Raw genomic sequence first — 57671 nt, forward strand, 5'->3', positions numbered from 1 at the left:
ATAGGTAATTCCATTTTCTTTCATCGCTTCCTTGTCCCAATTGGTTACACTTTCGGGCATGGAATAAAGAACTCCAAATGCGATTATAGCAGCTCCTAAATACATACTAGTATCATAACCTAATCTTCTGTAATCTCTTTTGGCAGGAGGATATGCGATGCTGTTTTGTTGTACCAATGTGCTATCCGCAAAAGAAAGCATGTTGTAGTTGTATGGAGTTATATTTTCTGTACTTTCCTTTTGAGAATTAGAATAGACAATTGTATTTTGAGAAAGTGACGACGGTAATTGATTCTGGTTGTTTATTGACTGTTCTGCCTGTTGTGCAAAAATGGCATTTCCAGAAAGTAAAATTATAAAGGCGTATAAAAAGGGTTTAAGTAGATTCATTTTAGGATATAATACTTTTAAAAAGATGACCAAATATGTATTTGGGTTGAAGTTATAAATTGTTTTTGCTCTCATAACTGTTGAATTGCAATCCTTTCGAAATTGAATTTATCAAGTTTTTAAACGCGGCAAATATAATTAATTAATAGGAACTAGGCGGGCATTTTTACATCTTAATCGTAAATTAATAATGAAGGGATTTCAAGGATTATGTTGTCTATTCTCCATGGTTAAATGTGTTATTTAGGTAAATAACGATGAATTAGTAAACTAGGAGGTAAATAACGAATAAATTTTTGAGTAAGTTTCTTGTCGTAGATGAGTTCTTTGTGATTTCTGAAATATCTTGCTTTACATTTATTAGATTAATTAAAAAAATATGAGAATAGACTTGTATTCAATTAGAAAGTGAAGCTTTTGAACAGATATTTATCTTTATTATTGATAAAATTAGTTAATAATTGTACTTTTCACACCTAATTCAGCTAGCTAATCTCTAAACATATTTTTCTTGAAGAATTTTGTATTACATCTTGTGCTATTATTAGTTTTTTCTTTAATGTGTTTTTCACAAGAGCATCCAGTTAAGTTTCTTGATATATCAGATGGGTTGTCTAATAATTCAGTAACGACAATTTATCAGGATAGTGAAGGTTTCATGTGGTTTGGTACCTACGATGGACTGAACCGATATGACGGATATAATTTTAAAGTATATCGCAATAGGATTAATGACAAGAATTCGTTGTCGTTTAATACAATCTATAATATTGAGGGGGATTCGAAAAAGAATATTTGGGTTGGAGGTTCTAATGGTGCTTGTGTTTTTGATAGAAGAGAATCTATTTTTCATCCTATTGAATATGTTTCTAATACTAATAAAACTCAAATATTAAAAGATGTTATTCATCAAATACGATCAGTTTCAAAAGATCTGGTTTTGGTTGCTTCTCAAAATTTCGGTTTACTGGTTTATGAAGACGGATTGCTTATTGGTAAGCCTATAGAATTGGAACAACTGAATAGTAAAAATGCGAAATCCAGTTATAATGCGACAGTTCTTGAAAATGATTCGAAAAATGCTTCTTGTTGGGTGTATGTAAGAAACGTGGGAATTTGCAAGTACAGTTATCATTCAAAGAAATTGAATATTGTGCATCCATTATCTATGGAGGTAGTATGTATGAAGCTTTCTTCGGATGGCACTCTTTGGTTAGGCACTGATGAAGGTCTTTATTCTTTTGATATTAATTCAAATTCACTTTCTGGAAATTATTTGACAAATAGCTGCACAGTTACTGATATTCTTATAGATAAGAAAAAGGAATTGTGGGCAACTACAGATGGTTGTGGTATTTATAAAGTATTAGACAAAAATAAAAAAGCGATTCCATTCAACTTTGCAAACGGGAAACAATTTGTAAAAAGTAATTCGATATGGAGTTTACATGAGGATATTGCCGGAAATAAATGGATTGGGACTTTGCGTGGGGGTATAAGTATGATTGGTAATAACCCAAAATACTTTAAGAATATTAAATATAATGTAAAAGATAATGAGCCTGCCGAAAACTTTATATTGTCTTTTTGTGAAGATGAAAAAAAGAATCTATGGATTGGTACAGATGGGGCTGGCTTGAAGTATTGGAATAGAAAATCAAATACCTATACCAATTTTAGTAATTCAGCTGGTTCTGTCCATAAGATCAGCAGTAATTTTATTACCAGTATAATAAGGGACAATAATAACGAGATTTGGTTGTCAACTTGGGCTGGTGGTGTAAATCGAATTAATCCGGTAACTAATACTGTAACTCATTTTTCGTGTTACAATCCATTTACTAAACAGATTGAGAAAAACATATGGTTTGTGTATAAGGACTCTAATGGTAATGTATGGGCAAGCGCCACAAATGAGGGCTCTTTATACTTTTTTGATCGAGCAAAAAATAGTTTTGTACTCTTTGATAAAACAATTGATAATTTACAATGTCTTATTGAGACTAGTGATGGGAAACTTTGGGGAGGTAATTATACTTCGTTATTTGCTATCGATAAAGGAAGTGGAAAACATAAGAAAATTGCAATTGGTAATCCTATAAGAAGTATTCATGAAGATAAAGATAAAAATCTTTGGTTAGGTACTCAAGAAGGAGGATTGTTATTGTTCGACAGGAAGACAAACAAGTTTAAAAGATTAACTACAGATGATGGTTTGCCTTCTAATACGATTCTGAGGATGTTAGAAGATAAAGGAGGAAATTTATGGATGAGCACCTACAACGGAATCTGTAGATTTGATAAAAAAAGAAAAACATTCAGGAATTTTTCCGTAAATGATGGGTTGCAGAGCAATCAGTTTAGTTTTAATGCTGGTTTAAAATTGTCTACAGGGGAATTTCTTTTTGGAGGAATTAATGGATTCAATTCTTTTTTTCCAGAAGATATAAAAGAATTCAATCAGAAGAATAGTCTATTATTGACCGATTTTTATGTAAATAACCAACCTATCGAGGAAAGTAAAAACGAACTAATATCGGACTGGGATTCAGGCAGAATCAAAGAAGTGGATTTGCCTTATGATCAAACAACCTTATCGATTGAATTTGTCGCATTGAATTATAATAATGCAGATAAAATAAATTATGCCTATTACTTAGAGGGCTGGGATGATCAATGGAATTATGTAGGCCAATCCCGAAAAGCAAATTATGCAAAATTATCTGAAGGGACATATGTGTTTAAAGTTAAAACAACAAACTTTAGAGGCGGTTGGAACAAAGAAGAAAGCCTTATTACGGTTAAAGTTTCACCTCCATGGTATAGAAGTTGGTGGGCTTATACCTTTTATTTACTGGCAGGTGCCGGCATCATTTATGGTTATATCAAATATAATAAGAATAAAGAAAAATTAAAGTATAAAGTAAAAATTGCCGAATTAGAAAGAGTTAAAGAAAAGGAAATTGCGGAGAAACAATCATCAATGTTCACCTATATCTCCCATGAGTTTCGTACTCCGCTGTCTCTGATCATTAATCCATTAAAAAAAGTGATCCAAAAAGGGAATGTAGAGAATAGTACTTCCATAAGCGATTTAGTAATTGCACATAGAAATGCCAGAAGACTTCTGAGTTTAGTGGATCAGTTATTGCTTTTTCGTAAGGCTGAAAATGATGGAGATGAACTTAGAATGTCTATCATAAACGTAAATAATCTTTGTTATGAAGTTTATCAGTATTTTGTAAACCAGGCGAGAGAGAAAAAAATAGATTATACTTTTCAAATACCGGAGCACAATATTGAAATAATAGGGGATTACGAAAAAATTGAGATATCCTTGTTCAATTTGATGTCAAATGCCTTTAAGTATACTCCAATTGGCGGAGCAATTACTCTTATATTGGCTGAAACAGAAATAGAAGCTGTTATAGAAATTACAGATAGTGGAGATGGAATTGCCAAAAATGATTTAGRTACTATTTTTGAGAAATTTAAACAAGTAAATTCAAAAGCACCTGTTGGCGGTAGTACTGGATTTGGTATTGGGCTTTTTATCGTTAAGTATTTTGTTGAGAAACATAAAGGAACTGTAAGTTGTGATAGTGAAATTGGAAAAGGAAGTGTATTTAAATTAACTTTTTTAAAAGGTCAAGATCATTTTGAAGATTTGCAAATTAGTACTGTTGCTCCAAAAATGAGTCCGTTGGTTGAAGAATTGATGGCAGATGATACGGAAGAACTTATTGAACTTCCTGCGATTGGAGCTTTAGATAATGAATTGCATAAAGTAATGCTCACGAATAAGCGTACTCTTTTAATTATAGATGACAATGCAGATATTAGGAATTATTTGATAAGACTTTTTTCGGAAACACATATAATATATAGTGCAGATAATGGTGAAGAAGGTTTAAAACTGACTAAAAAACACATGCCCGATTTGGTAATTAGTGACATTGCCATGGACGTAATGGATGGTCTTGAATTGTGCCGAAAAATAAAAGAAAATAGTAGTCTGTCTCATATTCCAGTTGTATTATTGACGGCATCCAAAAATCCAGAAACGCATCTTCAAGGAATAAGCGATGGAGCAGATGATTATATTACTAAACCCTTTGATGATGATTTACTGGTTGCTCGTGTTGAATCACTATTAAAAAGCCGCAGTAATTTACGAACATACTTCTTGGATAGTATCACTCTTAAAGAAAATACCCAGAAGGTTCCTGCCGAATATCAAGAGATTTTAAAAAAATGTATTGATATTATTGAAGCCAATATTCATAAGCGTGACTTTACCATTAAGAATTTTGCTGCTGAGATGGGAATGAGTCATAGAACTCTTTATACTAAAATTAAAATCATTTCAGGACAAACCCTAAATGCATTCATACGTTCCATACGTATAAGAAGAGCGGCTATGTTGATGCTTACTGAAAACATGAACATTGCTCAGGCAAGTGTTGAAGTAGGCTTTGAAGATCCAAAATATTTTAGACAACAATTTGTAAAGTTGTTTGGAATGACTCCTTCAGAATACATAAAAAAATATAAGAATTCTTTTAACTATGATTTGAATGTTATTAAATAATATTTAAATCAAGAGAGAGAATATTCTTAACTGTATTTTAAATCCAGAATCCGTATTAGAAATTTACTTCATCTGAATTCGACAGCGGATTCCAGGTTAAATCTTTGTTTACTCCTGTATTTTAGACTCAAAGTATTTGAATGTGTCTTGTTTTGACTCAATCTTATGTTGTAAATGATTATTGACTCAATAAATTAGTAATTATGTATCATCTAAAAATAAATCATTATTTTTTTACATTTCTCATTTTTTTATATAAAAAACTATTTGATTACGAATTTGACCTCCTTTTTTTTCCAATTTACCCCTCATGAAACCTTCTAACTAGCTATTACTTTGCACTTATAGTTATAGTAACATTATATTATTGTCAATTTTAAAGGCATCGATTTAGTAAATGTTTAAAAGTCTATTTTAAATTTTAGAAATCGATATAGTGACAAGAAATAAAGTACAGAAAAAATATTATTTGTTTAATCCTGTTAGTAAATCAATTTTTAACAGATCTGACGAATATTTTTTTTTGACTAAATAAAAAAATGTAAAATCAACACTTATAATTAATCAAAATAGAAACTATAAATAACCTAATGAAAAACCGTATGATAAAAACCCCTAAAAAAAGTGCAGCTATTAGAAGTAGTAGTGAAGGACCACCGATGAATCAATTGTTAGAAATAGTGATTCAAGAAAAACTAGCCATCTTGGATATGTTTAAAAAATTATAATTAATCGAAGATATTGAGTTTAGTAAACATTAATATTTTAAAACCAAAAAAAAATAACCACTAAAATTAAAGAGATGAAAAAAATTAAATTTTTATTTTTTCTTGCTTTTTTTGCTATCCTTTTTACAGGATGTCAAGAGAATGAAACAGGTTTTCCAAGTTCGGAAGATCCAACGCTTGCTGTTGGCACAACAGAAATCTATGGAGCACCAAATAGAAAATTTGAAATTAAAGCTACTTTGGCAGATGACTTAGGATTAAAGAATGTTAGGATTCAAATACCAGAATTGTCGTTGGATAAAGTAATTACTTTTGCAACGGACCCATTGCTCACATCATATGATTTGAGCTATTCCTTCGAAATTCCAGCTGATAGGGGAACTTCTGAGGCTTTCAAAATTAAGCTGATTGTAACTGACGTTTCAGGTAATGAAATTGACCAGGATATAAATTTGCGTTTAGATGGAGAATTTGATGCTCCTGCTATAACAATGGCTACTCCAAAAGAAGGTGCTGTTATTTTGTTGTCAACAAGTAACGAAATGGCAGTTAATTTTACTGTTAATGATGATTCAGGTATCGATTTTGTTCAAGTACAATGTGCTGCACTTGACATCAATGATTTAATTCAATTGACAGATGCGCCTCAATCTTATACTTTCAACAAAACATATACATTGCCGGTAACTGCCGCAAATTATGTATTGACAATTACTGCAAAAGATAAATTTGCCATACCAAACACGGGTGCTGTAAATATCAATGTAGTGGCAACTAATGAATATCCTGCAATTTATCTTTGTGATCAACCAAAAGGTACCAATCTTACAACAGATGCTGTTGGGGTACCAATGTATTTCCATGATAAAAACGGACAAGATTTCGAATTCAAATATTATGCTGATACAGATAATAAAGAAGTTTATTTCTTAGGACAAGAGTCTGATTTTGCACCACACTGTTTTGGATTGACTGCTTCAGGGAATTTGGCTGATGATGTGACTTCATCTCCAATTATTTTACCAACAAAAGGATATTACATTATAAAAGTAAATCCAAATACATTGGTTTATTCTGTTACAAAATATACGCCATCAAGCAAAGTCTGGGCAGATGTTGCCAATGGATTATGGCATGATGACGAAGCTCAAAGAAGACCTTTTGTGAGTATATGCGGTGGAGGTATTAAAGATGCCAACTGGGATACTTGGAATGCTTGGGTTCAAACAGGTTTGCATTTGGCTAATAATCCAGACAACCCTTATCAATTAGTAGGAGAATATACATTGACAGGAACTATGGAAGGAACTTTCACAGGTCAATGGTGGAGTCCATCTTGGAGATTGATTAAAAATGGTATTGCAACTATGTCACCAGGTGAAAACGGTAATGCTAAATATCCAGCAGCTCCGGGTGTATATAAAGTAGTTCTTGATACTGAGTTAGAAAGAGCCTTTATAACCAAAAAATAGGTTGTTAAACCTTGTTATTACATTTAATAAATAAAATATCTAATATGAAATCGCCAATTAAAACAAATTTGTGCAAGCAAATACCGATAAATAAAAAAGCGATACCATATATGACCTCTAATAATTAAAATTTACATATATGAAATATAGATTTATATGGTTATTTATAGCCGTGTTGTGCAGCGCTACAACATTTGCGCAGATAACAGTAAAAGGGACTGTTAAGGACAAAGGCTCTATGCCGGTTCCCGGAGCGAATATAGCTGTGAAAGGAACTGGAACTACAACATCAACTGATTTTGATGGTAAATATTCTATCGTAATTCCAAGTAAAGATGCTGAACTTCAATTTTCTTTTATTGGTTTTACAACCAAAACAATAACAGTTGGTGATAGAACTGTAGTGGATGTGGTGTTGGAACAAGCTGGTCAAGCTTTGGATGAAGTTGTGGTTGTTGGTTATGCAACTGTAAAAAAGAGAGATGTAACTTCTTCTATTGCTTCTGTAAAAGGAAAAGAGCTTCAAACAATGACCGTGGGTAACGCCACCGAATCATTACAAGGAAAAGTTTCTGGGGTTCAAGTTACCGGTGCCGGAGGGCCAGGAGCGCAACCAAGGGTACTTATTCGCGGAATTTCTACATTAAACCTTAGTACCGATCCTCTTTACGTGGTGGATGGTATTCCAATGGGGACAAGTATAAATTTCTTGAGTAATAATGAAATTGAGTCAATGGATGTATTGAAAGATGCATCTGCGAGTGCCATTTATGGTTCACGTGCCTCAAATGGGGTTATCCTTATTACGACCAAAAGAGGTAAAGCAGGAAAAGCTAAATTCAATATTGATTTGAGTAATGGTTTTCAGATGATGAATAATCCATATCATATGGCTGATGCTGAAAGTTATGCCAATATTATGAATAAAGCGAATACCAATTCTGGGTATCCTGAGTATTTACCAAATGCAGAACAATACAGAGGTAAAACTACCGACTGGTGGGGAGCAGGCATTAATGAAGCTTCTCTTGTGTCGAGCGCTTCTATTGGAGTTACTGGAGGTTCAGAAAAAAACACTTATGCTGCTAGTTTAAACTATTACAAAACGGACTCATTTTATGGTGTAGGTGGATGGGAAAGAATTACTGCAAGAATCACTAATGATTTAAAATTTTCTGATAAAGTCTCTATGGGGATTACTTTGAATCCACGTTATGAAACTTGGGGTTCACCAAATAACTGGGCTGATTTTGATAAAATTGATCCAATTACACCAATCTATAAACCCGCAGACCAATTGAACGGAACAGAAAATGAGTACAGCATCTATGCACGTTCTCCATCTTATGTATGGAATCCTGTTGCAGCTGTAGCCAGATATGATGATTATACAGATTTGTTTAATTTGAATACCAATGCTTATTTGCAATATGAGCCAATCAAAGGTTTGGTTTTCCGTACACAAGGATCTATTGAGGTGGGAGATAAAGTATGGAGTAGATTCAGACCGGATTTTATAATTGATGCGGCTCATGAAAAAGAGGAAATTAACAAGGTTGAAAGAAAAGCCACCACAAATGTTGATTGGACATGGCAAACAACGGCTACCTATTCAAAAACATTTGCCGAAAAACACAATACCTCTTTAATGGTTGGTGCTACAATGGAGGAATATAATGGAACCGATGTATGGGGTTATGGAGAAGGAGTACCTAACAACTCTGATGCTATGAGAGAGTTAAAAGCAGCAACTAAAAATCCTGATAGTGACGGTAACAGCTGGTCAAATTCATTACAGTCCTTTATTTCACGTCTTTCTTATAACTATGACAGCAAATACTATTTGACAGGTACATTTAGACGTGATGGTTCTTCAAAATTTATGGCCAATAACAAATGGGCTAATTTTCCTTCTGTATCAGGCTCTTGGAGAATATCGAACGAAAGCTTTATGGAAGATACAAAATCAGTTGTCAATAATCTTAGTTTAAGAGCTGGTTGGGGTAGAGTTGGTAATCAAAATTTGCCGGAAGCAGTTTATCAATCAAACATTGGTCAAGGTTATTATCCTATTGGGAATGATATTGCTGATACTTCTTTTCCATCATCTATGGCAAACAAAGACATCAAATGGGAAACTGTTGAAGATGTTAACTTTGGTCTTGATTTCGGATTGTTGAAAAACAAAATTTCAGGATCATTGGAATACTATCAAAAAACAACAAAAGATATGTTGTTCTTGAAACAATTTCCAACCTATAGTGGTTTTCCTTCAAATGCAACAATTTGGACAAACGTAGGTTCCATGAGATCGAATGGTATTGATTTGCTTTTGTCATACAAAGACAAGAAAGGTGATTTTTCATATGGTGCAGATGTAACTTTTACAACTGTTAATGTAGATATGATTTCTTTATCTGCCGATGGTGAAAAACTTTACGGATCAAATAGTAGGACCTTAACTGTTGAAGGAGACGAGCCAGGATATTTTTACGGATATGTAGCTGATGGTTTGTTCCAAAATCAAACGCAATTGAATTCTCATACGGACGAACACGGAAACAAATTACAGCCATATGCACAAGTGGGTGATATTCGTTTCAAAGATGTCAATGGAGATGGAAAATTGGACGATAAAGACAGAACAAAATTGGGATCTCCTTGGGCGGATTACACTATGGGATTGAATTTGAATTTTGCTTACAAGAATTTTGATTTGATTGCTAATTTCTACGCAAGTATTGGAAATGAATCAGTAAACCAAAACATTTCTGATTTGTATAATGGAGCAAGTTTAACTAATAAAGTTGCAGGACTTGATGAAATGGCTTGGCACGGTGAAGGAACTTCTAATTATGTTCCTCGTTTGTCTAAAAATGACAATAACGAAAACTTTACCAAATTCTCTTCTTTTTATGTTGAAGATGGATCATACATGCGTATGAAAAATATCCAATTAGGGTATACATTACTTAATCAATTTGGATTGGATAAACTAAGATTGTCATTATCAGGTCAAAATTTATGGACTGTAACCAACTATACAGGTGTTGATCCTGAAGTAGGTGGAGGAGATCCTGATAAAGGAGATGGAGTTAAAGGCTCTGGATTCGGAGGGTGGAATTATCCAGTTTTGCCAACAATTTTGATCGGTCTTAATGTTGCATTTTAATAATAAACGAATATGAAAAAAATAATAGTATCGATAATCGCTTTTGCAGCATTTGCAGTTTCTTGCGATGATTTTATCGAAAAAGAACAAAGAGGAACTCAAACTTTAGAAAACTACTTTCAAACAGGACAAGAGTGTGAAAACTATGTAAATGAGTTAACACACAGATTGTTGCTGCCAGATGTGTGGTGGGCATTGATTGCTCCTAGAGCTACAAATGAAATGGCAACTGATGATGCTTGGATGGGTAATACAGGACAAGATAACTCTTCTCACAGACCTTGCGCGCAATACATCATTACCCCTGAAAATATGGGAAATATAAACAGTATTTATACGGCTCATTATTACACTATCCAATCTGCTAATATTGGTTTGGAAAAAATGGCATTATCACCTATTAGTGAGTCTCAGAAAAACCAGTACGTTGGAGAATCTTTATTCGTTCGTGCGTATTGTTATTATGAGTTGGTAAATAACTATGGAGCAGTTCCATTGTACACAACATCATTAGGAACGAGTGATTTGAAATTGGAACGCAGCCCAGTTGCTACAGTTTATGCCCAAATAGAGGCTGATCTTAAAGAATCTGCTGCAAGATTAGAAACTGTTGCAGTAAACAGAAGTGGAAGAATAAATAAATGGGCCGCTTATGCTTTATTGGCTCGTGTGTTTTTGTTCCAAGAAAAATGGGCTGAAGCAAAACAATATTCTGACAAAGTTATTAGTGAGGGTCCTTATATGTTAGAGACAAATTTCTTAAACATATGGGACGTTAATAACCATAATGGAGTTGAATCTATTCTTGAAGCACAATCTTCAAGCGTACAGGATAAAAATTTAGGATCTGCTTTGCCTACTTTCTCTGGTGCCAGAGGTGAGGACAAAAAATATTTTCCAAGCAATGATGCTGGAGATGTAATTGACGGTTGGGGATGGTGTATGCCAACCAGCGATTTGGAGAATGCATACCTTTCTGAAAATGATGTGGTTCGTCGCAGAAGCACAATCACTAAATGGGGTGAAGCAGCTTATGGTGATGAGGTTCTTAATCCAACTCACAAGTTTAGCTTGAACGATAATAAATCAGGGCGTATCTGTCGTAAATACTATATTCCTATAGAAACTCGTCGTTCATTGGATAAAAAAGACGGACACTTACCATTAAATATTCCTTTGATTCGTTTAGCAGAAATGTATTTGACAAGATCTGAAGCAAGTTATCAATTGGGTGATGCATCAGGAGCTTTGGCAGACATCAATATCATTAGAGCTCGTGTGCAACTAGATCCTAAAGTAGGTATGGCTGGTCCAAATCTATTGAGACAAATCTACAAAGAGCGTCGTTTAGAATTGGCTTTCGAAGGATTACGTTTGTTTGATATTCGTCGTGAAAAAGACCCAAGCACTGGAAGACCGGTTATAGAATCTTTGATGGGAGCGAATGGAAGTTTTGTAAAATACAACTTGAGCTCTACAGATCCTTTCGAAACGACCAACTTGAAAGAAGCACAAGACAAAGGGATTAATTTTAGCGCTGCAAAAAACTTATTGTGGCCAATACCTCAGTTGGAAATAGATTTAAGCGGTGGTATAATTTCACAAAACCCTGGTTACTAATATGAATTTTATTAAGAACTATAAAGCAAGCCTGCTATTTGCAGGTTTGCTTTCAATTAACTCATCATTAATTAGTTGCAGCACATCTGATAATACGGATGGTTCACAGCCTGTTTCTTCTACAACAAGAGATCTGAATGTGAATCTTGATGCAAATCTTCAGACTATGGAGAGTTTTGGTGCATCAGATGCTTGGCAATGTAATTTTATTGGTCAAAATTGGCCTTCTGACAAAAGAAATCATATCGCTGATTTATTGTTCAGTAAAGAAGTTGATGCAGAGGGAAATCCAAAAGGAATTGGTTTGTCATTATGGCGTTTTAATCTTGGTGCTGGAAGTTCAGAACAAGGAGAAGCAAGTGATATAGGTGATGAATGGAGAAGAACAGAGTGTTTTACTACCGATGGTGTTACTTATAATATGAGTAAACAAGCAGGACAAGTATGGTTTATGAAAGCCGCAAAGGAACGCGGAGTTGAAAAATTATTGGCTTTCACAAATAGTGCACCTGTTTATTTAACGAATAATGGTAAAGCGCACGCAAGCATTAAAGAATTTTACAATCTGAAAGACGGTAAAATGCCTGAACTAGCTGATTTTTGGGTGAATTCAATAGATAAATTGAAAACGGAACACGGTCTGACAATAGATTACATCAGTCCTTTCAACGAACCTCAATACGAGTGGGACGGAACAGGTCAAGAAGGTTCTCCGGCAACGAATGCCAATATATACAGTTTTGTATCTGTTTTATCTCCAAAATTGCAATCAAAAGGACTTAGTTCCCAAATTGTGGTTGGTGAAGCAGGAGCTTACGAACCGTTGTATAAAACAGTGAGTAGCACAGCAAGTAGATCCAATCAGATTGATTATTTCTTTGGACCAAATTCAACCAAAAATATTGGTGGATTGAGCAACGTAAAAAAAACAATATCTGGTCACAGCTATTGGCAAGCTTGGCCATTGAGTACTCTTATTTCTTCAAGACAAGCAGCAGCTTCAAAAGTACTAACAGCTCCAGGACTTAGTCTTTGGTCTTCAGAATATTGTGTGCTTGAAAGCCCTGGAACTTCTGAATTATCAGGAGGAGGAGGTTCAGGAAGAGACTTAGGCATGCAGTTAGCTCTTTGGACAGCACGTATTATTAGTACAGATATTGCTATTGGAGGTGTTACTTCATGGCAATGGTGGACAGCAATTAGCCGTGGCGACTATAAAGACGGTTTGATTCATGTAGATAATGGGTCAAGTAACGGAGCAGGAAATGCTGATTATTGCAAAAATGATGGCTACGTTAGGGATTCTAAAACACTTTGGGCTTTAGGGAACTTCTCATTCTTTGTAAAACCAGGAATGGTAAGGGTTCAAATACCAGGTTTAGACAATTCTGCAGCTACAACCGATATAATGCTGACTGCTTATAAAGATGAGGTTAATAAAAAAATGGTGGTTGTTGCAGTTAATTTCAGTAAAACAGCAAGAACCTACAAATTGAATCTTTCGGGAGGAACTTTGACTAACAATAAATTGACGCCTTATACGACTTCAGAGACTAAAAGTTTGAAAAAAGGAATTGATGTTGATGCGACAAATTTTGAGATAGGAGCAAGGTCAGTTGTAACTTTTGTAGGTACTTATAAATAAAAGTTTAAGGAAAAGGAATTGCAATTTATGTCATGAAGATGAAGAAACTTTCGTGATGTGAGTGAGGAAATAATTTCTTCGTCGGAATGACAAGATTGTTGTTATAAATTGAAAGAATCTAATAATATGAAAAAAGTATACATCCCCCTTTTATTGCTAATGAGCTTGCTTTCTTTTGGACAGCGAACCGCTACAATCAGCACAGATAATGTGGTGCAGACAATGGATGGCTTTGGAGGTTCAGATGCTTGGAGATGCCAATTTGTTGGAAAAAATTGGCCTGACCAAAAAAAGAATGCCATTGCTGATTTATTGTTTAGCAAAGAGATTGATGCGCAAGGAAACCCAAAAGGAATTGGACTTTCTATCTGGAGATTTAATCTTGGAGCAGGAAGTACAGAGCAAGGAGAAAACAGTAAGGTTTCTGACGAATGGAGACGAAGCGAATGTTTCCTTAACGCCGATGGAACTTATGATTTCTCAAAACAGGAAGGGCAAAGATGGTTTTTGCAGGCAGCCAAAAAACGCGGAGTCGAAAAATACTTGATTTTTACTAACAGTCCGCCGGTTCACATGACGAACAATGGATTGTCTTTTGCATCGCAAAAAAACAGACTGAATTTGAAAGAAGGAGCAATTCCAAAATTTGCAGATTTCTTTATTAAAAGTATTCAGGGACTTGAGAAAAATGAAGGCATCAAGTTTGATTATGTGAGCCCGATAAATGAGCCCCAATGGGAGTGGATGCCTAATCATGGCGACAAAAATAGCCAAGAAGGCACGCCGGCGACCAATCAGGAAATTTACGATTTGACAAAATCACTTTCTGAAAAGCTGAAAGCTCAAAAAATGAAAACCGAAATTGTTATTGCCGAAGCAGGACAAATCAATTATTTGTATGAAAATGTAAATGGTGAAAACCGCGATAATCAGATCGATTACTTTTTTGGTGATTCAAAAACAAATATTTCAAAATTACCAAATGTAAAGAATGTCATTTTGGGACACAGCTATTTTACAACTTGGCCAGTTGACAGACAGGTTTTAAGTCGAAAATTGATTGACGCCAATGTAAAACAAAAACCAGGATTGAAATACTGGCAGTCGGAATATTGTATTCTTGAAAATCCGGGAGAAGCTGAAATCCCTGGCGGAGGTGGTGGAGGAAGAGATTTGGGTATGCAGACTGCTTTGTTCGTGGCTCGTTTGATACACAATGATATTGCACTTGCGAATGCGGCTTCATGGCAATGGTGGACATCGCTTACCCGAGTGGATTATAAAGACGGTTTGATTTATCTTGATGACGGAAAAAGTAAAGGAGGAACAGCACCTGATTATGTTAAAAATGATGGAGAATTTCACGATTCAAAATTGCTTTGGGCTTTTGGAAATTATTCATTGTTCGTACGTCCAGGGATGCAAAGAATCGATGTTCCTAATCAAGATGAATTAGGAGCAGCAAATGATGTGATGCTGACAGCTTATAAAGATACTGCAAATAAAAAACTGGTTATTGTTGCTGTAAACTGTGGAAAATCAGATCAGAAATACAAATTTAATTTGACAAAAGGCAGTCTGAAAAATAATGAATTGACTCCGTATGTTACCTCAGAAAATTCAAATTTAAAAAGAGCTGACATTCAAAAAAATGATGCGGTATTAATTCCAGCAAAATCAGTTGTCACTTTTGTTGGCGAGCTGCAATAATAATGCTGTTTGAATTTTCAAACAATTAGAATTTAAAATACACTTATGATGCGATATAAATTTCATAAAACGATAGTATCTGTTTTGTTTTTTTCTTTGCTGACGAATAGCATTCATTCGCAAACAAAAAAAGACTTTCACAGCTGGGCATCAACTCCGCCAATGGGATGGAACAGCTGGGACTGTTTTGGTCCGACAGTTACAGAAGCAGAGGTAAAATCTAATGCCGATTATATGGCTAAACATTTGAAACCGTATGGCTGGGATTATATCATAGTAGATATACGCTGGTATGTTGGTAATGACAAAGCACACGGATACAATGAAAAAGACCCTGATTATGTGATTGATGAGTTTGGGAGATTTATGCCAGCCGTAAATCGTTTTCCTTCTGCTGCAGGAGGAAAAGGCTTTAAGCCACTGGCAGATTATCTTCATAAAAAAGGATTGAAATTTGGAATCCATATCATGAGAGGTATTCCGGTTATTGCCGTAAAACAAAACATTCCTATCAAAGGAACAAAGCTGACTGCCAAAGATATTTATTCAGATAAAGACCAATGCAGCTGGTTGCACGATATGTACACAATAGTTCCTGGCAAGCCGGGTGCTCAGGAATATTACAACTCGCTTTTTGAATTGTATGCTTCCTGGGGACTTGATTTTGTTAAGATAGATGATCTTTCTTCGCCTATTTATTTTGAAGGAGAAATCGATATGATTCGCAAGGCCATCGATCGTACAGGACGTAAAATTGTTTTGAGTACTTCTCCTGGTGAAACTCCTGTTGGACATGCTGATCACGTTCAAAAGAATGCGAATATGTGGCGTACTGTTGGAGATTTTTGGGACAGTTGGGAACAATTAAAAGACCATTTCGAGGTATTTAATCGTTGGAACCAATGGCGTACCTATGGAGCCTATCCTGATGGTGATATGTTGCCGATTGGCCGCATTGGAATCAGGGCAGAAAGAGGTGATCCTCGTATGACTGCTTTTTCCAAGGATGAACAATATACTTTAATGACCTTATGGACAATTTTTAAGTCACCGTTAATGTTTGGAGGTAATCTCCCCGATAATGATCCTTTCACACTTTCTTTGTTAACGAATAAAAATGTTCTAAAGGTTCTTAACGAAAGCACCAACAATAAACCTCTTTTTACAGATAAAGACAAAGCGGCTTGGATCGCTGACGAACCAGGTACTGGAGCCAAATATTTAGCCGTATTCAATACAGCCGATCAACATTTGGTAACAGAGGAAAAAGCAATTTGGAGCAGCGGATTAATAAATAAAACGACTCCGAGTCAAAGTGCTGCCGTAGACATTGATATTTCGGGAGCTAAAAAACTGTATTTGGTAGTAAATGATGGAGGAGACAAAACCGATTGGGATCACGCCAACTGGATAGAACCAACTCTTTATAACGAAAAAGGCGCTCTTAAGCTTACTAGTTTAAAATGGATAAAAGCAACATCGGGTTGGGAAAAAGTAAAGGTTAACAAGAGTGTTTCCGGCAATGCTCTCATTGTAAACAAAGTTAAATATGACGACGGAATCGGTACACATTCCAATTCAATTATAGAATTTGACATACCGGAAGGTTATACTCATTTTAAGGCACTTGTGGGATTGGATGAGGCTTGTGTTGCCCAAAATACTGGGGCAACCGTGAAGTTTTTTGTATTCACAGAAAACCCTTCGGGAGCAGCACCACCGCCTAGCGCGAAAATTTCAGTAAACCTGAAAAACATTGGACTTCTTGATGAATATACGATTACTGATTTATGGTCAGGAAAAGTAATTGGGAAATTTTCGGGAGAGTTTGCCCCAGAAATTAATAATCACGGAGCTGGTTTGTACAAAATCGTCAAAGTATCTAAATAGCTAATCTTATTTTAAAAAGTATGAACTATAATTCGAAAACAGCTCCTAAAAAAAGAAATGCGAGCCAATGCATTGTTTTATTATTGGCACTGGTTTCTTTAGGAACTGCTAATGCACAACAGGCTTCCAAAATAAAAACTACGGCCTATTTATTTGCCTATTTTACTGGAAATTCTGGTAATGAAGAAGCAATCCGTTTTGCGGTAAGCAATGACGGCTACAATTTTAGAGCATTAAACAACAATCAGCCGGTAATCGATTCTAAGAAAATCAGTTCCACTGGAGGAATACGCGACCCTCATATTTTACGTGGAGCAGATGGGAAAACATTCTACATGGTAGCTACCGATATGGTTTCGGACAAAGGCTGGGATTCTAATAGAGCCATGGTTTTGTTGAAATCTACCGATTTAGTAAATTGGACTTCAACAGTAATTAATATTCAGAAAAAATATCCAAACCAAGAAAATTTAAAAAGAGTTTGGGCGCCACAAACCATATACGATGCTAAAAAAGGGAAGTACATGATTTATTGGTCAATGCAGCATGGAAATGATATTGATAAAATTTATTACGCTTACGCCAATGCTGATTTTACCGATTTAGAAACAGAGCCTAAACAATTATTTTTCAGTCCAACAAATGGAGCCTGCATTGACGGAGAAATTATTTTCAAAGACAATAAATATAATTTATTTTTCAAAACCGAAGGATCAGGAGCAGGCATAAAAGTTGCCGTTTCTGATAAACTTACCGAAGGATATGTGTTGAAAGACAAATATGTGCAGCAGACGAAATATCCTGTAGAAGGTGCTGGAGTTTTCAAACTGAACAATTCCAAAGATTATATCTTGATGTATGATCTTTATACGAAAGGAAAATATCAGTTTACAAAAACAAATGATTTAGAAAATTTCTCAGTTGTTGATAATGCAATTTCAATGAATTTTCACCCGCGTCATGGAACAGTTATGCCAATAACTGCAAATGAATTAGCTCGATTGGAGAGCAGATGGGGAAGTGCAAAGGATATTATGAGTTCTTCTGATTCCAAAGAAGTTAAGAAAACAAATATCAAAGCTGATGATGCTGCAAAGCAAGTTCATCTGCTTGTGAAATGGGGAACAAATCTAGCATCATTCAAACCTGATTTTACAAAATTTTCAGGAGTAACTGTTGAGCCAAAAACAGCTCAGGATTTTACAAAAGGTGCTGTGAAATATACGGTTACAATAGAAGGACAGCCAAAAGAAACTTGGTCGGTTACAGCTTCAATTGCAAATAATCCTGCTTTGAATGGTTTTTATGCTGACCCGGATGTTATGTATTCTGAAAAAACTTCCAAATACTATATCTACCCAACGAGTGATGGTTTTGATGGTTGGTCAGGAACTTATTTCAAAACATTTTCTTCACCGGATTTAGTGAATTGGACTGATGAAGGAATTATTCTGGATCTCGAAAAAGACGTTGCATGGGGAAATAGAAACGCTTGGGCGCCTTGTATTACTGAGAAGAAAGTTGGAAACATTTATAAATATTATTTCTATTTTACTGCAGCTCAAAAAATCGGAGTAGCTGTTGCTGATAAGCCAGAAGGTCCTTTTGTTGATTCAGGAAAACCATTGGTAGACAAATTACCAGCAGGAGTTTCAGGAGGACAGCAAATAGATCCTGATGTGTTTACTGATCCTCAATCAGGAAAAAGCTATTTATATTGGGGAAATGGTTATATGGCTTGCGCCGAACTTAACGACGATATGATTTCTATCAAACAGGAATCTATCAAAGTTATGACTCCAGATAATACTTTCCGCGAAGGCACTACTGTCTTTTTTAGAAAAGGAAAATATTATTTTTTATGGTCTGAAGAAGATACCCGAAGTGAAAATTATCGTGTACGTTATGGAATTTCCGATTCTCCAACGGGTAAAATCACCATCCCGAAAAACAACTTAATCTTAGCCAAAAACAAAGAAGCTGGCATCTATGCAACTGGCCATAATTCAATCCTTCAGATTCCAGGTAAAGACGAATGGTATATAGTCTATCACCGTTTTAATTATCCAAAAGGAATTACGATGGGAGATGCAGCGGGATTTAATAGAGAAGTTTGTATCGATAAAATGGAGTTTGATAAGGATGGAGCTATACTTCCTACAACTCCCACTCACGAAGGAATTAAACCTATAAAAAAGTAGCTTTTTTTAAAAAAAGCATGCTATTAAAAACATGAATGACTAATTAAAATAAATACATGATGACTATTAAAAAACTCGCATTGCCAATTCTTATTTTTTCCTGCTTATCGGCTTTTAGCCAGATATCGTTTGGGGATTCTAAAAAAATTAATGACAGCTGGAAATTTACTCTTGAAGATGCTTCAAATGCGGAAAATACTACTTACGATGATGCTAAATGGCAATCAGTAAACGTTCCTCATGACTGGAGTGTTGAAGGGAGATTGAGCCCAAATTTGGCGAGTTGTCAAGGGTATCTTCCCGGAGGAATTGGATGGTACAGAAAATCATTGAATATTCCTCAAAATAAAAAAGGCGAAAAAGTCTATTTATATTTTGAAGGGGTTTACAACCGTAGTGAAGTTTTTATCAACGGTCATTCTTTAGGAAAACGCCCTAACGGGTATATTTCTTTTGCTTATGATGCAACTCCTTTTGTAAAATATGGAGAAGATAATATCATCGCTGTACGTGTTGATCACAGCAAAAGTGCTGATTCCCGCTGGTACACAGGTTCTGGTATTTATCGTGACGTATGGTTGGTTTATTCAAATCCAGTGCATATTGCGCAATGGGGCGTTTATACCTATCCAGAAGTTACTAATGGAACAGGAACTCTGAATGTAGAAGTAGCATTAGAAAACGGTTTGGCAGCCAAAACAAATCTTACTGTCATCAATGAACTTTTAGATAATAACGGAAAAGTAGTTGCTAAAAATTCTCAAAAAGTTCTGGTAGAAGCAAACAAAGAAAATAAAATTACAACTAAGATCAACGTAAAAAATCCTCAATTGTGGGATTTACAGAATCCTAATCTGTATCAGTTGAAAACAACTGTTTTAAAGGATGGAAAACAAATCGACAAAACGGTTACATCAACAGGTTTTAGAACTTTTACTTTCGATGCAAATAAAGGTTTTGCCCTTAATGGGAAATGGATGAAAATGAAAGGAGTTTGTTTACACCATGATGCAGGAGTTTTAGGATCGGCAGTGCCTAAAGAGGTTTTGAAATCAAGATTGGAAACTTTAAAAGAAATTGGCGTAAATGCTATTCGTACAAGCCACAATCCGCAGGCTCCTTATTTTTATGCTTTGTGTGATGAATTAGGAATCTTAGTTCTTAATGAAGCTTATGACGAATGGGAATTTCCTAAACGCAAATGGTTAGTGGGATGGAACGTAGGTGTTCCTGGTTTTGAAGGTTCTAATGATATTTTCCTTACTTGGGGCGAAAAAGATTTGGAAGACATGGTACGCCGTGACCGTAATCACCTTTCTGTATTTGGATGGAGTATTGGTAATGAAGTAGATTATCCAAATGATCCCTATTCTCACCCTGTATTGGATAAAGGAAAAGAAGGTTTCGGACAAGCGGCTTATGGCGGTTACAAAAAAGATGCACCAGATGCTATGCGTCTCGGGGCAATAGCCAAACGTCTTGTAGCAGCGGTAAAAAAATATGATAAATCTCGTCCAACAACGGCTGGATTGGCTGGAGTTGCTATGTCTAACGAAACAGAATATCCAGGAGCTTTAGACATTACAGGATACAATTATACTGAAAGCAAATATGCTTCAGATCACAAAAAATACCCAAACAGAGTGATTTTTGGAAGTGAGAATGTACATGATATGGAGCCTTGGCTTGCTGTAAAAAATAATGAACACATATTTGGACAGTTTTTATGGACAGGTATTGATTATTTGGGTGAATCTAATGCTTGGCCGTCAAGAGGATTTTACTCTGGATTAGTAGATCTTGCAGGGATTATTAAGCCAAGAGGTTATTTCCGTCAGTCGTTATGGTCTGAAAAGCCAATGATCTATGCAGGAACTTACATAAGCAATAACGAAAAAGAACTTTCTAAAGATGCTTGGCCTATCTGGAATAATTACAACGACGGACAATTGGTTAGAGTGGTTTGCTATACTAACGCTGCCAAAGCCCGCTTGGAATTAAACGGAAAAGTTGTTGGAGAAGAAAAGAAATATGATGAAAAAACAGGCGTAATTTATTGGGATATTCCTTTTGCTTCAGGAAAATTAGAAGCGATTGGACTTAGCAATGATAACAAAATAGTTAGCAGTTATTCGATAGTTTCTTCACAACAGCCTTATGCTTTGGTGATTAATGAAAAAAACATCACTATCAATAAAGATAATGGCGTAGTAAAAGTGATAGTGCAGGTATTGGATGAAAAAGGATTGCCAGTAATACTTTCTGATAACGAAATAACTTGTGCATTAAGCGGTTCTGGTACTTTATTGGGATTGGAGGCTGGAAATAATACCGATATGGGCGACTATACGGATAATGTTCAAAGAGCATTTCACGGTCATCTTGTAGCTTACGTTCAGGCAACAGGAGGTAATGAGCCTATAAAACTGAAGTTTACTAGTACTTGGTTAAAGTCAACTGAGGTTACTATTCAGGTAAAGTAAGTTTTGGTATTGGCAAAAGTTAATGTAAGGCACAATAAATTAGTGATTGAGCTCATTTTGGTAATTGTGAATAAAATTAATTTTGGTTAGTTAGTAAAAGCTGTTCTTTTATTAGGAACAGCTTTTATATTTTGTCTTGTTTTTGAAGTAATGTTACCCCTTTCTTATTGGATTTTCAAGGAGATTAACCCTTTTTATTTTGATGATTATGAATAGAAAAAAAACGAACAGCATACCTAAAACTTATAACAGTTTAATATTAGAATCTCTAATTGAAACTATTTCTAAAGAAGAATTGGAAAAAAAGGAAAACAAACTGCAATTGGCGATTAAAATTGCCGATGCAATTGAAGCCTCAGGTCTTAAAAAATATGAGTTTGCCAAAAAAATCAATAAAAACAATTCAGTGATTGACAAATGGCTGAGCGGTACACATAATTTTACTGTTGAAACCTTATTTTTTCTGCAAAATGAATTGGGAATTAAATTATTGGATTTAGAACCGAATCAAAAGGATTAATGTTTGAAGTAAAACATGTAAAGTAAAGCCCGATTTATAACCTGTCACTATAACTAAATCAACTAACTAAAACCACTCTGTAAAAGGAGTGTTTTTTTTGTTTTTCAAGCATTTATAAGGGGTGGTTTGTTTGTTTTAAACTACTTGATTTTAAGCGAGATACAATTAACAAATTTTTAACGAAATAAATAACGGAACGTTTGTTCCGTTATTGTATCTTTGGTCTATAAATATTTAAAAACACAATCATGAAAAATTTAGAAAACAAAGTAGCCCTAGTTACGGGAGGAAACAGTGGAATTGGTTATGCAGCTGCCAAAGAATTAGCTGCACAAGGTGCCAAAGTAATTGTCACCGGAAGAAACAAAGAAGCTCTAATAAAAGCTGAATCTGAATTGAATGTTACGGGAATTGTAGCAGATCAAGCCGATTTAAAATCAATTGATAATTTGGTTAGTGAAGTAAAATCTAAATTTGGGAAAATAGATATTATTTTTCTAAACGCAGGAACAGCTTCATTCGCTCCAGTAGATTCTGCCTCAGAGGAACATTACGACAGCATTATGAATGTAAACGTAAAAGGAGTTTATTTTACAGTTCAAAAATTACTTCCAATTTTGAATGATGGTGGTTCTATAATTTTTAATACTTCGATTAACGCGAATATTGGTATGCCAAATTCAAGTGTGTATGCAGCAAGTAAAGGTGCCGTTTTGTCTTTCAACAGAGTATTAGCTACCGAACTTGCACCAAGAAACATTAGAGTAAATGCTATTTCTCCTGGCCCGGTTGAAACACCTATTTATGGAAAATTAGGATTGAGTAAAGAAGAAGTTGAAGGATTCGGGTCTGTTTTAGGAGATAAAATTCTTTTGAAACGTTTTGGAAAAGCTTCTGAAATTGCCAAAACAGTTGGATTTTTAGCTTCAGATGATTCTTCATTCATAACAGGAACCGAAATTGTGGTTGACGGTGGACTTACTGTAAACGCAGTAGTATAATTTTTTGCTCTAATTTAGGAATGAACGTTCCTATTTGGTATCTTTGTAAATCTTTAATTATTACGTTTATGGCAAGATTAAAAGAATTCAACGAAGAAGATGCTTTGGATAAAGCAATAGAAATTTTTTGGAGTAAAGGCTACAACGGAACATCCGCACAAGATTTAGTAACACATTTAGGGCTGAGCAGATCCAGTCTTTACGACACTTTTGGCGACAAGCATTCCTTATTTATAAAGGCATTGCAACGTTATCAAAAGCAATCATATGACGCAGTAACTAGTCTTTTGAAAAATTCAACAAATATCAAAGAAACGATTAAAGAAATGTTTGTGCAGGCAATCCTCGAAAGTTTTGAAGATAAAATTACAAAAGGATGTTTTATGGTCAACAGCACCGTTGAGTTAGCGATTCATGATGCTGAGATTGAAAAAGTAGTCAATGATAATAGGCAAAAGATGGAAGAAGTTTTCTTTCTGGCTGTCAAAAGAGGACAGGAATTAAATCAAATTTCATCGGCAACAGATCCAAGATTATTAGCCCGTTTTATATTCAATAACTATTCGGGGATAAGAGTTTTGGCTCGATCAACTGGAACTCCAAAACAGGTTTTCGACGATGTACTGAAGGTTTTGTTATCCGTATTATAGTATTTCAACATTCGATTATAAATGTAAACCACTCATTTTTATGAGTGGTTTTTTATGTAAAGTTTTGGCAGTTTTTAGTTAATAAAACATTGAGGGAAAGGATTATTTTTTCTGTTTTATTTCATTGATATCTCTTTTCAGTTCGAGAAACATCTCTTTTACTGTATCGGATTCCGAGGTCAAGAGTTTAGCATCATCTCTTCCAATATGACATACATATTCCCAAATCTCTAAAATGTCAGAAAGTTTGATTTCATATGGATTGTAAATAATATTATCTGAAATTACCATTAATGAATCGTCTTTTTTATCACCAAGCCGTTTATAGGTAATACCTTCGCTGGAAGTGATTAAGATGTAGGTTTTATTTTTTTTAATTTCCCCCAGATTATCCACATATTTCCCGACCACAATGGACTGATTTGTGTGTGGTGGCATAGAATCGCCATTGATGGGAAATGCTCTCATTTTGCCCGGACCTAAAAAAGGCAGTGCTATTTGCTGTAGGTTTTCTATGTATTCAGAATCTGCATAACCGCTAAGATATCCAGCTTGTGCTTTGTGTGGAATGATTTCGATGAGATTGTTACCGTCTTGGTCGACAGCTATGGGCAAAACGATTCGGTTGTCATCCAATTGCATTAAATTATCAATCGAAATTTTACGTAAATCAACCGTTAAAAGCAAATCAATACTGATATGATAATACCGGGAAATAATCACTAACGTTTCTGCGGGTGGCGTGTTTTTTCCGTATTCATATTTCTTGTAGCGGTCAAGGGGCAGAGCCATTCCGTCCGCCACTTCTTGTTGAGACAAATTTCGTTTGTTTCTCAGCCATTTAAGATTGTCAGAAATATACAACATACGTTAAAGGGATTTTAAGTCACTACAAATATAATCATTATAGTGATTTATCGTCCTAATTTTGTGAAATGTTTTTAGATCAAAACTAAGACAGACAGTTACAAGAACAAGAATAATATTTACGTTAGATATTATATGAAAAAGCAGGAATACGCCATAGTAGATATAGAAACTACCGGAGGCAATGCAAGAGGCAGTCGCATCACGGAAATAGCCATTGTTATTCACGATGGAACTAAAGTTATTGACCGTTGGGAAACACTTGTGAATCCGCAACAGGAAATACCACTTGCAATTTTTGCACTTACTGGTATCGATAATAGTATGGTGAGTAATGCTCCTATTTTTGATGAGGTTGCCGAAAAAGTTTTGGAGATGCTAACCGACCGTATTTTTGTGGCTCATAACGTCAATTTCGATTATTCTTTTGTTCGCCATCAATTGGAAAAATCTGGTTTTAAATGGACAGCCAGAAAATTATGTACTGTTCGTGCAGTCAGAAAAATTAAACCTGGCTTAGGCTCCTATAGTTTAGGGAAGCTTTGCAATTCGTTGGATATATGTATAGAAAATAGGCATCGAGCTGGTGGAGATGCAGATGCGACAGCCATATTATTTTCCAAATTGTTGGAATGGGACAACGAAGGAGAAATGGATAAAATGATTAAGAAAACGGCACAGGATCAGCGCTTGCCTCCTAATTTGCCTCCTCAGGACTTTGAGCAATTGCCAGAAAAAATTGGAGTGTATTATTTTTATAATCAGTTAAGAAAGGTTGTGTATGTTGGGAAAGCGGTTAATTTAAAAAAGCGTGTGGCTTCTCATTTTAGTGGTCATAATGTAAATGCACAAAGGCAGAATTTCTTGAAAGATATCTACGGAATTTCATATGAAGTATGTGCCACCGAACTTATGGCACTTTTGTTGGAATGTGATGAGATTAAAAAGTTGTGGCCTGCTTATAACAGGGCATTAAAACGCTTTGAATCCAAATACGGATTATATGAATATGAAGCCAGAAATGGGTACAAGTATTTGGCAATTGGAAAACGAACCAAGTTTCAGGCGTGTATTCAGGAGTTCAATAGCTTATATGACGGAATAAATGTACTGCAGAATCTTGTTCAGCAGTTTAAAATTGATCATCGATTCTGTGAATACGGCAATACGGCAACTGGAGAATTTTTTCAAAAAAAGGATTTGACAAATTTACCCGATGCTGCACTTCACAACGAGAAAATTGAAAACGCCATTACCTTTTTGATAGAGAACAGAGCTAGTTTTGCCATTATAGATAAAGGAATATCTATAGAGGAAAACAGTTGTATTTGGGTTGAAAATGGACACTTTTATGGGATGGGCTATTTCCCATCAGATGTTGTGTTTAATGAATTGTCAGAGTTAAAGGACTATATCACACCTTACAAAAGCAATCAATACATCATGCATCTCATTTATGCATATACTGAAAAATATCCAGGAAAAGTGAAAAGCTTCCAAACGAAAGAAACATAAAATAAAATTATTTACGATGATTCTCTTTAATGACACCGAAATGTTCTCACAAGGTACGGCCGGCAAAAAAATATTTGACGTGCCTGATGCTGATTTGCTTCTGATTGATAGTTTTTTTACCAAAGAAGAATCAGACAACTATTATAACATTTTATTAAACAATACACCTTGGCGTGAATATGAAATGTCGATGTATGATAAAATGGTTACGGCTCCGCGTATGATTGCATGGTATGATGAGATTGATGGTGATGGTAAATCGAACTGGCCAAAGGAATTAATGACTATAAAAGGCAGGGTTGAAAATGAAATCCAAATAAACTTCAATGCTGTTTTACTGAACTTATACCGAAATGGAAAGGATGGAGTTTCTTGGCATAGTGATAAAACGCAAAGCGAGAATAAAGATATGAACATTGCATCGGTTACATTTGGAGAAACCCGTATGTTTCGACTTCGTCATAAATTTCTAAAACATATTCCCCAATTGGAGATTCCTTTGCACCATGGTTCTTTCTTGTTAATGGCAGGAAAAACAAATAGTTTCTGGGAACATCAAGTGCCTAAAACAGCAAGAGATGTACTCCCAAGAATTAATCTCACTTTTAGACAGGTTGGAAATATAAAAAGAAAGATCTATGATAAATCTTTTTTCCAATGAAGCAATTAACCTTTACAGTTTATATATCTTCATAGATATCAAGTTTCAAAGAAAGCCAAATATGATAGTAAACCACCCATTTTTGTAGGTGGTTTTTTTATGGATTAAATAAAAGAAAATCATTAGTCAAATAAAATTGTTTAAGACTCGATGGCGTGTTTTTGATAATGGAAATTCGGGAGAATGAGGAGCATCCAAACTTTGCAATTGAGCAGAACTCAAATGTTAATTAATATTAATATTATCATAAATGTGTTATGTTCTGGCAGTGTGTTGAGAATAAAGGGGAAACAATAGCGTTCTTAAACAAAACGATATTATGGGTTTATTTGATTTTATGATAGTGGAAATCGCTATGGATTTGGGGACGGCCAATACTTTAATAATTCATGATGGAAAGATTGTTGTGGATAGCCCTTCCATTGTGGCAAGGGATATTAGAAACGGTAAGATAATCGCAGTAGGTAAAGAGGCCAGTTTGATGCAAGGTAAGACACACGAGAATATTAGAACAATCCGGCCTCTTAAAGACGGGGTTATTGCAGATTTTGATGCCTCTGAGAAAATGATCAGCTGGTTTATTAAAAATATACCTGATTTAAAGAAAAGCTTTTTTACTCCTGCACTACGAATGGTGGTATGTATTCCGAGTGGCATTACCACGGTGGAAAAAAGAGCAGTAAAAGAGTCCTGTGAACGAGTAAACGGAAAAGAAGTGTTTTTAATTCATGAGCCCATGGCTGCTGCTATAGGAATTGGTTTAGATGTAATGCTGCCTAAGGGGAATCTCATAGTGGACATTGGTGGAGGGACTACAGAAATAGCTGTTATTGCCCTTGGAGGAATAATTTGTGACAAATCTATAAAAATTGCAGGTGATGTTTTTACCAATGATATATTGTATTTTATGAGAACACATCATAATCTATATATTGGAGAAGCTTCCGCAGAAACAATAAAAATTGAAGTAGGCGCTGCATTGGAAGAACTTGAAGATGCTCCTGCTGATTTAACTGTTCGTGGAAGAGATATGCTTACCGGGAAGCCTAAAGAAGTTTTGGTTACCTTTCGGGAAATAGCAAAAGCTTTAGATAAATCAATACAAAGAATTGAAGACGCCATTATGGTAACGCTTTCTCAGACACCACCTGAATTGGCTGCAGACATTTATCATACAGGACTTTATCTTGCAGGAGGTGGAGCAATGCTTCGAGGTCTTGACAAAAGGATTTCGCAAAAGACGGATTTACCCGTATATATTGCAGAAGATCCTTTGAGGGCCGTGGTTAGAGGTACAGGAATTGTTTTAAAAGATATGGACAAATATAAAACTGTATTGATAAAATAAGTTAGTTATTACTCCCGTAAATGGTTTGAGCAAAAAAAGTAAACCTGACTTCCATATTAATTTGGAGCAGAAACATTAGCCTTTTTGGGATACATTGTCCCGCTTTCCGCTTCAATCTTATAAGCCTCGTCCCAAAAGACGAGACTTATAAGGATTTCCACTTTAATCGGGGCTAAAGGGAGACATTTTTCTTTTTTGTCATCATCTAAAAAAGAAAACAGCAATAGTTGGACTCCGGTTCATATTAAAAAGCAAACCACTCATTTTTATGGGTGGTTTTTTTTATGGGTTTAATTATTGTAAGGAATTTTTTAGTTGAGAAGTAGATTCTCTTTAGCGCTATATCGCAATTGTTTTATAGTTGAAAACGATATATCGTTGTATTTGTATTTTTAAATAACTGTAAATCTATTGATTATAAAGGGTTTTTCTTAAAAGGCACGATTCTGGTCTATACGTTTGTATAACAATTGAATAACGTAATCATGCAGACAGAAAATTCAAAATCTATTCTTTTTATAACTGGAGCTTTTGTAAGTAATCAATCTTGGAATGAGTGGATAGATTTTTATGAAAGTAGAGGTTATAAAACTATCGCTCCCGCTTGGCCTTTTAAGGATGCACCTAGCCGCCATCCAGATCCAAAAGTAGCATCAATTCGGTTGACACAGCTCATAACACATTTTGAGGAAATTGCAAGATCATTTTCAGAAAAGCCAATCATCATTGGTCATTCGATAGGAGGATTGCCCGAATCAGAATTGGTTGTCCTAGATACAATCACTTCTGTTTTTGTCATGAGCTATTTTTAATATAGTTTTTTGCCAAATTCCGCAATTCAAAATCTTAAAACTTAATTTTTTGAAAAAGTCATTTTGAATAAGCAAAAGAAATATAATTCACTATAAAACAATTGAGTGACAGTTTCTTTCTTGTTCTAGATTAAGATTTGATAATTAATTGTACTTTAGTTTTGTACTAAAATTATGAAGCCATGAAGAAACTAGAATTTTTAATACTCGGAAAAAACGAACCTATTCTGGAAATCCTGTTACGTCTTGTGAATGCAAACGAAGATTGGCATGCAGTTGGTTTTAGTGACGAGGAAAAAGCTAAGGACTATTTTAAACAAAACCTTCTGGACATTGTTTTATTCAGTTCAGGAATTGAAGCAGCATCTGAAAAAAAAATGCAGGAGTTTTTTATTGCTGAACAACCCGAAATCGAAATCATATTGCACTACGGAGGAGGAAGCGGACTACTAAAATGTGAGATTCTTGAAGTTTTGGAAAAGCGACGAAAAAGAAAATTATCCGAAAATAAAGCTTAAATTCTAATCCATAAATTTTCCTGATATGTTTGAATCAATTAATAATAATGTTTGTAAAAAAAGTGAATTTACACCCGACGAAATTGAGTATTTCAATACAATATTGCAGTATATAGAAGTTCCTAAAAAGACATTATTATTACAGGAAGGTGATATTTGCAACTTTGAAGCTTACATCTTAAAAGGCTGTGTCAGGAAATATTATATCAATGAAAATGGATTTGAAGTAATTATACAATTTGCCGTAGAAGACTGGTGGATAAGTGACATTGCCAGTTTTCATGAAAAAAAATCAAGCAAATTATTCATAGAAACTCTCGAAGATTCTCAACTATTGATATTAACACCCGAAACCAAAGAAATGCTTTTGCAAAAAGTTCCTAAGTTTGAACGTATCTTTAGGTTACTAATACAGCGAAATCTCTCTGCAATGCAGAATAGGCTAATTGATACCATTGCCAAATCGGCACAAGAAAAATATTTAGAATTTATAAAACTTTACCCAACCATTTCTCAACGAGTAGCACAGCATTACATAGCTTCCTATCTTGGGATTTCAGCAGAATTTTTAAGCAAAGTCCGAACGAAACTCGCCAAGCAATAAGTTTCATTTCTTGTCCTAGTTCAATGCTTTACAATACTATCCGATCTAATTTTGTATCGGAATTATTGTAAAGCATTTTTATTTAAAAAATCAAAAACAATCATTTCTTGTCCTAGTTCAATGCATAGGAATTGAAACCGACCGAAATTTGTACCATCAATTAAGCATATAGATTATCAACACATTAAATAATAAAAACAAATAATAACAATAAAAAAACTAATAAAAAAACTAATAAAATGTACACAAAAACAACTTGGGCTTTAGACCCATCACACTCAGAAATTGGATTTAAAGTAAAACACATGATGTTTACTAATGTATCCGGAAGTTTTGCACAATTTGATGCAGCAGTAGAAACAGATTCAGATAGTTTTGACAATGCTAAATTCAATTTCAAAGGAGTAACTGATTCAATTACTACAGGAAACAAAGATCGCGATGCTCATTTATTGAGCCCAGATTTCTTTGACGCAGCTAATTTTCCTGAAATTACTTTCGCTTCAACTGGTTTTACAAAAATCAATGAAGGAGAATTTGAATTAACTGGAGATTTAACCCTTCACGGAATCACTAAACCTGTTCAATTGAATACTGAATTTGGTGGTTTGGCAAAAGACCCTTGGGGAAATACCAAAGCAGGACTTTCCATCACTGGAAAAATCAACAGAAAAGATTGGGGATTGAATTGGAACTCAGCTCTTGAAACTGGTGGAGTTTTGGTTGGTGAAGAAATTAAATTAAATTTTGAATTGCAATTCATTAAACAATAAGTTTTTGAAAGGGTTTGTTAATAATTGAAAAAGCGCTGTAAGTATCTTGAAAAATACAAACAGCGCTTTTTTAAATTACAAAAACAAGCACTTTTATAATGTTCCCTCAAATACAATCCCAATTCCTGCGATGGTATGAATTTGATTGTAATCAATCATAGCGTCTCTATATCCGTGAAAAAATTGGCCATATCCTTTTAGATTTTTATATATGTGGAAAGTTCAATCCAACTCAATACTACCGTGATTATCGTCACCAAATCGTAAAGAATGTTGTGCTTTTAATGTCAAAAATTCTTTTTTAATCCAATGAAGTTTCTATTTCAATCGCAACTTCCTACAAAATCATGTATTGTCGTTCCGGAGCTTGATGAAAATCATAGTCATATTGCGGTTTAACTTTCCTAAATATGATTCCTGTAGCCTACTGTATTTCAGATAAAAAAAAAAACAATTTCGCCACTTTCTTTAAGCGGCATTTTAATATCCTCAAGATGGCTTTCTCCCTTATCATCTGAAAATATTCGTGTTATTGAGTAGTATTCCATTTTGTGAATATTTTGATTGTTATTTTAAAAATCTTTTAAAAGTTCTTTTTGAACCAAGCAACAGACAGATCTAAGTCTTCTTGGGTTAAATTATGTCCTGTATTCATTTCTTCAAAAGTGATATCTAAGTTGTGTTTTGGAATTTTTTAAAAAATATAATTTGCGATATTTGGTAAATCCCTAAGCTTCATTTTCAAAATAAAGTATATGAAAACCTATTTGGTATAGTTTATGAAATTAGATTTAAAACATAGAAACTATGATAAGGAAACTCATTACTATCTTAGTTACCGATGGCCAGTAAATAGAAATTGAAAAGCATTCTATTTTATGGTCACTTTATTATATTTGTAATCCATATTATTTATTTGCTATTAGTTTGAAAAATTATCTACTGTTTTTTGTGTTATTTACAATAAGTTATTCGGGGTATTCATCGGGTGCTGCGGATTCTATTTTTGATAAGTTAAATGATGCCTTAAAAAATAAACAGAGATATGTTCTATTAAAAGAGGAACGTATTTTAAATTTCAAAAAAATTAAATCAGAAGGTTTATCAAAAGAGCAAGAATACAATTACAACAAAACTTTATATACCGAATACCAAAAATTCAATTCTGATTCGGCGATTTTATATGTCAAAAAAAATCTTGTAATTGCTTCAGAGCTTAAAAACAAAGATTTATCAGATTTAGCCGAATTGCAATTAGCCAGCCTATATTCGTCATCGGGTAAATACCGGGAATCTGAAACCATTTTAAAAAGTATCAATAAAAAGACATTAGCCAAATCATTGCTTCCTAATTATTATCTGGCTTATCGGGAATTTTTTGAGCATTATAACGCAAATAGTAACAGTAAAATATACATTGAACTAATAGGTAAATATCGAGATTCTTTACTAGGTGTATTAAATCCTACAACATTGAATTTTAAGATCAATCAAGTTCAGAAAAATATTTTTGATAAAAAAAATGCTGTTGCCTTAAAGCAATTATCTATTTTATTGAAAAATACAAAAGAGGAAGATTCCCAATATGCGATGATTACGTATCTTTTTGGAAGTATTTACGAAAGTACCAATCAATTAGAATTAAGAAAAAAATATTATGCGCTTTCGGCTACTGCAGATATAAAAAATGCCATAAAAGACAATGCTTCGCTTCAGGAATTGGCTTTGGTTTTTTATGAAATTGGAGATGTTGACATGGCTTATAAACTCACACAATCTGCAATCGAAGACGCACTTTATTGCAATGTTCAGTTTCGAACATTGCTAATGTCTGAGATCTATTCGATTATTAATACAGCTTATTTAGAAAGAGAAGCTGAAAGAAAAACCGAATTGCAATTGTATTTGTTATGCATTAGTCTGCTTTCTGGATTCTTAATTGTGGCAGTTATTTATGTTTACAGACAAATGAAAAAGGTATCCAAAATTCGTGGAGAACTTTTTATGACCAGTCAAAAATTAGCCGAATTAAACAAAAATATTACTGAAACAAATAGCCAGTTACAGGAACGAAACGCACAATTGTCTGAATCTAATCATATTAAGGAAGAATATATTGCTCATTTTTTTAATCTGTGTTCGGCTTATATCACTAAGTTGGAAAATTATCGTGTTATTTTAAACAAGAAAGCAGCACTAAAACAGTTTGATGAGATTAGTAAAATGCTAAAATCCACCATTTTGGTTGAAAAAGAACTTCAAGAATTGTATGAGAACTTTGATGTGATTTTTCTAAATCTGTATCCAACTTTCGTAAAAGACTTTAATGCATTACTTATTAATGAAGAGCAAATTGTATTGAAACAAGGAGAGCTGTTAAATACAGAACTTCGCATTTTTGCGCTAATCCGTCTTGGAATAACAGACAGCGTAAAAATTGCTGCATTTCTTCGTTACTCTTTAAGTACCATTTATAATTATCGAACCAAAGCTCGAAATAAAGCGGCAGTTTCTCGAAATGATTTTGAAGAGACAGTCATGAAAATTGGATTATTACCCTTAAAAGCCTAATTTTTTATTTTAAAATCACTACTTTTTTTGTTCTTTTTTTTGTTCTAAATATTTGATATTTAGGTTTTTAATTTTTTATTTCACTACTTTTTTTGTTTAAAAATTCAAAGCAAACTATAACGTTTTAGCTTTACAATATTATTAAAAGATACTTTTGAATATACGGAGTATCTTAATTGTAAATTTTAATGCTTTAATAAATTAGGTTGTATGTTTAAAAATGTTAAATCAATTGTTCTTTTACTGTTATTGGGTTCATTCGGTATGAATGCACAAAATAAAGTTCCTGTTTATCTTGATGATAAAAAAAATATTAGTGAACGTGTAGAAGATGCACTTTCTAAAATGACAACTGAAGAAAAAATTGCCATGATTCATGCGCAGTCAAAATTCAGTTCGCCCGGTGTTCCGCGTTTGGGAATTCCAGAAAACTGGATGACTGACGGACCACACGGAATTCGTACCGAAGTTTTATGGGATGAATGGGATCAGGCAGGTTGGACAAATGATTCTTGTATTGCATTTCCGGCGCTTACGGCTTTGTCAGCAACCTGGAATAAAGAAATGGCTTCTTTATACGGAAAATCAGTTGGAGAGGAAGCTCGTTACCGAAACAAAAATGTATTGTTGGGACCGGGTGTAAACATTTACAGATCACCATTAAACGGCCGTAACTTCGAATATATGGGAGAAGATCCTTTTCTTACTTCAAAAATGGTAGTGCCTTATATTAAAGGGGTGCAATCAAATGGAGTGGCTGCCTGTGTAAAACATTTTGCGCTAAACAATCAGGAAACCAATCGTAATTCAGTTAATGTAATTGTTGATGATCGCGCATTATATGAAATTTATCTTCCAGCTTTTAAAGCAGCTGTTCAGGAAGGAGATGCTTGGGCAATAATGGGATCTTATAATAAATACAAAGGACAGCAATGCTGCCATAATGAGTTTTTGTTGAATGATATTCTTAGAGGAGAATGGGGATTTAAAGGTGTTGTTATCTCAGATTGGGGAGGAGTACATGATACAAAACAAGCTATTTATAATGGTTTGGATATGGAATTTGGTTCTTGGACCAATGGACTTTCATGGGGAACAAGCAATGCTTATGATAACTATTATTTGGCAAAACCTTATTCAACTATGATTGCTAAAGGTGAAATAGGAACTAAAGAATTAGATGAAAAAGTACGTCGTATTTTGCGTTTATCGTTCTTGACTACAATGAATAAGGAAAGACCTTTTGGATCATTTGGAACAAAAGAGCATGCTCAGGCTGGTTTAAAAATTGCAGAAGAAGGAATTGTACTGCTTCAAAATAAAAATAATATTCTTCCAATTGATTTGAACAAAACAAAGAAAATTGCTGTTATCGGTGAGAATGCTATCAAGATGATGACTGTTGGTGGAGGAAGTTCTTCGCTTAAAGCGAAATATGAAGTATTGCCTCTTGACGGATTGAAGAAAAGAATTGGGAATCAGGCTGAAGTGGTTTATGCTCGTGGTTACGTAGGAGATCCAACAAGTAATTATAATGGAGTTGTTGCAAAAGTTAGTTTAGAAGACAAACGTTCTCCAGCAGAATTAACTGCAGAAGCTTTAAAAATAGCAAAAGGTGCAGATGTAGTATTGTTTTTTGGAGGTTTAAATAAAAGCGATAATCAAGATGCTGAAGGAGCAGACCGTAAAGATTTAGGTCTTCCATACAATCAGGATAAATTAATCAGCGAGTTGGTTAAAGTAAATAAAAATGTTGTTTTTGTAAATATTTCTGGAAATGCTGTGGCTATGCCATGGGTAAATGAGGTTCCGGGAATTGTGCAAGGATGGTTTTTGGGTACTGAAGCGGGTAATGCATTGGCAGCAGTTTTGGTTGGAGATGTGAATCCTTCCGGAAAATTGACTTTCACTTTCCCCGTAAAATTATCTGATAATGGAGCGCATGCTTTAGGAGATTTTCCTGGTGGAGATGAAGTAACGTACAAAGAAAGCATTTTTGTTGGTTACCGTTGGGCCGACAAACAAAAAGTAAAACCATTATTTTCATTTGGTCACGGTTTAAGTTATACGACTTTTGAATATGGTAAAGTAACCGCTGATAAAAAACAAATGTCGGCTGGAGATCAAATTACATTTTCTGTTAAAGTTAAAAACACTGGAAGCCGTGAAGGATCAGAAGTGGTGCAACTTTATATCAGCGATTTGAAATCTTCTTTGGTTCGTCCAATTAAAGAATTAAAAGGCTTTGAGAAAATTTTGCTTAAAGCGGGAGAAGAAAAAACAGTGACTTTTACAGTTGATAAAACGGCTTTGAGTTTCTTTGATGATAAAAAACATGACTGGGTTGCAGAACCTGGAACTTTTGAAGCTTTAATTGGAGCATCATCTACGGATATAAAATCTAAAGTGAGTTTTTCACTTAAATAAAGTTCATTATTCCGAAAGGGTAGTTGGTAAATCTGCAACGATAAATAGTTGCAGCTTTTTTAAATTAAATACCATGAAAAAAACAGTATTATTTGCAGTTGTTTGTTTGTCGTTACAAACTCTTTCCGCTCAAAGCTTAAGCAAAATGCAATGGTTCAATGAACCTGAAAAATGGGAAATTAAAAATAATGCATTGATTATGAATGTCACTGCAAATAGCGATTATTGGCGTATTTCACATTACGGATTTACCGTCGATGACGCTCCATTTTATTATGCTAATTACGGTGGAGAATTTGAAGCTAAAGTAAAATTAACAGGTAATTATATTGCCCGTTTTGATCAAATGGGATTAATGATTCGGATTGATGAGAAAAATTATATCAAAACTGGAGTTGAATTTGTTGACGGAAAATACAATATCAGCACTGTAGTAACGCATGACAAAAGTGATTGGAGCGTAACCACTTTAGATAAAGCTCCGCCTTTTGTATGGATCAAAGTCGTAAGAAGATTGGATGCTATTGAAGTTTTCTTCTCCTATGATGATAAAACATATATAATGACCAGAAATGCACCATTACAAGATAACAGGCCTGTTATGATAGGCTTGATGGCAGCATCACCAGACGGAAAAGGTTTTGAAGCTAAATTCGAAAACTTCTCTGTAAAACATTTACCTGATCAGCGCAGAATAGAATGGCTTAAAAATCATCAGGAATAAAGAATAATATTTATGTTTTAAATAGTATTTTTAATTTTTAGAGTTACCAAAACATAAAATTCACTTTTAACCAATAACCATTTTATGAGTTCCATTTCTACAGATATTCAATCAAAAAAACATTATGAAATATTAGACGGTTTACGGGGAGTAGCGGCAATTTTAGTTGTTACTTTTCACATTTTTGAAACTTTTAGCGGCGGGAATCGTTTTAAACAAATTATAAATCATGGCTATTTGGCAGTTGATTTCTTTTTCCTTTTATCAGGATTTGTTGTGGCTTATGCCTATGATGACCGTTGGGGGAAAATGACACAATGGAACTTTTACAAACGACGTTTAATTCGTTTGCAACCCATGGTTATTATGGGAATGATTATTGGTGCCATATTCTATTATTTTCAGGCTTCGGATATTTTGTTTCCGATGATTGCCGGGATGGAAGTTTGGAAGGTAATTTTAACCATGATTATTGGTTTCACCTTGCTTCCGATTCCACCATCAATGGAGATTAGAGGATGGGGTGAAATGCATCCGCTTGACGGCCCTGCTTGGTCGTTATTTTTTGAATATATAGCGAATATTTTATACGCTTTAATCTTTCGAAAATTCTCTAATAAAGTGCTTTCTGTTTTTGTTTTGATATTTGCAGGATTGCTTATTAATTACACTGTTTTTGGTCCAAAAGGAGATGTTATTGGTGGCTGGTCATTGAATTTTGAACAAATGAATGTTGGTTTTACCCGTTTATTGTACCCATTTTTTGCTGGTATTTTGCTTTCACGTTTAAGAAAATTAATCCATATAAAAGGTGCTTTCTGGGTTTGTAGTTTATTGATTGCAATCGTTCTTTCGGTTCCAAGAATTGGAGACGAAAACAGTTTATGGATGAATGGATTATATGAGTCTTTATGTATTATTCTTGTTTTTCCTCTAATTGTTTCAATTGGAGCAGGAGGAGAAATTAAAAATCCGTTTTCTCTTAAAATCTGCAAACTTTTAGGCGATATTTCATATCCAATTTATATCACACATTATCCGCTTATTTACTGGTATACCGCATGGGTTGTAGATAATAAAGTTTCGCTTGAAGATGGTTATGCATTAGGGATAGGAGTTTTAATTGCTAGTATTTTAATTGCTTATCTGTGTTTGAAATTATATGATGAACCAGTACGTAATTGGCTTCAGAATAAATTTCAAAATCGGAAAACTGTAGTTGCAGCATAACAATAATGAATTTCTATTTTGTTAGTTATAGTTATTCAAAAAGGGATGGAACTTTATAAGTTTTATCCCTTTTGTATTTTTATAGATGGTATAAAAAGTATTTTATCAATAGGAAAGCATCTTTTTTTTTGAAGAAAGAAGTTTAGTTCGATCTAAAAATATAGCCTATTTTTGTACCCACATATGAAGTTTATGAAAAATTTTATCTCTATTGTAATTGCTTTCATTTTAATTGCCTGTCAGAATGCTTCTGAAACTCTTGCAACACTATATAATTTGCCAAAAAAGCTAAAAGAAGTTTCGGGGATTATTTATACCGAAAAAAATAATTTATTCTGGACTTTGGAAGATAGTGGTAATGCTAATAAAATCTATGGGTTGAATGTCAAAAATGGTACAATTGAGAAAACCATAACCATAGAAAATACCTCTAATGTAGATTGGGAAGACATTACAAAAGATAAAGCAGGAAATCTGTATATAGGTGATTTTGGTAACAACGATAATGTTCGAAAAGATTTGTGTATTTATAAAATAGATAAAAAATCATTAAATAAGGAAAATACCATTCCAGCTTATAAAATTTCGTTTTCTTACCCTGAACAAAAAATGTTTCCGCCCAAGAAAACGGCTTTGTTCTTTGATGTGGAAGGTTTTTTTGAGTTCAAAGACAATTTTTATCTCTTTACCAAAAACCGAAGCAAAGGTTTTGACGGTACAGTTTTAGTATATAAAATTCCAAATAAAGCTGGTTTTCACCAAGCTGTTTTAATAGGTAAATTAAAAACCTGCGAGAACTATAATCACTGTGCAATTACCAGTGCTACCATTAGCCCTGATGCTTCAAAAGTCGTTCTTTTAACCCATGACAAAATCGTATTGTTGGAGAATTTTAAAGGAGATAATTTCCTAAAAGGAAAACAATCTCAATTGAAATTAGGTCATTTTTCCCAAAAAGAAGCGGTTTGTTTTAAGAACAATGAAACCTTGATTATTGCCGATGAAAAGACCAATAAAATTGGAGGAAACGTTTATGAAGCAAGTCTTTCAAAACTAAAATCCATACCCTAAACCAAAAGTGACTCTGGCTCGATCGTCGGTACCTTTGAAATAGGTAATTCGGCCAGTAATGACATTTAGGCCATTTATCCATATTCCGCCACCAATGGACTGATGCCATTTACGAGAGTTTTCGCCATCTAGCCAAACTCTTCCGTAATCAAAACCACCTAAAATTCCATAAGACATTGGTACAATGCTTTTTTTGATTTTTCCGATATTCCAGCGTAGATCTGTACTTTGGTAAAAAGAAGATTTCCCCAAGAATCGCTCGTTTCTAAAACCTCTCAAATCATAATCTCCGCCTAAAGTGGCTCCTTGGTAAAATTCAAAATTATTATTGAACAATACTTTTGATTTTAGAATGGTTGCTAATACAAATTGGCCTTTCGAATCAATTTTATGGTTGAAATTAACTTTTGCGTCCAATGTTGGAAAATTAATTTGTGTATGATCAACATTCATTTTCCAACTACCCGCCACCGAAAATCCAAAACCCATAGTAGGAAGCGATGGAACATCGTAATTCTCAAAACTATATTTGATTGCGGCTCCCATATATTGTTGATTGTCAAAAACATTTGGATTTACAGCTCCAGGAATGTTGATATAGCGACCAGTGGTTTCTTCAACTCTTAATTTTTCGAAAGTCGTGGCAAGACTAATTTCACTTCCATATTGCCCCACTTTTTTAATTGAAGGCGCGGCTCTTAAAGTACGCAATCGAACACGATTGTAATCCATTCCATAAAAATCATCATTATTTACGGTTTCATTTCCGTAGCCAAAATAATTAATAGTAAAGTTTGGACTCGTAAATTTTGATTCCAGTTCGAAGTCCCATTTGCCTAAAGTTCTTGGAAAATATCCATTATAAGTTAATTCATAACCGCTTGTGGCAAATAAATAATTGGCTTTCAATAGGTGTTTTTGAGTGTATGGATATTGATTGAATTTGTTTATTGTGTAGCTTGTAACGAAGCCTAATTTTACGCCATCATCCGGATTGTAACCTCCAAAAGGGAATCCTGTGAAAGCATTGTATTTCACTTTTTCGTAGTTATAAAAATTAGGTTCGTAATCATCCGTCAAAAATGTTTTGGTTTTGGAGTCCAAAGTGTAACTATTCGGTTTGGATTTAAAATCATAGATCTTTATTTTTTTTCCGTTTTCAACTGTGTAGCTATCTTTATTTTGTCCGCCTATCAACCGAATTTTTATACCTGATTTAAGATCTCCTTTTACTTCGAATACATCATCGTCGTCAAGACCATAAATCCAAATATTTTTGGTTTTAGCGACGGTGAAATTTTTGGTGTAAAGCAATTCATCACCTTCTTTTTTGAGCCTGTAAACAGCAATTTCTGTGTTGTTTTTTGAGGTATGGGTAATTATAAATTTGTCTTTCTTGTCTGTTCCAACAATCAAAACCGTTTTTTGCAATACCCTGTAGTATTCCTTAGCGTACTGTTGTAGTTTTGTTTTTCTTATTTTTAATTTACGTTTGATGTCTTCAATCGTTTCGTCTTGTACTTCTTTTGGTAAATTGGTAAAAGCACCGTCAATGTCAGCGTCCGATAGATGTTCTTGAATATATTTGGCCTGTGTTATCCATTCCTTTTCATCGGCTGTTTTTAGAAAAGCAATATCTTGCGGATAGGGTTCGCGGTTTAACCATTTTACATTTCTAATGTCTTCCTTAAAGGTTTGCTGATGTCGCAATGCAGGCATATTCATTAAAAACCACATAAGCGCTCCGTCATATTTGGTAAAAGCTTGATCTCGATCTCTGGGGATGGGTTTGTACACTATTTTTGCGCCTTCTTTGTATTCGCCCCAGCGCCATTGATCACTGTGTCTGTCCCAATCGCCAATAAGCATATCAAATAATCGGGCTTTTATATATGCGGGTTCATCGATGGTATATTTTTCATCTTTATGCATGTTCTTCATGACATCATCGGTACTGATAATGTCTAATGGTTTTCCTAAACTTTTTGCATCTTTTTGATTGCCAGTTAGCTGTTCTTCCACTAGGTAGAGTTCGTCTCCAAAATTATAATTAAACCCCTTTAGAATTGGTTCTTTTGGGATGTAATATAAAAGAGGATTGGTATGTGCAACACCAATTTTGTCAGCTAGATTTCCAACCGCCAATGGGGTGTAAGGGTGGGAGGTGGTGTAAAAATCAAATAAAAAACCTTCGGCATAGGTATCATCAAATTGATTTAAAACAAACTGATCTTTAAAGACCACTGATTGCAGGAAACGGGAGGTGCTTTTTTTGAGGGCGCGCATCACATATTCTTTGCCATTGGGATCAACCAGTCGTAATGATTTTGATTGGTGTCCTCCGCCTTCTCTTGTAGGTTTGACCCCGCCAAAAAGAGTGTCTAAAGTGGCTGTTTTTGCTTCAATGGGCAAACTATAATATTTTCGATAATGTAACCCAAAAAGGAATTTATGAAAAATACTTTTTCGAGTCATCTCATTAGAATAAATCGAAGTTGTAGTAGTTGCGGTAAATTTTGTTGGTAATTTTTTTGGTGCAACGGTATCTCGAACTTTTATAATGGTTTGCTCCAAAAGTAGTTTTTCCCGTTGGTTTTCATTGCCATAAAAGGATACTTTGGTTTCTCCGTTTTTATATAATGTCAATGTTGCATAGCCATTTCTTCCGTATGAAAAATCATTTGGACTGACTGCTTTTGCCGCTTCTGATTTTGAACCGGCACCACTAATGATTTGTCTTATATTGTTTTTGCTCAGGTATTGCAAATTATGGTCGTGACCCGATACTACAATGATATTTCTTTGATTTTGCAAAAGTGTTTTTACCCGTTTTGTGAAATTAAGATACACCTTATTTTGAATATCCTGTGGATAGATACCCGATGTTTTTCGGGTCAAATTGAATAGAGAGCCAATTACAGGCAATGGAATTTTTTGTTCTAAGGGGAAAAGTTCTTTTTCTGCAGCATATTGTCCGCCACTGGTTCCATTACTCATCAGCGGATGATGAAGCGCAAGGATTACTGTTTTGTCTTGGTTTTTATTTAAGATGCTTGCCAGTTCATCAAAAAAATCTTCACGTGTTTTGATACTACAATCATCATTTATAGTTGGGTATTTGTCCCAATCTTCAAGAAACCATTGACTGTCAATAGTAATTAAAGTTATGTTTTTGTCAATTTTTAATTCTTCTAGGCCACAATTTTTTTGAGGCAAAAAAGCTTTCTTATCATTGAGATAATTGGTTATAAATTTGGCTTGGCGCTCTAAACCGACAGTTCCGTTGTTCCAATCATGGTTTCCTGGGATGAAAATGGTTTTTCCTTTAAAATTTTTAGATAATTCTAATTGTTTTGTGAGTTTAGTTTCGGCTGAAACCTGTTCTTCTGGAGATTTATTACTTGGAAATCCATTGGGATAAATATTATCACCAAGAAACAATAGTGTACTTTTTTTATTTGAATTTTCTAACCTTTTTTGAAGGAATGAAAGTGTTTCCTGAGCTTCATCTTTATTAGGACTTCCAACATCACCAACTAGGAAAAATGTATGTGCAATTTTTGAAGAATCTGTTTCATTTTGGATAACATGGTTTTCTATGTTTTTACCATATTGGGCGTGGTGCGTAGCACAAGATTGAAGAAGCAGCATTAAAAAAATGAAGCTAAAATTTATTGAACAATTTTTTGAAAACAATCCCATGATTTTGTATTTAATATTATTTTGATTATCCAGTAACCAAAAACAAGTATGTTCTTACTTATATTATTTCAAGAATCATACCTTTTTAATAAGGCTTAATAATAGGTTGATTGCACATTTATTTATTTTTAATTTAGCGAAATGTCGAGTTTTTTAATAATTTTTAAACGAAATTAAGAAAATGTATTTAAAGGTAATTGATTAATCGATGTTACTTTTAAATAAAAACCCTAAAAGGCGAAAAACCAAAAATTACACAAAGTTTTGTTTATTCTCCGGTATAAAATGAATTTCAAAAAACAATTTCATAATTTAGACGTATAAAAACTTTTTTATGACTCTTGTAAATCAAGTTCAGGATTTTGTATCCGATTTAGTGGAAAGTAAACTCTCCGGTTTATATACATATCATAATTTGAATCATACCACAGGTGTTGTTAACGCCGTGAACAGATTATGTGATGAAGAAAAAATCTCACTTCAAGATAAAGAGTTTTTATTGATAGCAGCTTGGTTTCATGATACTGGATATACAAAAGGTTGTAAGGATCATGAGAGTTCCGGTGTTGAAATTGCGACTCATTTTTTGAAGGAAAAAGGAAAATCGGAGGACTATATTACTAAAGTTTGCAATTTAATCAAAGTAACAGCCAAGGAGTACGTACCGAAAACTCTTTTGGAAAAAATTATAAAGGATGCAGACTATTATCATATTTTGAATGATGATTATGTAGATAGTTGTGAAGGTTTGAGGAAAGAATGGGAAAATGTTGAGGGAAAATTGTTCACAGAAATAGAATGGGCCAAGGAAAATGAATTTTTTTTATCAAAAGTTCATCAGTTTTACACTCCGTATGCGATTGAATATTGGCAGCCTTTAAAAGAAAAAAACATAAAACGACTTCGAAAAAAAATAAAAAAAATGAACGAAGAATTACCCAAAGCAAATAAAAAAAAGGAGAAAGAAGAAAAACCTGAACGTGGTATTGATACCTTATTTAGAGTTACTTTAGGAAATCATACCCGTTTGAGCGGTATTGCCGATAGCAAAGCCAATATTTTACTTTCTGTAAATGCCATTATTATTTCGATAGCACTTTCTACATTGATTCCAAAATTGGACAGCCCAAAAAATGTGCATTTGGTAGTTCCTACTTTTATTATGTTGATGTCTAGTGTAATAACAATTATTTTTGCAATCCTTTCAACACGACCAAAAGTAACCAAAGGGGTTTTTACAAAAAAAGATATAGAAGACAAAAAAGTGAATCTTCTTTTCTTTGGTAATTTTTACAAAATGCCTCTAGAGGATTATAAATGGGCTATGAACGAGATGATGAAAGACAGGGAATATTTGTACAATTCAATGATTAAAGATTTGTATTATTTAGGAGTCGTTTTGGAGAAAAAATATAGATTGTTACGTATTGCCTATAACATTTTTATGATAGGAATTGTAATGTCTGTTATCGCTTTTGTAATCGCTTTTAAAACAATTTGATGCTAATTTTGTTCGTTTAACAAATCTTGATAGGTGTTGTTTTGAACATAACTTTCCAAATTATTGTTGATTACTTTTACTCTAAAGGCTCTTAATCCCGACACGCCCTGAAGTTCTTCAACTTCAAATTGCTCTATGCTAGGTTCTAGTAATTTTTTGAATTGCAGGTATTTGATGTATTTTAAATATTCGTTTTCTTCAGTATTGTGAGAATAGACAATAGTGATTTTTTCTTTTTGGGTGATACGCTCTTTTGTTCCTTTTATATTGGCTTTATCGATGCGTTTTTTGACCACTTCATAGCGGGCGTTGTATGTCCCATCTACATCAAATCGTTTTTCATCCATTCTAAATCGTATAGAAATAGGAGAGCTGAATACCAAAATCAAGGAAGTAACATCCAATTCATATGGTAAAGAAGCTTTGAGTTGATGGTGTTCTATTTCCATTTCACACAAAGTTTGCAGTTGCCACAATCTTAAATTTTGCAAATAAAGGCTATTAAATGGTTTTGTGGGGGCAATTGATGCACCAATATAGAGATTGTGTTCTACACCATCGGTTTTAAATCGTTCGTAATAATGTGGATAGATTAGTTGGGCTTCAAGTTGTTTTTTATCCAAGACAGCGGCCAGTTTTTTATTGATAATGGACATTGTATTATCAAATTTCTTTCGGGATTGATAAAACATTCCTGTTTTCTCGTCCAAGCTTTCAAAATATTTTTTCGTTGCCTTTTCGCTATCAATATCCATTTTAGTGTTTCTCAGGATAGGATGAATTTCAGTCTCGATGTAATTCTGAATTTGTTGCTCAGTATCTGCTTTTAACGACGATTCAAGCTCTTTATAAAAAGATTGCAATTCGAATATTCGTTGTTCCAATAAAACAAGGCTTTCATTTGATTTTTGCTTTTCAAGGAGCTCTATAAGTGTAGTTAATTGGTTTTTTAGATCCTCTTTTACCGTTTCATTTCTATGTTCGGATGAGCCTTTAATATCAATTTGGCCATATAGAGGATAGACTTCCTTGAATATGATTTCTTTAAAAATATAGTCTTTATTAGGATTGTTCGTTTGGTAATATTTTATTGCTTCTCGTCTAAATTTCCAATAAACGCTTGAATGAATGGCGGTATATTCTCTTTGAATAATGGCGTCAATCTGGTGTTGCATATCGGTTTTATAGCGTTCCAATGTATCGACGAGATATGATATAACCAAATCTAAATTTGTTGCATTGATGCTGTTGAGTTCCTTTGGCTTTGCCGAAACTAATTCTATAATTCCAAGGATGTTATCATTTTTTATTACAGGTGCAAAAATGCAACTCTGAATGTTTTGGTTCGATAAATATTGCCCGAGTTTTTCATTTCCTGGTATTTTAGAAAATTCCTTGATATCGGAGATTATTATTGATTTCTTTTCTTGTAAAATAGCATCAAGTGAACAACCGTATATTGCATTTTTGCAATCAGTTTCTTCTAAGTCATTTAAGATGAAACTTTTCATTTCTTTCTCCTCATGAGGTGGGTTCATGAATTTTTCTTCTTCCTCATTGTATATGGTGAAACCAATTTTTAAATCGGGAATTTTAAAAATAGATCTAAAAATTGACTCAAAACTCAGACCTAATTTTGTTTGTGATGATTCTGGTTTTAAAAGATTGCTCTTTAAATTTGATATGGCATTTTCTCGAGTAACATCTATAAGACTTATTATCCCGAAACCTTTTAGAATCCAACTTTCAGTAGGAAATTTTTCCTTCCAAAGATTAATATCATCGTAGTTATTCATTAAAAGATCGATATCATCTTGAGAAAGTTCAGGTGCATTTTGGGTTGGAATGATTTCTATAAAATCAGCATTATATAAAATACGGTAATGGTTCATGATGCCATTTGCGCTTGGAATATCATAAAATAAAGGTCTATTGAAGTCAAAATGCTGACCATAATAAGCGTTTAAAATTAAGATACAATTAAAGATGTAAAATTGATCCTCTTCAAAATCACGTATTTCCATATCAAATGTCATTCCTGCATTTTGAAGAATGCTTTTGAATCTTTCTGAATAATTAAAAGTGATATTCTGAAATGGAATGCTAATCGCTTTAATCTCGTTGTGCGTTAATGCGGTAGGGAATAGGTCTGCAAGTAAATTATGGATTAGTTTTTCATGTTGTTCGATGAAGTTCAAATCTTGAAATCCATCTCTGAATTCTGGGAAAGGAGCTATTTCTTTCAGTAATGCTTTGGCATAATTAGAGCGGTAATCTACGTTGGTCGCAGCAATGTCTTCCAAATTTTTGATCAATTTATGAAAAGAAATTAGGGTTTTGAATGGACTTTCTGTAAACGGATTATTGCTCATAATAATGTTAATCTGTAAAAAAGTAAAATTACGAATAAAAAAGTGATTTGATTTTTTCTTTTTTAATCAAATTAAATAAGCATTTTAGTTTTTATTAAATGAGTTATCAATTTTAAATTGAATCAAATTAACGATTTTCTTTTTTTTAGCAACTATTATTATTATGAGAAGAAGTATTATTTTAAGCTAAAATATGATTTAATATAAGTAGATAAAATTGTATCTATCTACTGCTATTAAGAAGTGAAATGATGGAATCTTTTAAGGCTTATGGTTTTATGATTTGCATTATTGAAAAAAAAATAAAAAATATTTTTTTTACTAAAACGTTTTAGTATATTTGCCATGATATTATTTGTTTTGAATGTTTTTTTTAGAATTGATTGTTGATTATTGTTTAATTAATTCGTTAAAATTTAGAGATAATGACTTTAGATTATAAAAGAAAAGCGTTTTAATTATCTTAAGATTTTAACGTTAATTAAAAATCAAGACAGGCACTATTTTATCAATTTATAATTGTAATAATGAAAATCAAGATATCCTTCTATCTCTTTTTTGTACTATTTTTTAAATTAATTTTTCCTACAGTCAAGATTGGCCTAGCTTAAATTTATACAAAGAGGTAAACTCTAAAGTTTGAGTTTAAGTTATAAAGATAAATGCCTTATGGTTTTTGGGGGAATTTCAATAACAGAGGATTGGTTGAACAAATTGACTACTTTTCAATGCAAAAAAAATATATAATTAAGGGGGATGTGGTAAGATAGAATGCATCCAAATAAGATCGGATATTTGATTTTGGAGCCTATTTGAGAAGTAACTATTAAAAAGTAGTTAGTTAATAATTTGACATGATAAATAGTTGTGACTTTTTTAAGTACTTCTGAACATGTTTTGAAAATTTTATAAGACAGTCAGTAATCTGACAATAAATTTAGGAGAATAATATTGGCTTTTGACAATTTAGTATCAGATGTTAAAAGGCTTTCTTTTTAGGTTTGGATATTATTTTAAATCTATAAAAAACTGCCTAATTTTTTAATAAGTAATTTGAATGATAGCATTGGAAATAATTAATTTATAAATAAAAAATAATTAAAATAAATAAGGAAATGTCAATAACAATAGGTGTAGATATCGGAGGTAGTCATATAAGTAGTGCAGCTGTAGATAGTGATAGTTTTATAATAATTCCAGGAACGTATTTTAGTGGAGTAGTAGATAGTAAGGCTTCTAAAGATGTGATTATTGAAAAATGGGCAGAAATAATTAATCAAACAATTCAAGCAATTCAAAAAGCTTTTGGGCTTTTTGAAAATGATAGTATTGGAATCGCTTTCTCTATGCCCGGTCCATTTCAATATGAAACTGGAATTGCAATGTTTGAGGGAAATGATAAATATGAATCATTATATAAAGTTTCGGTTTCAGAAGAACTTTTAAAATATTTAAGTGTAAAAAATGTAAGTTTTAGATTCTTGAATGATGCTAGTTGTTTTGGAGTAGGGGGATCGCTTAAACAAGAGTCTGAACTTGGTGACAAAAGAGTTATTGCAATTACTTTAGGAACTGGTTTTGGCGCGGCTTTTTTGGACAACAAATTGCCAATAACACAAGGAAGTAATGTTCCTCATAATGGATGTTTATGGGACAAACCTTTTAAAGACAGTATTGCAGATAATTACTTTTCAACTAGATGGTTTTTGAGTCAATATGAAAATAGTACAGGTGAGATTCTTACTGATGGAGTGAAAGAAATAGCCAGTATTGAAAATTATTCTACAGCAAAAATATTTGATGATTTTGCAAATAATTTAACTGAGTTTTTGGTGCCATTTATATTAGATTTCGATGCCAATTTGCTTATTTTAGGAGGTAATATTGCCAAGTCTAATAGATTGTTTTTATCCAAAATACAGCAAAATCTTAAAAGTAAAAATATCGATTTATCAATTTCTATTATAGAAAATACTGAGCAAATGAGTATTCTAGGTTCAAGTTATTTATACAATGAAGTATTTTGGGATCGAATTAAAGCAGAGCTTCCTTATTTTTAAATGAAGGGATTATAAAAATATTATTAAAAGGATAATGATGAATATAGAAATTTTAAGCGGAGAAAATAAAGCAATTGTGTTTGAAAAAATTAGAAAGGAAATTGAAAAACATAATTTTAATATTATAAATGAAGATCAAACTAGACCTTGGGGAGGTTTTTTTGTAATTGATGAAAACCAAACAAGTGATTTTGTTGCTACTTTTTTTTCACATTTGAAACTTGATGATATACAGATAACAAATAAATTAAGTCCTAAGATATTGGTTGTAAGTCCTGATAGTAGACTTTCATGGCAATATCATTTTAGAAGATCAGAAATTTGGAAAGTTGTGGAAGGCCCTGTAGGAGTTAAAATTAGTAATACGGATGTAGAAGGAGAATTGAAAACGCTTAATAATGGTGATTTTATTAAGATGGATAAAGGAGAGCGCCATCGTTTAATTGGCCTAGAGTCTTGGGGAGTAATTGCAGAAATTTGGCAACATACAGATCAGGACAATCCTTCGGATGAAGATGATATCGTTCGCCTTCAAGATGATTTCGGACGTTAAAAAGATTAAATTTTAGAAGGAAGCGATGAGCCAATGTTTTTTTGTTAAAACATTAAAGTGTAAAAAAAAATATCGTTATAATTTGATTTTTAACTGTTGAATGTAAAAATCATACTAAAATTTGATTGGCACTGTATTATATTTGAGCAAAATTTGTGGTTTTAAAATAAAAAATAATTTTCAAATGAAGAAAAAACCTGTTTCTATTAGAGATATTGCAGACGAACTAAAGACATCTGTAACTACAGTATCTTTTGTTTTAAATGGTAAAGCAAAAGAAAAACATATTTCGAAAGAGCTAACAAAAAAGGTTTTAGATTATGCAAAATTAATAAATTACAGGCCTAATCAAATTGCACAGAGTCTTCGAACTGGGAAATCAAAAATTTTGGTTTTTATGGTTGAAGATATTTCAAATAATTTCTTTTCTAAATTAGCTAGAATTTTTGAAGATATTGCCTACGATAAAGGATATAAAGTTATTTTTTGTAGCAATGAGAATGATGATGAAAAATCTAATGAATTAATCAATTTATTTAATTTCCGCCAGGTTGATGGCTTTATTATAGTACCGTCTCCAGGTATAAAAGACACTGTTGAAAATTTAATAAATGATAATATACCAGTGATTTTACTGGACAGGTTTTTTGAAGGATTAGATTGTAATAGTGTAGTTATTGATAATGAGCAGGCTTCTTTTGATGCAACATTACATTTGATAGATAATAAGTTTAAGAATATTGGTTTTATTACAACAGCTTCAGATCAAACGCAGATGCAGGGGCGTCTGTCAGGTTACGAAAAAGCTGTTAGTGAAAATGGTTTAAAATCGAATACACTTCAAATTCCTTACAATGAAATCTATAAAGGCAAGGGTAAACAATATGTTAAGAATTTCTTAGACCAACATGCAGATTTAGACGCTGTTTTTTTTGCGACTAATTATCTTGCACAAAGTGGGCTGGAAGTTTTTAAAGAGAATAATCCTAGATTAATTTATGATTTGGGAATTATTGCCTTTGATGATAATGATATGTTCAAAATTTACGATCCTACCATTACTTCTGTTTCTCAGCCTTTAGTTGAAATTAGTACTACGTTGATGGAAATAATGTTGACTCTTTTGAAGAAAAAAGATGTGACTGAAATACCTCATAAAATTATGCTGAAAACAGAGTTGATTATTCGTGAATCTTCGTTGCGAAAACAGCTTTATATCTAAAAAATATTTTATAATTAATTTAAAATACTTTTTCTTCAAACAGATCTGAGTGTCAATATTTTCAATTGATTCTCAGATTTTTTGTATATGCATTTTTGGTTTATGATCTTATTTCTTTTTCTTACAAATTTTTATTCTTACTATTTTTGTTTTCTTCTTTTTTGTTGTTGAATTATAACGTTTTCGTAAATATTTATTGAAGAATATTTAAAAATAATTCCCAAATTAACATGTGAATTGAAAAATTAACATAAAAATTGTATTTAGGAAAAAAAATTTTTTTTTACTAAAACGTTTTAGTATGTTTGCTTTGAATTATTAATAGTTTGACTTTTAACGATTAGGATTACAATAATCATTTTGCAAACTTTTTAATAATGATTTAGATTATCCTGAAAGTGGAGGTAAAGAGCGAGGCTTTTTTTTGAAAAAAAACTAAATCGATTTAGTAAATATATTTAAAGGCAGTCTAAAGTTCATATTACATAATTAAAACAAAACATCAAATGAGTTCAAGACGTAATTTTTTAAAGAATACAGCATTGTTGGCCGGAGCAACAACAATGCCTATTGTAAATGTATTTGCTGAAGAACCTTTGGAAAAAACAGTTACTATACCTCCTGTAAAATTGCCTTATAAGAATACATACATAAAAAATATTTTTGTTACTGAAAACGAATTTCGAAATGCCAAACCAAAAATTACAGAATCACCAGGTTTTGAAAAAGCAAAAGAAATTTTACCTATTCCTCATTGGAAAGGGAATGAGGATGCAATTAATATGTATTGGAAAACTTGGGAAATAGCTTTTAAAAACATTAAGAATCCTTCCGAAGAATCCGGTTTCATAACTTCCTATATCGATACCGCATACAATGGAAATATTTTTATGTGGGATTCTAATTTTATCACTCTTTTTGCTCGATATGGATCTCGTGCTTACCCGTTTCAAAATACTCTGGATAATTTTTATGGAAAACAGCATCCTGATGGTTTTATATGTCGCGAAATTTGGGGAACAAACGGAGAAGATTGTTTTCATAGATATGACCCAACAAGCACAGGTCCAAACTTAATTCCATGGAGCGAGATGGAATATTTTAAGCAATTTGGTGATTTAGAAAGATTGCATAAAATTTTCCCGGTATTATGTGCCTATTATCAATGGCTTAAGCTAAATAGGACTTGGCAAGATAAATCATATTGGTCTAGTGGTTGGGGAACAGGAATGGATAACATGCCTCGTGTTCCAAAAGAATACAATCCCATATTTTCACACGGACATATGACATGGCTTGACACTTGTTTGCAACAACTATTCATAGGTAAGTTACTTGTTGATTTTGGATTTTATACTGAAAGATGGCAAGAAATTGAAGATATTGAGGACGAGACAACTTCTCTCAAAAAAATAATTAAAGAAAAATTGTGGGATCCTAAATCAAACTTTTTCTATGATAGATATGCCGATGGTAGTTTAGGAACTTTAAAAAGTGTTGGGGCATATTGGGGATTATGGTCAGATATACTTACTAAAGAAGAATTAAATTCATTTGTAAATCACCTATCTGACAAAGAAACATTCTACAGAAAACATCCTATACCGTCTATCCCGGCCAATCATGAAAAATATCAAGCTGACGGCAGATATTGGCAAGGAGGAGTTTGGGCTCCAACAAACTATATGGTAATTAAAGGTCTTTTGAACAATGGATATTACAAACAGTCTTTTGACCTTGCTATGAAACATCATGAGCAAGTAAAAGAAGTTTTTAAGAAAACTAATACTTTCTGGGAATATTATGCTCCAGAAACAACAGACCCTGGGCTATTGGCACGACCAGATTTTATTGGTTGGACCGGTTTAGTTCCTGTTTCTATATTATTTGAATGCATTTTTGGAATAAACTCTAATTATGTTAAAAAAACAATTGATTGGCATGTTAATCTTATAGAGGAACATGGTATAGATCGATATCCTATAGGTTCTCATGATATGTTGTCATTCAAATGTGCAGACAGATCATCCACTAAGCAACGTCCTTCAATAGTAATAGAATCAACTATGGAATTAACATTAAATTTAAGTTGGGAAGGAGGAAAAGAAACAGTATTAATTAAACCAGGAAAAAATAAAATACCCTAAATCTTAAAATAAAAGTAAAAATATTTTATCGAATTTATTTGTGAGATTTTTATATAAATAATAGAAACTAAATCATTTAAAAAAGCCTATGAAAAAAAATAGATATTAAAAGAGTAAAAAAATAATATTAACCCGAAACTATATTAAAAATGTTTAAAAAAATAAAAATTGATTTCTTCTTTAATGCCAAAACTTATACGGTATTAAGTATGTTTATATTTCTTTTCTCAACTGTTGCCTTTGCACAAGATCGTAAGATTTCAGGGGTGGTTAAGGACTCAAAAAATATCCCTTTACCTAGTGTAAATGTTCTTCTTAAGGGTACAGCTAATACTACAATGACTGATCTTGATGGTAATTTCACGATTGCAGTGCAAGATGAAAATTCACAACTTGAATTCACATCAGTTGGATATAAAACTATTCTAAGTAAAGTTGGTTATTCAACAAACTTAGAAATAGTATTACAAGATGAGTCTCAAGTATTAGATGAAATAGTAGTTGTAGGTTATTCGACTCAAAAGAAGAAAGACTTGACTGGTGCGGTTTCTTCCATTAAAATGGATGATATAAAAGATTTATCTACTTCTGGAATTGTTAGTGCTATTCAAGGACGCGCTTCAGGTGTAACGGTTTTGCAAAGTAGTGGAACTCCTGGTGCTCCAGCAGCGGTGCGTATTCGTGGAATTGGTACGTTTGGAAACAGTGAACCGTTATATATTATTGATGGAATGCCTGCTGATAATATGAACGACCTTAATCCTAATGATATTGAAAGAATGGACATTCTTAAAGATGCAGCTTCTGCGGCAATTTACGGTTCCAGAGCAGCAAACGGTGTGGTTATTATTCAAACAAAAAAAGGATCGAACAAAGAAAAAACCAGTATCTCGTTTAATACATATGTAGGATTAGCATCTCCTACTAATAAAATTAAGGTATTGAATGCTGAGCAAAGAAATATGATCCATACTGAAGCTTTTACTAATGATGGATTAACTGTTCCAGATTATTATTCTTCGGATTACGCTAAAGTTAGCAGAACAAACTGGATGGATGAGATATTTACTGATTCTGCAGTTCAAACAAACTATGATTTAGGTATTTCTGGAGCTTCCAATACTGCAAGATATAATGTAGCGTTCGGTAATTTAGATCAAGAAGGAATCTTGAAAAATACTGGGTATGATAAAACTACCTTTAGATTGAATACAGAGATAGATTTATTTAAAAACGTAAAGTTTGGTGAAAACCTGATGCTTACTAGTTCTGAGCAAACAAAAATTCAAGATTCAGGTGACAATGGAGCAATTGCATCTGCATTACGTTATGACCCTTCTGTGCCGGTTTATGATCCAGAAACAGGTGGATATAGTGGTAGTGGCGATTTAGGCACCGATTTAAAAAATCCTTTTTCTATTGTTGAAAGAGCTGATCATAAAGTAAGAAGAAAAAGAATATTTGGAGATATGTATGGTGAATATAAGTTTTTGAATGATTTCACATTAAAAACTGATTTTGGATACGATTGGAGCAGAAATGATGATAAGGAATTTTTCACTAGAGTTCCTGAAGAAGGAAGAGCATCGGATAAAAATGAATTGTATGAAGGGTATGTTGAGAGCACTCGTATGATGAATACAACTACTTTGAAATATGACAAATCATTTGGGAATCATCATATCATGGCTTTAGGAGGAACTTCATATGAAGTTTATAATGAATTGAATGGAGAAACAAGCGTAGGAGGATTTATATCCGAAGATCCATCTCAAAGATATATTAGTGCATCTACTGAGACGAGATATCTTCGTGGAGGTAGAACAGAATGGGCATTACAATCTTATTTTGCTAGAGTAAATTATGACTTTTCAGGAAAATACCTATTTTCAGTAAGTTACAGAGCTGATGGTTCATCTAAATTTTCAGAAGACAATCGTTGGGGGTATTTCCCTTCAGTATCTGCAGGATGGCGTATCTCTGATGAGTCTTTCTTTGATGGAATAAAGGAGCAAGTTCAGAGTCTTAAATTGAGAGCAAGTTATGGTTCATTAGGGAACCAAAATATTTTTAGTAATTATCCAACTAAAGCGTTATTGTCAGACACACGATATAAACCTGTTTTTGGGGTAACTGAAAATCCATCTTATGGAAGATATGAATCTTCTATTCCAAATCCAGATTTGAAATGGGAGGTAACAACACAATCTGATTTAGGATTGGATTTAACTTTTCTTAAACATTTCGATTTAGTTTTTGATTATTTCGTAAAAGAATCATCAGATATTTTACTTCAAGTGCCTATTACTTCAGTTTCTGGAGTTACAGAAAATCCGTGGAGAAATGCTGCGGATGTTCAAAACAAAGGGTATGAAGTATCTCTTAGTTACAACACCAAAATTAATGGTCTTGGAATTAAAGCCTATGGAAACTTAAGTCAGGTAAAAAATAATGTAACTTCCTTAGGAGATGGATCTACTAGTGCGATTTTTTCTAATACCTATAATGGACAAGCAATTACGCGCACTGTAGTAGGAAGTCCAATTTCTCACTATTATGGATACAAAACAGACGGAATTTTCAAGAGCCAAGCGGAGGTAGACAACTATACAAACAGTGCAGGAGAAAAATTGCAATCAAATGCTCAAGTTGGTGACGTAAGATTCGTAGATTATAACAAAGATGGTAAAATTGGAGGAGACGATAGAACTAATATTGGAGATGGTTTTCCAGATGTTTCTTATGGTTTTGGTGCTGATTTGGACTATAAAGGTTTTGATTTATCATTATTCTTCCAAGGAGTTGCAGGATTTGATGTTTTCAATGCTGTTAAGTACCAAGGAATGAACGTAAATCCAAAATACAATCAATTTTCTGAAATTTTAGATCGTTATCACCCAGTAAATAATCCGAACGGAAATGGTCCTAGAGTTTCGACATTAGATGAGAATGGAAATAAACAATTTTCAGATCTGTATGTTGAAGAAGGAGATTATCTAAGACTTAAAAATATTACTTTGGGTTACTCTTTTAATAAAGAGTTGTTGAGAAAAGTAAAATTGGAAAAAGTGAGATTATATGTAAATCTTCAAAATTATTTAACGTTCTCGAAATATAATGGTTTCGATCCTGAAGTTGGAGGAAATTCGGGAGTTGATTACGCTCAATTTCCACAGCCAAAAACATTTTTAATGGGATTAAATATTAACTTATAAAATTTTAAATGATGAAAATATATAAATTTTTAGTATTACTTTTTATTGTTGCCTCGTGTGATTTAGAAAGAGAGCCTTATGGAATTGCAGGTTCTTTCAAAACTGAAGCGGACATTCAATTAGCATTGAACGCGGTATATGATCCTTACTATGAAGAAGAAGGTTTTGGAGAAGGCTGGTTATTTTTTAGTGCAGCAAGTGATGATATGATCGTAAGAGCCACCGGTGAAGATGAAACGAAAGCAGTAATGAATTTTGCTACTCCTACTAATACTTCTTGGACTAATGCAGACAACTGGCAGAAAATGTATCGTTCTATAAGAAGAGCTAATGACGTTATTAAATATACGCCAGATATTGACATGAGTGAGAGTTCTCGTAATAAAATTATGGGAGAAGCAAACTTTTTGGCAGGTTTTGATTATTTCTTTATGGCAAAAAGATATGGAGGTTTACCATTTTTTGACGTGACAAATCCAGAGGAAATTAATCCAGCGCGTCAAACTAAATTAGAAACCTATAAAAGAATAGAAGCATATCTTTTAAAATCCATCGAATATTTCGAAAAGGAAAATCTTTGGAAACGTTCTGATGATGATTTTGGAAAACCTAATTTAGGAGCAGCTTACGGTCTATTGGCAAAAGTTTATGCACACTGGGGTAAATTTGAAGAGTGCAAAGCTATGGCCGAAAAGGTTATTAATTCTGGACAATACAATTTAGATCTTGCTAACGGAAATGGATTTAAAGATCTGTTCTCTTTGGAAGGAGAAAAAAACAGTGAGGTCTTATTCAATTTAACTAGTAAACCAGTTGATCACCAAGGAACAATTACTTCAGTAATTCTTTTGTCAGGAAGCTTTTCTGGAGGTACTGGATGGTATTATATGAGTCCTACAAAAAGTTTAGCTGATGCTTTTGAAGCTGGTGATTTACGTAGAAATGTTACTGTTAGAGGAGTAGGCGAACAAATATTGCGTTTGGGAGAGGACTTTACAATTACAGAAGAGAGCATTGCTGATATGGGTACAGGTTTTATGTGTACAAAATATTATGCGCCTTATGAAAAGTCATCATCTTTCCCTTGGGAGTCAGGAAAAGACGTGCCATTATTGAGATATTCAGATATTTTGCTTTTGCATGCTGAAGCAATAATGCAATTGGCTGGAGCAGGGCCTACTAATGCTTCTACACCAGTAGCAGCTGCGGCTACTTCTTTCAATAAAGTTAGAGTACGTGCAGGCCTTGCTCCCATTGCAGCACCTACATTTGCTAACTTGGTAAGAGAGCGTCGTTGCGAATTGGCTTATGAAGATGATCGTCATTTTGACCTTGTTCGTTGGGGAATGGCTCAATCAGTATATGCAGCAGCTACCTTAGCAAATGATCCAAGAGGTCCTAGAACTTTTACACCAGGAAAAGATGAAGCTTTCCCTATACCTCAAGTAGAGATAGACAACTCTAATGGTGTTTTGATCAATAATCCAAGTCCTGGATATTCTACATTTTAATTTTAAAAAAATAGGCTGTTTTAAATTTTAAACAGCCTATTTTTTAAATTACAGTCTTTTAGCTTATTGAAAATATCGAAAACAAAAAGTACCTCTAATAGTTATCGATATTTTATATAAAAATCATATTCGTAATAGATGTTTTTAACTATTCTTTGATGAAAAAAAATGCTTTAAAGCCAATCAGTTTATTT

The 57671-nt window shown here is 33.5% G+C and carries 38 protein-coding genes (2 of these 38 cut by a window edge); 33 read left to right on the forward strand and 5 right to left on the reverse strand.

Features of this window, described 5'->3' with window-relative positions:
* Nucleotides 1–390, reverse strand: the start of a protein-coding gene (locus tag AC1DY0_RS11250; RefSeq protein WP_477188691.1) for a DUF3943 domain-containing protein. The gene continues 480 nt to the left of window position 1, outside the view; only the first 390 of its 870 coding nucleotides appear in the window; its start codon is at nucleotides 388–390; the stop codon falls past the left edge of the window.
* Between the two features lie 511 nt (nucleotides 391–901).
* On the opposite strand from AC1DY0_RS11250, the gene AC1DY0_RS11255 reads away from it, so the two are divergent.
* The 13 genes from AC1DY0_RS11255 to AC1DY0_RS11315 all read left to right on the forward strand — a co-directional run bounded on the left by AC1DY0_RS11255 (nucleotide 902) and on the right by AC1DY0_RS11315 (nucleotide 24073).
* Nucleotides 902–4981 carry a two-component regulator propeller domain-containing protein gene (locus AC1DY0_RS11255; RefSeq protein ID WP_477188692.1) on the forward strand — a complete coding sequence of 1360 codons (4080 nt, stop codon included), beginning with the start codon at nucleotides 902–904 and terminating at the stop codon, nucleotides 4979–4981.
* A gap of 590 nt (nucleotides 4982–5571) precedes the next feature.
* Entirely contained in the window at nucleotides 5572–5709 is a 138-nt protein-coding gene (locus tag AC1DY0_RS11260) for a hypothetical protein (RefSeq protein ID WP_477188693.1), read from the forward strand.
* Nucleotides 5710–5783: 74 nt separating this feature from the next.
* On the forward strand, nucleotides 5784–7181 hold the full coding sequence (locus AC1DY0_RS11265; RefSeq protein ID WP_477188694.1) for a hypothetical protein: 1398 nt from the start codon (nucleotides 5784–5786) through the stop codon (nucleotides 7179–7181).
* 139 nt (nucleotides 7182–7320) lie between these two features.
* Nucleotides 7321–10353 carry a SusC/RagA family TonB-linked outer membrane protein gene (locus AC1DY0_RS11270; RefSeq protein WP_477188695.1) on the forward strand — a complete coding sequence of 1011 codons (3033 nt, stop codon included), beginning with the start codon at nucleotides 7321–7323 and terminating at the stop codon, nucleotides 10351–10353.
* Nucleotides 10354–10365: 12 nt separating this feature from the next.
* Entirely contained in the window at nucleotides 10366–11973 is a 1608-nt protein-coding gene (locus tag AC1DY0_RS11275; RefSeq protein ID WP_477188696.1) for a RagB/SusD family nutrient uptake outer membrane protein, read from the forward strand.
* Nucleotide 11974: 1 nt separating this feature from the next.
* Complete coding sequence (locus AC1DY0_RS11280; RefSeq protein ID WP_477188697.1) at nucleotides 11975–13618, forward strand: glycoside hydrolase; 1644 nt, start codon at nucleotides 11975–11977, stop codon at nucleotides 13616–13618.
* Between the two features lie 126 nt (nucleotides 13619–13744).
* Entirely contained in the window at nucleotides 13745–15328 is a 1584-nt protein-coding gene (locus tag AC1DY0_RS11285; protein WP_477188698.1) for a glycoside hydrolase, read from the forward strand.
* A gap of 45 nt (nucleotides 15329–15373) precedes the next feature.
* Nucleotides 15374–17218, forward strand: coding sequence for an NPCBM/NEW2 domain-containing protein (locus AC1DY0_RS11290; protein ID WP_477188699.1), 1845 nt, complete (start codon nucleotides 15374–15376; stop codon nucleotides 17216–17218).
* 20 nt (nucleotides 17219–17238) lie between these two features.
* Complete coding sequence (locus AC1DY0_RS11295; RefSeq protein ID WP_477188700.1) at nucleotides 17239–19419, forward strand: glycoside hydrolase family 43 protein; 2181 nt, start codon at nucleotides 17239–17241, stop codon at nucleotides 19417–19419.
* Nucleotides 19420–19475: 56 nt separating this feature from the next.
* A complete protein-coding gene (locus tag AC1DY0_RS11300; RefSeq protein ID WP_477188701.1) occupies nucleotides 19476–21902 on the forward strand; it encodes a glycoside hydrolase family 2 TIM barrel-domain containing protein in 2427 nt (808 codons plus the stop codon).
* A 208-nt stretch (nucleotides 21903–22110) separates the two neighbouring features.
* Nucleotides 22111–22422 (forward strand): helix-turn-helix domain-containing protein, encoded by a 312-nt coding sequence (locus tag AC1DY0_RS11305; RefSeq protein WP_477188702.1) that lies wholly within the window; start codon nucleotides 22111–22113, stop codon nucleotides 22420–22422.
* Nucleotides 22423–22670: 248 nt separating this feature from the next.
* Nucleotides 22671–23423, forward strand: a complete 753-nt coding sequence (locus AC1DY0_RS11310) for an SDR family oxidoreductase (RefSeq protein WP_477188703.1) — start codon at nucleotides 22671–22673, stop codon at nucleotides 23421–23423.
* A 68-nt stretch (nucleotides 23424–23491) separates the two neighbouring features.
* On the forward strand, nucleotides 23492–24073 hold the full coding sequence (locus AC1DY0_RS11315) for a TetR/AcrR family transcriptional regulator (protein WP_477188704.1): 582 nt from the start codon (nucleotides 23492–23494) through the stop codon (nucleotides 24071–24073).
* A gap of 102 nt (nucleotides 24074–24175) precedes the next feature.
* Here the strand turns inward: AC1DY0_RS11315 and AC1DY0_RS11320 are convergent, their stop codons facing one another.
* Nucleotides 24176–24940, reverse strand: a complete 765-nt coding sequence (locus AC1DY0_RS11320; RefSeq protein ID WP_477188705.1) for an XRE family transcriptional regulator — start codon at nucleotides 24938–24940, stop codon at nucleotides 24176–24178.
* 135 nt (nucleotides 24941–25075) lie between these two features.
* Between AC1DY0_RS11320 and AC1DY0_RS11325 the strand changes: the two genes are divergently transcribed.
* The 7 genes from AC1DY0_RS11325 (at nucleotide 25076) to AC1DY0_RS11355 (ending at nucleotide 31171) form a co-directional block, all read left to right on the forward strand.
* Entirely contained in the window at nucleotides 25076–26455 is a 1380-nt protein-coding gene (locus AC1DY0_RS11325) for an exonuclease domain-containing protein (RefSeq protein ID WP_477188706.1), read from the forward strand.
* Between the two features lie 16 nt (nucleotides 26456–26471).
* Nucleotides 26472–27116: an alpha-ketoglutarate-dependent dioxygenase AlkB family protein gene (locus tag AC1DY0_RS11330; protein WP_477188707.1), complete on the forward strand. Its 645-nt coding sequence runs from the start codon at nucleotides 26472–26474 to the stop codon at nucleotides 27114–27116.
* A 319-nt stretch (nucleotides 27117–27435) separates the two neighbouring features.
* Nucleotides 27436–28464 (forward strand): rod shape-determining protein, encoded by a 1029-nt coding sequence (locus AC1DY0_RS11335; RefSeq protein WP_477188708.1) that lies wholly within the window; start codon nucleotides 27436–27438, stop codon nucleotides 28462–28464.
* A 485-nt stretch (nucleotides 28465–28949) separates the two neighbouring features.
* Nucleotides 28950–29276 (forward strand): lipase family protein, encoded by a 327-nt coding sequence (locus AC1DY0_RS11340; protein ID WP_477188709.1) that lies wholly within the window; start codon nucleotides 28950–28952, stop codon nucleotides 29274–29276.
* A gap of 182 nt (nucleotides 29277–29458) precedes the next feature.
* Nucleotides 29459–29794, forward strand: a complete 336-nt coding sequence (locus tag AC1DY0_RS11345; protein WP_477188710.1) for a hypothetical protein — start codon at nucleotides 29459–29461, stop codon at nucleotides 29792–29794.
* 25 nt (nucleotides 29795–29819) lie between these two features.
* The gene (locus AC1DY0_RS11350; protein WP_477188711.1) at nucleotides 29820–30398 is read left to right on the forward strand and encodes a Crp/Fnr family transcriptional regulator; all 579 of its coding nucleotides are present in this window, start codon (nucleotides 29820–29822) and stop codon (nucleotides 30396–30398) included.
* Nucleotides 30399–30637: 239 nt separating this feature from the next.
* Entirely contained in the window at nucleotides 30638–31171 is a 534-nt protein-coding gene (locus AC1DY0_RS11355; RefSeq protein WP_477188712.1) for a YceI family protein, read from the forward strand.
* A 93-nt stretch (nucleotides 31172–31264) separates the two neighbouring features.
* Here the strand turns inward: AC1DY0_RS11355 and AC1DY0_RS11360 are convergent, their stop codons facing one another.
* Entirely contained in the window at nucleotides 31265–31384 is a 120-nt protein-coding gene (locus tag AC1DY0_RS11360; protein ID WP_477188746.1) for a phospholipase A, read from the reverse strand.
* A gap of 714 nt (nucleotides 31385–32098) precedes the next feature.
* On the opposite strand from AC1DY0_RS11360, the gene AC1DY0_RS11365 reads away from it, so the two are divergent.
* The 5 genes from AC1DY0_RS11365 to AC1DY0_RS11385 all read left to right on the forward strand — a co-directional run bounded on the left by AC1DY0_RS11365 (nucleotide 32099) and on the right by AC1DY0_RS11385 (nucleotide 39194).
* On the forward strand, nucleotides 32099–33742 hold the full coding sequence (locus AC1DY0_RS11365) for a DUF6377 domain-containing protein (protein WP_477188713.1): 1644 nt from the start codon (nucleotides 32099–32101) through the stop codon (nucleotides 33740–33742).
* A 210-nt stretch (nucleotides 33743–33952) separates the two neighbouring features.
* Nucleotides 33953–36169, forward strand: a complete 2217-nt coding sequence (locus tag AC1DY0_RS11370) for a glycoside hydrolase family 3 C-terminal domain-containing protein (RefSeq protein ID WP_477188714.1) — start codon at nucleotides 33953–33955, stop codon at nucleotides 36167–36169.
* 73 nt (nucleotides 36170–36242) lie between these two features.
* Nucleotides 36243–36893, forward strand: coding sequence for a DUF1349 domain-containing protein (locus AC1DY0_RS11375; protein ID WP_477188715.1), 651 nt, complete (start codon nucleotides 36243–36245; stop codon nucleotides 36891–36893).
* A gap of 84 nt (nucleotides 36894–36977) precedes the next feature.
* On the forward strand, nucleotides 36978–38123 hold the full coding sequence (locus tag AC1DY0_RS11380; protein ID WP_477188716.1) for an acyltransferase family protein: 1146 nt from the start codon (nucleotides 36978–36980) through the stop codon (nucleotides 38121–38123).
* Nucleotides 38124–38315: 192 nt separating this feature from the next.
* Nucleotides 38316–39194, forward strand: a complete 879-nt coding sequence (locus tag AC1DY0_RS11385; protein ID WP_477188717.1) for a hypothetical protein — start codon at nucleotides 38316–38318, stop codon at nucleotides 39192–39194.
* Here AC1DY0_RS11385 and AC1DY0_RS11390 read toward each other — a convergent pair.
* Nucleotides 39177–42845, reverse strand: a complete 3669-nt coding sequence (locus tag AC1DY0_RS11390; protein WP_477188718.1) for a metallophosphoesterase — start codon at nucleotides 42843–42845, stop codon at nucleotides 39177–39179. The two genes, AC1DY0_RS11385 and AC1DY0_RS11390, sit on opposite strands and share 18 nt — an antisense overlap.
* Before the next feature lie 385 nt (nucleotides 42846–43230).
* On the opposite strand from AC1DY0_RS11390, the gene AC1DY0_RS11395 reads away from it, so the two are divergent.
* Nucleotides 43231–44397 (forward strand): Pycsar system effector family protein, encoded by a 1167-nt coding sequence (locus AC1DY0_RS11395; RefSeq protein ID WP_477188719.1) that lies wholly within the window; start codon nucleotides 43231–43233, stop codon nucleotides 44395–44397.
* A gap of 2 nt (nucleotides 44398–44399) precedes the next feature.
* On the opposite strand, the gene AC1DY0_RS11400 is transcribed toward AC1DY0_RS11395, so the two are convergent.
* Nucleotides 44400–46769, reverse strand: a complete 2370-nt coding sequence (locus tag AC1DY0_RS11400; RefSeq protein WP_477188720.1) for a GAF domain-containing protein — start codon at nucleotides 46767–46769, stop codon at nucleotides 44400–44402.
* Between the two features lie 1115 nt (nucleotides 46770–47884).
* On the opposite strand from AC1DY0_RS11400, the gene AC1DY0_RS11405 reads away from it, so the two are divergent.
* The 7 genes from AC1DY0_RS11405 to AC1DY0_RS11435 form a co-directional block, all read left to right on the forward strand.
* Nucleotides 47885–48829, forward strand: coding sequence for an ROK family protein (locus AC1DY0_RS11405; RefSeq protein ID WP_477188721.1), 945 nt, complete (start codon nucleotides 47885–47887; stop codon nucleotides 48827–48829).
* A 37-nt stretch (nucleotides 48830–48866) separates the two neighbouring features.
* A complete protein-coding gene (locus AC1DY0_RS11410; RefSeq protein WP_477188722.1) occupies nucleotides 48867–49382 on the forward strand; it encodes a cupin domain-containing protein in 516 nt (171 codons plus the stop codon).
* A 184-nt stretch (nucleotides 49383–49566) separates the two neighbouring features.
* Complete coding sequence (locus tag AC1DY0_RS11415; protein ID WP_477188723.1) at nucleotides 49567–50604, forward strand: LacI family DNA-binding transcriptional regulator; 1038 nt, start codon at nucleotides 49567–49569, stop codon at nucleotides 50602–50604.
* A 506-nt stretch (nucleotides 50605–51110) separates the two neighbouring features.
* Entirely contained in the window at nucleotides 51111–52751 is a 1641-nt protein-coding gene (locus AC1DY0_RS11420) for an MGH1-like glycoside hydrolase domain-containing protein (protein WP_477188724.1), read from the forward strand.
* A gap of 149 nt (nucleotides 52752–52900) precedes the next feature.
* Complete coding sequence (locus tag AC1DY0_RS11425) at nucleotides 52901–55966, forward strand: SusC/RagA family TonB-linked outer membrane protein (RefSeq protein ID WP_477188725.1); 3066 nt, start codon at nucleotides 52901–52903, stop codon at nucleotides 55964–55966.
* A gap of 11 nt (nucleotides 55967–55977) precedes the next feature.
* On the forward strand, nucleotides 55978–57477 hold the full coding sequence (locus AC1DY0_RS11430; protein ID WP_477188726.1) for a RagB/SusD family nutrient uptake outer membrane protein: 1500 nt from the start codon (nucleotides 55978–55980) through the stop codon (nucleotides 57475–57477).
* Nucleotides 57478–57635: 158 nt separating this feature from the next.
* Nucleotides 57636–57671 carry the start of a hypothetical protein gene (locus AC1DY0_RS11435; RefSeq protein WP_477188727.1) on the forward strand. The gene runs 1173 nt beyond the window's last position, so the window shows 36 of its 1209 coding nt (coding positions 1–36); it begins with the start codon at nucleotides 57636–57638; the stop codon falls past the right edge of the window.

The organism is Flavobacterium sp. P1_E4, from assembly GCF_056405915.1.

What these genes read in the sequence shown, in the direction of transcription:
- AC1DY0_RS11260 (WP_477188693.1), top strand. Translation starts at nt 5,572, where the DNA reads ATGAAAAACCGTATGATAAAAACCCCTAAAAAAAGTGCAGCTATTAGA.
- AC1DY0_RS11265 (WP_477188694.1), top strand. Translation starts at nt 5,784, where the DNA reads ATGAAAAAAATTAAATTTTTATTTTTTCTTGCTTTTTTTGCTATCCTT.
- AC1DY0_RS11270 (WP_477188695.1), top strand. Translation starts at nt 7,321, where the DNA reads ATGAAATATAGATTTATATGGTTATTTATAGCCGTGTTGTGCAGCGCT.
- AC1DY0_RS11275 (WP_477188696.1), top strand. Translation starts at nt 10,366, where the DNA reads ATGAAAAAAATAATAGTATCGATAATCGCTTTTGCAGCATTTGCAGTT.
- AC1DY0_RS11280 (WP_477188697.1), top strand. Translation starts at nt 11,975, where the DNA reads ATGAATTTTATTAAGAACTATAAAGCAAGCCTGCTATTTGCAGGTTTG.
- AC1DY0_RS11285 (WP_477188698.1), top strand. Translation starts at nt 13,745, where the DNA reads ATGAAAAAAGTATACATCCCCCTTTTATTGCTAATGAGCTTGCTTTCT.
- AC1DY0_RS11290 (WP_477188699.1), top strand. Translation starts at nt 15,374, where the DNA reads ATGATGCGATATAAATTTCATAAAACGATAGTATCTGTTTTGTTTTTT.
- AC1DY0_RS11295 (WP_477188700.1), top strand. Translation starts at nt 17,239, where the DNA reads ATGAACTATAATTCGAAAACAGCTCCTAAAAAAAGAAATGCGAGCCAA.
- AC1DY0_RS11300 (WP_477188701.1), top strand. Translation starts at nt 19,476, where the DNA reads ATGATGACTATTAAAAAACTCGCATTGCCAATTCTTATTTTTTCCTGC.
- AC1DY0_RS11305 (WP_477188702.1), top strand. Translation starts at nt 22,111, where the DNA reads ATGAATAGAAAAAAAACGAACAGCATACCTAAAACTTATAACAGTTTA.
- AC1DY0_RS11310 (WP_477188703.1), top strand. Translation starts at nt 22,671, where the DNA reads ATGAAAAATTTAGAAAACAAAGTAGCCCTAGTTACGGGAGGAAACAGT.
- AC1DY0_RS11315 (WP_477188704.1), top strand. Translation starts at nt 23,492, where the DNA reads ATGGCAAGATTAAAAGAATTCAACGAAGAAGATGCTTTGGATAAAGCA.
- AC1DY0_RS11320 (WP_477188705.1), bottom strand. Translation starts at nt 24,940, where the DNA reads ATGTTGTATATTTCTGACAATCTTAAATGGCTGAGAAACAAACGAAAT.
- AC1DY0_RS11325 (WP_477188706.1), top strand. Translation starts at nt 25,076, where the DNA reads ATGAAAAAGCAGGAATACGCCATAGTAGATATAGAAACTACCGGAGGC.
- AC1DY0_RS11330 (WP_477188707.1), top strand. Translation starts at nt 26,472, where the DNA reads ATGATTCTCTTTAATGACACCGAAATGTTCTCACAAGGTACGGCCGGC.
- AC1DY0_RS11335 (WP_477188708.1), top strand. Translation starts at nt 27,436, where the DNA reads ATGGGTTTATTTGATTTTATGATAGTGGAAATCGCTATGGATTTGGGG.
- AC1DY0_RS11340 (WP_477188709.1), top strand. Translation starts at nt 28,950, where the DNA reads ATGCAGACAGAAAATTCAAAATCTATTCTTTTTATAACTGGAGCTTTT.
- AC1DY0_RS11345 (WP_477188710.1), top strand. Translation starts at nt 29,459, where the DNA reads ATGAAGAAACTAGAATTTTTAATACTCGGAAAAAACGAACCTATTCTG.
- AC1DY0_RS11350 (WP_477188711.1), top strand. Translation starts at nt 29,820, where the DNA reads ATGTTTGAATCAATTAATAATAATGTTTGTAAAAAAAGTGAATTTACA.
- AC1DY0_RS11355 (WP_477188712.1), top strand. Translation starts at nt 30,638, where the DNA reads ATGTACACAAAAACAACTTGGGCTTTAGACCCATCACACTCAGAAATT.
- AC1DY0_RS11370 (WP_477188714.1), top strand. Translation starts at nt 33,953, where the DNA reads ATGTTTAAAAATGTTAAATCAATTGTTCTTTTACTGTTATTGGGTTCA.
- AC1DY0_RS11375 (WP_477188715.1), top strand. Translation starts at nt 36,243, where the DNA reads ATGAAAAAAACAGTATTATTTGCAGTTGTTTGTTTGTCGTTACAAACT.
- AC1DY0_RS11380 (WP_477188716.1), top strand. Translation starts at nt 36,978, where the DNA reads ATGAGTTCCATTTCTACAGATATTCAATCAAAAAAACATTATGAAATA.
- AC1DY0_RS11385 (WP_477188717.1), top strand. Translation starts at nt 38,316, where the DNA reads ATGAAAAATTTTATCTCTATTGTAATTGCTTTCATTTTAATTGCCTGT.
- AC1DY0_RS11390 (WP_477188718.1), bottom strand. Translation starts at nt 42,845, where the DNA reads ATGCTGCTTCTTCAATCTTGTGCTACGCACCACGCCCAATATGGTAAA.
- AC1DY0_RS11395 (WP_477188719.1), top strand. Translation starts at nt 43,231, where the DNA reads ATGACTCTTGTAAATCAAGTTCAGGATTTTGTATCCGATTTAGTGGAA.
- AC1DY0_RS11400 (WP_477188720.1), bottom strand. Translation starts at nt 46,769, where the DNA reads ATGAGCAATAATCCGTTTACAGAAAGTCCATTCAAAACCCTAATTTCT.
- AC1DY0_RS11405 (WP_477188721.1), top strand. Translation starts at nt 47,885, where the DNA reads ATGTCAATAACAATAGGTGTAGATATCGGAGGTAGTCATATAAGTAGT.
- AC1DY0_RS11410 (WP_477188722.1), top strand. Translation starts at nt 48,867, where the DNA reads ATGAATATAGAAATTTTAAGCGGAGAAAATAAAGCAATTGTGTTTGAA.
- AC1DY0_RS11415 (WP_477188723.1), top strand. Translation starts at nt 49,567, where the DNA reads ATGAAGAAAAAACCTGTTTCTATTAGAGATATTGCAGACGAACTAAAG.
- AC1DY0_RS11420 (WP_477188724.1), top strand. Translation starts at nt 51,111, where the DNA reads ATGAGTTCAAGACGTAATTTTTTAAAGAATACAGCATTGTTGGCCGGA.
- AC1DY0_RS11425 (WP_477188725.1), top strand. Translation starts at nt 52,901, where the DNA reads ATGTTTAAAAAAATAAAAATTGATTTCTTCTTTAATGCCAAAACTTAT.
- AC1DY0_RS11430 (WP_477188726.1), top strand. Translation starts at nt 55,978, where the DNA reads ATGAAAATATATAAATTTTTAGTATTACTTTTTATTGTTGCCTCGTGT.